Raw genomic sequence first — 57671 nt, forward strand, 5'->3', positions numbered from 1 at the left:
CGTCGGCATTGGCCTGGGACAGCGTGACGCCTGGCTTCAGCCGAGCCAGAACCTGGAAGTCGAAGCTTCCGTTGTTCGCCTTCGCACGGTCGATCTGCATCGGCAGCAGCACCGCGGGATCGGTGCGCAGGAACTTAAGAGAAGCGGGCAGCACGCCAACGATCTCGCTGGGCATGCCGTCGATCATCAGCGATCGACCGATGATCGTCTGGGCGCCGCTGAACTTACGCTGCCAATAGCCGTGGGTCAAGACGACCCGCGCCGGACTGCCCGGCCTCTCGTCCTCTTCGCCGAAGAAACGGCCAAGAACAGATTGGACTCTCAGCAGCGGCAACGTGGCATCTGAGACGGAGAGCGCCTCAACACGCTCCGGCTCACCGCGCCCGGTGATCGAGACCTGGTTGGTCTTCCATGCACCAATGTCCTCGAAGACTTGGTGGTTGTCGCGGTAGGTGAAATACGTGCCGGGGCCGTGGCTGTTATGCTCGTGCGACACGTCAACCAGGCGATCCGGCTCGTGGAACGGAAGGGGCTTCAGCAACACGCCATTGACGACGCTGAAGATGGCCGTATTGGCGCCGATCCCGAGCGCAAGCGTTACGACCGCAATCGCGGTGAAGCCGGGACTCCGCCGCAACACGCGCACGGCGTGCTGGAGATCCTTCCACAGGGTTTCGACCACGTTCAGGCGTCGCATGTCGCGGCACTCCTCCTTGCGTCGCTCCATCCCACCAAAGGCGCGCAGCACGGCTGTGCGCGCCTGCTGCGGCATCAGCCCCTTCGCGACCTGCTCCTGAATCTGCTGTTCGAGGTGATAGTGAAGCTCCTCGTCCAGCTCTTGATCGACCTCGCCGCGGCGAAACAGTGTGCGCAGCCGGAGCGGCAACGTGTAGAGCCAGCGCTCCAGACCCATGGCTCACGCCTCTTTGAGCTTCACCACATGAGAGATCGCGCCGGACAAGCGCTGCCAGTTGGCGGTCTCGCGCTCGAGCTGCTTGCGACCGGGCCGCGTCAGCGAGTAGTACTTGGCGCGCCGGTTGTTCTCCGTGACCCGCCATTCGGCCTTGATCCAGCCCTCTTGTTCGAGCTTGTGCAGCGCTGGGTAGAGCGATCCGTCGCTCACCTGCAGGACCTCTCGCGAGACCTGCTTCAGCCGCTGACTGATTGCCCAGCCATTGAGCGGCTCGAGGGCCACGATCTTGAGAATCAGAAGGTCAAGGGTGCCTTGAACCAGATCAGGTGGTCTACTCATATTTGTCTCACTCGGTTACCGAGAACAGCATACGACGACTTTTCTCGGTAAGCAAGAGGAAGACGACCGCTGTTCTGATCTATGGGCACACCCATCGCGCCCTGATCCACCGTGCCGGCAGGCGTTGGGTAGTGAACCCAGGAGCGGCCGGGCCACGCCGCTTCGATCTCATCCCGAGCGTCGCGCGTCTCACGATGCGGGAAGGCGAAGTGGCCGATGTCCGAATCATCCCACTCACTTGACACATCGACACCGATCGAAGATCGTGGCCTGCGCATTGAGCGGATACAGGACATGAGCGCATCACTGCGCGGTTCCGTGGAGTAAGACTGCATGCCAACCTTGAGAGTCGAGCACGTCGCCTGGAACGTTTCGGAGCCAGAGGCAATGGCCGCCTGGTACATCGAGCATCTGGGAATGCGCATCGTGCGAAAGGTCGATACCCCTGCGCGCATTCATTTTCTGGCGGATACGAGCGGAGCAGTAGTAGTCGAGATCTACAACAATCCAGCGGATGCAATTCCGGACTACCCGTCGATGCATCCGCTCAGATTCCATCTCGCGTTCGAGGCGGACGACCCGGACGCGGCCAAGTCGGCACTGCTGGACGCCGGCGCCACTTTCGTCGAGGAACAGCGCCAAGCGGATGGCTCACGCCTCCTCATGTTGCGCGACCCATGGGGACTGCCGCTTCAACTGTGCAAGCGTCGGCAGCCGCTGTTGGCCGGTCGCCAGGACTCGTGATCCCAGTTGGCGTTACATCGGCGGCGCCTCTCGAGCAGGAGCATCGCGAAACGCCGGAACAGACTGCCGGCTGAACCGCTGGAAGTAGCGGAGGCACTTGTCGCGCCACGCGGCCGCATCTTCGACCTGCCGTCGCAGTTTGTCGCGCAAGGGCGCCTCCTCGATTGGGGCATAGCGGAGCCAGAGGTCGTAGCCGGTTTCAGCGCTCGCTCGAGCGCTCACCGACAGCGCGAGAAGCACGACGACCATGCCAGGCACGTATCTCGCGAGCCAAAGAGAGGGAGAGGTCATTGGCAGCATCACATCAGAGCCGGGGCACCGAAGTGCTTCTGAAGCACCAGGGCGATCGTGCCGCGAAGCCTGGGCTGGCTGGCGGCATCGGTCGGCACGATACGGGTCGTTGCGTGGGTGAACGTGTGCCGCTTGACCACGTTCTCGATCGCGGCCCCAATCCGGTTCCAGAAGCGCGTCACCTCGCCCACGATCACGATGACGTCCGGCGCCAAGCCGGTGACGAGCAGCGCCGCCCCGGCGCCAATGTAGTGGGCTTGGCGGTCGATGGCCGACAACGCTCTGGCGTCGCCCTGGTCCGCGAGACGGACGATATCGTCGAACGTCGGGAGCTGCCGTTTTGCCGTCGCCGTGGAGTCTCTGCGACGGTTGCGAGAGGTTGCCTCAACGTAATAGCGCACGGCCGCAGAGTTCGAGGCGTACATCTCCCAACACCCCTGGTTGCCGCACCGACACCGAAGGCCCTCCTCGACCAGCGTGATGTGGCCGAACTCGCCTGCGACACCTGTGGAGCCTCGTATGAGTTGGCCGTTCAGGATGATGCCGCCGCCGATCCCTTCCGACACGGTGATAGCGATGAGGTTCCGTACGCTCTCGGTATGCTCGCCGAACCAGAGCTCTGCGAGCGCACAGGCGTTCGCCGCATTCTCTAGCGCCACCGGCAGCTTCGTGGCTGCTTCGAGCGGCCCCTTCAAGTCCACGCCGTTCCACGCGAGATTCGGCGCAAACACCAACCGCTGCGACGCCAGGTCGATGCGCCCTGGCACGCTCACGCCGACTCCTTCGTAGCAAATCTCGGGGTGCGCCTCGATGAGGCGACGGAGGTGCGCGCACAATGCGTCGATGGCCTGCGCGGGATTCGAAGGCGTCGGGAGAGACTCCTGGGTGATGAACCGCGCATCCAGATCGGCCAAGGCAATCGTGGTCCGGATGGGACGGATGTTGATGCCGATGATGCCGACGCGCTCCCTGTTCAAGTGAAGAAATCTCGGCCGTCGACCGCGGGGCAGATAGCCGCTCGCGCCTTCCGCGACCCACTTCTCCTTGATCAATTGCTCGATGATGGCCGAGACGGTGCTCCGCTGCAGCCCCGATTCGCGAGCCAAATCGGCTCGCGAAATTGGCTGATGCCGCCGAATCAAGTTGAGCACGATCCGGCGGTTGATGTCGCGCGCGGTCTCACTGGTCGCGACGTGAAAATTGGTCAGATCGATCTTGCGCATGTCGGCAGCGCGATCAGCGTGCAGGCTATAGTTCGGGAGGAGAACTATAGCACGCCCGTCGAGGTCGGAGAATGCCTCGGAGTCCGCGGCGTATACTGGGCACTGGAACGCTGCGTTGCCACGGACTCCTGGTGCGGACGAGAAGTGGCCGTCGAGATAGCGGTGTCACTTGGAAACACCGGCCTGCGTTGTAGAATCGCTGCCATGTCGAGCGTCGACACCCTGAAGCGTGTGCTGGGGGCCATGTCAGGCGTGCGGCTCGCTGTCCTCTTCGGATCGGCAGCGAGACGAACCGCCGGGCTCGCCAGCGACCTCGATGTGGGGATATTGCTCGATCGGAAGACTGAGCCCACATCGCTGCTGGCTGTGACCCTCGAGCGAGCCGTTGGCCGTCCGGTCGACGTCATCTGGCTCGATGCAGCCCCTCCACTTCTCCGTTTCGAAATCGCTCGAGACGGCGTGGTGCTGGTCGAACGCAGCAGCCACACGTGGGCCGATTTTCGCGCCCACGCGATGATCGACTGGTGGGATTGGGCACCGACTGCACGAATGATGCACAAGGTGATGGCCGCACGACTGAAGGAGGAGGCGGCGCGTGGTCGGTCGTGAGGTGGTGGTGACGAAGGCCGCCCGGGCACGCGCGTGGCTCAATGAGGCAGCCGCCACACTGCTCGCGCCCCTCGACAGGTTCCAGTCCGACCCGAAAGCGCGGGATCTGTCGCTCTTTTATCTCTTTCTCTCCATTCAAGAGTGCATAGACTTAGCCGCCCACTGGGTGGCCGACGAAGGATGGGCTGAGCCGGACGATGCGGGCTCTGCGTTCGACGTCCTTGCGGATCGCAGCGTGATCGACCGCGACACCGCGACGGCCTTGCGTGCTGCCGCTGGCCTGCGTAACCGGATCGCGCACGGCTATGCCCTGCTCGACTACGAGCGGGTGCACCGCGAGGCGCAAGGAGGCGTTCCCGCGCTCCGCAAGTTCCTCGTTTCCATCACAGAAGCAGCGGGTGTGTAAGTCGCGGCGGCTTCTAGAGGCTTGATTTCTCGAGGAGCTTCACCAGCGTATGGAGCGTGTGGGAGACCGGCGTCGGAATGCCAAGCTCCGCCCCACGGCGCGCCACGTAGCCGTTCAGGGAATCGATCTCCGTGCGCTTCCCGCGCAGGATGTCCTGCCCCGTCGACGACAGCGCATTCGGCATGCTGCCTGCGAGCTTCCAGCCCGCTTCGACCATGCCGTCTGGCATCTCGACACCGAGCCCGCGCGCAACCGCTACGGTCTCTTCGATGGCGTGCCGCATCACTTCGCGTGTCCCGGGATCGGCGACCAGCCGCCCATATCTGGTTCGGGTCAACGCGGAGATCGCGTTGTAGGCACAGTTCATGACCATCTTCGTCCAGAGATCCGTTTCGATGCGTGCCGATACTCGACACGGCACACCGGCCCGGCCGAAGACGTGCGCGACTCGCTCGATGTCGCGCCGGCGCTGATCGCTGGATCCACCGCGCTGCGGGGCATCACCGATGATGAGGTCGCCACGGCCGGCATGCGTCACCACGCCCGGGGCCGTCATCTCCGCGGCCACATAGACGGACGCGGGAATGGCATCGATCCGCGTCGCGGCGCGAATACGCTCTGCACCATCCACACCGTTCTGGAGGCAAACAACAACGGCTCCATTCGACACATGGAGCGCAAGGGTGTTGGCTGCCGCTTCCGTGTCGGTTGTCTTGACCGCAAACAGGACGAGCTCGGCGTCACCGGCGGCGGCGGGGTCGATAGATGCCGACGCGGGGACCGTCGCCTCGAAGTCGCGGGTCTGGAGTAGCAGGCCGCTTGCCGTGATGGCGTCGACGTGCGCCGCGCGACCGATGAGTGTCACGGGAGCACCGGCGCGTGCGAGCATGCCGCCGAAATAACAGCCAACCGCGCCCGCCCCCATGACCGCCACCCGCGGCCACTCCTCAATCGTCATGTCGTGGTTGCCAAGACGGCGGACCGTCAGGTCCGCTAGCGGCCAAATTTACATCGATTCGTGTGGATCAAGAAAAGATGCCAGGCATCTTTCGGGACGCCGCCTTGCCGAGGCGGGCACTAGAATCGGGCCGTCCGCTGCACCACTTCTCGACCAGACGAAGCGGGGCCGGCGGCGCTGGTTGTCGCGCCACTCGCGCCGGTGGCGGCGCCGTCGGTCACAATGCCCCCCAGCGCTTTGTAGACCGCCACGACGCTCGTATACACGCCGACCTCGGCTTGGGCCACGGCGTCTTCCGCCTCGAGCTGCGTGCGTTCCGCATCCAACAGCGAGAGGAAGTCGGCAACGCCCTCTTTGTAGCGCACGCGCGCGATATCAGCGGCACGCGTGCTCTCTCTCACCTGCTCGCCGAGCCTGAGCAGTCGCTGCTGCTCCTCGCGATAGGAAACCAGCGCGTTCTCGGTTTCTTCGAGCGCCAGCAGCACCGTTTGCTCGAACGTCGCGAGGGTCTCGCCCGTCGCCGCTTCCGCACCACGCAGCCGTGCCCGTGCACTGCCGAGGTCGAACGCCGCCCAGCTCAACGCCGGCGTTACGGCCCACGCGCGCGAGTCTGCCTCTCCGAAGAGGCTGCCTCGACCTGCAATGAAACCGAGGAACCCGGTCAGCGTCACGCGCGGATAGAGATCCGCGGCCGCCACACCCTCACGGGCCACAGCCGCCGCCAAGCTCCGCTCGGCCGCGCGAACATCCGGACGGCGACGAAGCAACTCGCCCGGGTCGCCAATCGACAGCGCTTTTGCCAGCGGCGGGTAGGGACGAGGCGCGAGATCCGCGCGAAGGGCGCCCGGCCGCACCCCGGTCAGGACGGCGAGCCGGTGCTCGCGCTGGACGAGGCCGGCGCGAAGCGGCGGGACACTCGCCTCGATTGCAGCGACGCGTGCTGCGGCGCTGGCGACATCCTGTTCTTCGCCGAATCCTGCGTCCCGGCGGACTTGCGTGAGCCGCAGCGTCTCGCGCTGGTTGACGAGGCTCCGCTCGGCCACGGCCATCTGGTACTGCAACCCGCGCAGCTCGAAGTACGCACGCGCCACGTCGGCAACGACGCGAACGCGGACGTCTGTGAGCGTGAGGGCAAAGCTCTCGGCGGTCGTGGCTGCGGCCCGCACCTCCGACCGCACGCGCCCGAACAGGTCGATCTCCCAGAAGGCGTCAAAGCCCGCTTGATAGGTCGTCGAATCGATCCGTTCGTCGGTGAAGCCTGGCTGCGCCTGCTCGCGGCGATCCACGCTCGCACCGGCGGTCACCGTTGGGTACCGATCCAACGCGGCATCGTCGAAGATGGCGCGCGCCTGCTCCACCCGTGCGGAGGCAATGCGCACGTCGTGATTGGCATCTAGGGCGCGAGTGACCAGCCCGTCGAGCACGCTGTCCTCGAACTGGCCCCACCAGCGCGGATCGAAGGACGTCTCGGCAAAGTGCGCGGCATCAGCCTGCTTCAAGGCAGCAGGATCGACCCGCGGCTCCTCGTACGGCCCCCGCAGGGCGCATCCCGACACGACGAGCGTCAATAGGAATCCGATAGCAAGACGAATAGACATTGGGAATCAGGATTCAGGATTACTGCCCCTCCACTGAGGCCGCGGCCACACGCCCCTGCGGCGCACGCGCCGACGCTGAGAAGCGCGCCGCGAGGCCGCCGACGAGCACATAGAACACCGGCGTCAGGAACAGTCCGAAGAACGTTACGCCAAACATGCCGGCAAACACGGTAATGCCCATCGCCCGACGGATCTCCCACCCCGCGTCGGAGGAGAAGATGAGCGGAATGACAGCAGCGAGAAACGTGATCGACGTCATCAGAATGGGCCGCAACCGGACGCGGCACGCATCGAGAACCGCCGACACACGGTCGTGCCCTTCCTGCTCGCGCTGCCGGGCGAACTCGACAATCAGGATCGCGTTCTTGCAGGCCAGGGCGGCGAGCACGAGAAAGCTGATCTGCGTGAATATGTTGTTGTCGCCGCCGGTGATCCACACACCGAAGATCGCGGAGAACAGGGTCATCGGCACGATGAGAATGATCGTCAGCGGATGCGTCCAGCTCTCGTACTGTGCGGCGAGCACGATGTAGACCAGGAGCACGCACAAGGGAAAGATGTAGATCATCGTGTTGCCCGCGAGCAGCTCCTGGTAAGCCAGCTCGGTCCACTCGAAGGTCATGCCGGACGGCAGACCTCGCTCGAGAATGCCGGCAATGGCATCCTGCGCCTGTCCCGAGCTGAAGCCTGGCGCGGGCCCGCCGTTGATCTCCGCCGCCGGATAGCCGTTGTAGTGCATCACCTGGTCCGGCCCATAGCTGCGCTGCACGGTCACCAACGAGCCGAGCGGCACCATGTCACCGCGGGCGTTGCGGGTCTCGAGCCGGCGAATTTGTTCCGGCTGTAAACGGAACTCCGACTCGGCCTGGACGTTCACCTGGTAGGTTCGCCCGAAGCGGTTGAAGTCGTTCGCGTAGAGCGATCCCAGGTACACCTGCAGCGTCTCGAACACGTCGGTGAGCTCCACACCGTACGTCTTCACGCGCTCGCGATCCACGTCGGCGTCGATTTGCGGCACGTTGACCTGAAAGATCGAGAACACGCCCGCCAGCGACGGCGTGCCGAACCCCTCACCCACCGCAGCCTGCACACGGCCGAACAGCTCCTCGAACCCGAGATTGCCGCGGTCTTCGACGTAGAGCTTGAATCCTCCCGTCGTGCCGAGGCCTTGAACCGGCGGTGGAGGGAAGATGGCCACGAAGGCCTCCTGGAGCTCGCTGTACTGCGCGTTGAGCGCCCCGACGATGGCGCCCGCCGACAGCTCCGGCGATTGCCGCTCGAGCGCAGGCTTGAGGGTCACGAATGCGATGCCGGTGTTCGACGCGTTGACGAAGCCGTTGACCGACAACCCGGGGAACGAGACTGCATTCGAGACCCCCGGGTGCTTCATCGCAATCTCGCCCAATCGTCTGACCACCGCGTCGGTGCGATCGAGCGTTGCAGCATCTGGCAGCTGCGCGAAGGCAATCAGATAGTCCTTGTCCTGCGCAGGCACGAAGCCGGACGGGACACGCGCGAACCCGAGGGCCGTCAGCCCGATCAACCCGAGATAGACCACGACCACGATGGCAGACACGCGGAGGACACGGGCGACACCGAAACCGTACGCCGACGACGAACGCTCGAACACGCGGTTGAACAGACGGAAGAACCAGCCGAACAGCCGATCGGCCACACGCTGCACGACGTCCTTGGGTGCACCGCGCGGCTTCAAGATACGGGAGGCGACCGCCGGGCTGAGCGTGAGCGAGTTGAACGCCGAGATCGCCGTGGAGATCGCAATCGTCAGCGAGAACTGGGCGTAGAACTTGCCGCTCAGCCCGCTGATGAACGCCGTGGGGACAAACACGGCACCGAGCACGAACGCGATGGCGATGATGGGTCCCGAGACCTCCTCCATCGCCCGCCGTGTGGCGGCGACCGGATCCAACCCGAGCTCGATGTGCCGTTCCACGTTCTCGACGACCACGATCGCATCGTCCACGACGATGCCGATGGCGAGGACCAGACCGAACAACGACAGCGTGTTCAGCGAGAAACCGGCCACGAGCATGACGGCAAACGTGCCGACGATCGAGACCGGCACGGCGAGCAGCGGAATGAGTGTCGCTCGCCACGTCTGGAGGAAGATCATCACGACGAGCACGACCAGAATCGTCGCCTCGATCAAGGTCCGTACGACCGATCGAATCGAGTCGCGGACGTAGATGGTTGGGTCGTACACGATCCGGTATTCCACGCCCTCGGGAAACGACTGGCTCAACGCCTCCATCGTGGCGCGGACCTGGTTCGACGCCTCGATGGCGTTCGTGCCAGGCCGCTGGAAGATGCCGATGGCGGCGGCCGGCTGGTTGTCGAGCAAGCTCCGCAACGCGTAGGTATTCGACCCGAGCTCGACCCGGCCGACGTCGCGTACGCGCGTGATCTCGCCATCTGGCGTTGCGCGCACGACCACGTTGCCAAACTCTTCCTCTGTCGTCAGACGACCTTGTGTGTTGATGGAGAGCTGGAAGGTCTGCTCTGTCGGAGCGGGCGGAGCGCCGAGGACGCCTGCCGCCACCTGAATGTTCTGCTCGCGAATGGCGCGCACCACATCGGTCGCCGTCAGCTCGCGCGAGGCGAGCCGATTGGGATCGAGCCACACGCGCATGCTGTACTCACCGGCACCGAAGACCTGCGCGTCGCCAACGCCTGGGATCTTGGCGAGCTCGTCTCTGATGCGAAGATGCGCGTAGTTCGACAGGTAGAGCATGTCGTATCGCTCGTCCGGCGACACGAGGTGCACCACCATGATGAAGTCTGGCGAGGCCTTCTCGGTCGTGACGCCGATGCGTTGGACCTCGGCCGGCAGCCGCGGCAGTGCCTGACTGACACGGTTCTGCACCTGCACCTGGGCGTTGTCGAGATCGGTGCCGAGGGCGAACGTCACGGTGAGCGTCATCACACCGTCCGCCGTTGCCTGCGAGAACATGTACAGCATGTCCTCGACGCCGGTGATCTGTTGCTCGAGCGGCGACGCGACGGTCTCGGCAATCACCCGCGGGTTCGCACCCGGATAGGTGCCGCGCACGATCACCGTCGGCGGCACCACCTCCGGATACTCGCTGACCGGCAGCCGGAACGCCGCGAGACCGCCGGTGATGACAATCACCAGCGACAACACCATCGCGAAAATCGGTCGGTCGATGAAGAATTGAGCGAGTTTCACGGTGACGTTTACTCCTGAGCCTCAGCAACTTCGCCGGGGGCCGGCTCCCCGTCTGGCGTGGCCTCGGTCGCATCCATGGCGACCACGACCGGCTCGACCTTCACACCGGGACGCACGCGCTGGAGACCATTGATCACTACCCGGTCGCCCGGTTTCAGCCCGCTACGGATGACGCGCATCCCGTCGACCAGCGGGCCAAGCGTGACGGTCCGATACGCGACCGTCCCGTTGTCCTCGACCACGTAGACGAACTTCTTGTCCAGATCCGTCCCAACAGCCCGATCCTGAACCAACAGGGCGCGCGACGACCCGTTGCCTGCGAGCCGAAGCCGCACGAACAAGCCAGGCGTCAGCTGGCGGCGCGGGTTCCGAAACACCGCCCGACCCTGGATCGTGCCTGTCGCCGGATCGACCTGGTTGTCGAGAAAGTTCATCTGGCCTTCACGAGGAAATCCCGTGTCGCTAGCAATCGCCATCTGAATCGGAAGGCGCGAAAGGTCCGGACGGGTCCCACCCCCGTCGCCGGCAAGATTCTGGTATCGAAGGAAGATTCGCTCGTCCGCATCGAAGTACGCATAGATGGGGTCCAGCGAGACAACGGTGGTGAGTAGGGTGGCCTCCCCGGGACCGGTCGACACCAAGTTGCCCTGGGTGACAATCGCGCGACTCACGCGACCCGACACTGGGGCGGTGACTTGTGTGAACTCCAGGTTCAGCTCGGCGGCGCGCAGGGCTGCTGCTACCGCGTCCACCTGGGCCGCGGACTCCTCCGCAAAGGCGGCACGTCGCTCCTGCTCCTCGAGAGACATGGCGTTCTGGGCACGCAACCGCTCCGCGCGCTGCGCCTCCAGGCGTGCACGCTGAACGGTGGCACGCGTACGCGCCAGCTCCGCCCGCAACCGATCGACCTCGGCCTGGAAAGGACGCGGGTCGATCTGGAAGAGCAGCGCGCCCGCTTTCACGAGTGCCCCTTCGGTGAACAACACCTTTGAAACATATCCCGACACGCGCGGGCGCACTTCAACGGTTTCGACGGCCTCGAGGCGTCCCGTGAACTCGTCCCACTCGGTCACGTCACGATGCAGCACTTCGGCCACGGTCACCTTCGGCGGCGGGGGATCCGCGGGCTGCGCGGCGGTTCGCGAGCAGGCGGAGAGTACGGCAGCAAACAACACGATGAGCCCATAACTCACCAAGCGGCGAGTCCGGTATGACATACGAACGTTGTATGGTTCCAAGCCAGCTTCCTCCTTCCAACCTATTCGCAGAATCTGGCAATCCGTCTCAAACTCTTTCTTCGACGCGAGTCTTGGATCGAGAGTTTCAATTTCTCTGCGGAGAGGGCCTGCGCTGCGGCGTCGATGTCTGCTCGCCAATTGGAAGGGACGTGGCGCGGCCAAGACCGCGCCCTACCGCTATCCTGAGTATGTTCGGTAAGGCGGCCTATCGGGCCGCCGCTTCCGTCTCTATCCTGAGCATTCTTGGCAGGGCGACCCGGTGAGGCCGCCGCGCCCTCTTCCCGCTTTGTAGACGAGTGACGCGGGCGGATTTCGACATGAGCCCCCAATCTCATGATGGCTGGTGCTCACCCTCTTCCACAATTGGACAGAGGCCTGATCCTTGCGTCGCCCGTGCGGACCACGCTTGGCTCCGGCAGATGGCCGAGACCGATCTCCTACTTTCGACCGATACCGAGATGGGACTAATGTTGGATAATGTAGAGATGCATACTGGCCCCTGCGACGGCGACCAGCCCTCAAACCTCTCTCCGGCGCAGCTTCGTGAGGCGTTCGAGCGTGAGACGGCCGAGCGCCGGCGGTTCGAATGCTTGGCCAAGATCCAGAGCGATGCGGTCCAGCTCGCGCTCGATCTGCTCGTCAGCGAGCCGGACATCGCCGGCTTCTTTCGCGCCTTTACCAAGACGATGGTCGAGGAATGCGAGAGCCACGCGTGCGGCGTGTGGCTGATCGATGACGACCATCGAAGCTGTGACCTGTGGATGGCGTACTTGAAGGATCGCATGTTCACGCCGGGCACCGCCGACTGGGATGCCCTGGCGCTGCCGCGGCACAGCCTGGCGCAGCACCTCTTCGGCTACGCGCCAGGTTGGACACGCACGATCGAGTACGCCGGCGACGACCCGCGCCTGCCCGAGCCAGTACGTGCGTTCAATCGTCGCGAAGGCGTCAGCTCCGTCGCGGTCGCACCGCTCGTGCTGGCCACCCGGACGCTGGGCTGGTTCGCGCTATCCACCGGACCGACGCCCGCCTGCGAGAGCGCATGGCGGCTCGCGCTGCTCGAAGCCAGCGCGCGTCAGGCGACGCTGGCGCTCTATCAGAGCAGACTGGCCGAACAGAGCCTGCTGGAAGAGCGCCACAAGGCGATCCTGGAAGAGCGCAACCGTCTCGCGCGTGACATTCACGACAATCTCGCTCAAGGGTTCGCCGCCATTCTCATGCAGCTTCAGGCCGCCAAGCGGCTCGCCACTGCGTTGCCGCCTGCCGTGGCATCGAGTCTCGATGCCGCTGTCGATCTGGCGCGCACACACATGATCGAGGCGCGGCGCTCGGTCGGTGCGCTCCGCCCGCACCTCGGAGAGGGCGAGACGCTTGCCGCGACCTTGCGACGCCTCGTCGACATGGCCAGACGAACGACCGACGTCCCGATCGAGCTCGTCCTGGACCAGCTGCCACAGTTCGGTCACGAGGTGGAGCGCGAGATCATCGGGATCGCGCAGGAGGCCTTGAACAACGCCGTTCGTCACGCCGACGCGCGAAGAATCACCCTCACCGCCTCGGCCCCGCGCTCGCTCGCGTTTCGGCTGTCGGTGGCCGACGATGGCCGCGGGATCGGCGACGAGCGTGCTGCGTCGGGCTTCGGTATGACGAGCATGCAGGAGCGTGCGGAACATATCAGCGCGTCATTGACGATCGTGACGGCCTCGCGGCGTGGCACAGAGGTCGTGCTCGCCTGGGAACCCGCGCCGATAGAGTCCGCAGCCACGGAGGTCCATGCCGCACAGTGACATCAGCACCGAGACCGCCGTCGGCGCAGGTCGCGGAACCGGTTCCAGGGCCCGGGTGCTCATCGTCGACGATCATGCCCTGCTTCGAACGGGCGTCGCGAACATCATCAATCAGGAGCCGGATCTCGAAGTAGTGGCCGAGAGCGGTAACGGTGCCGAAGCGCTGGATGCGTTCGACCGCCACCACCCCGACGTGACGTTGCTGGATCTTCGGATGCCCGTGATGGAGGGCGTCGAAGCCGTCCGGAGAATGCGGGAGCGCGATCCTCACGCCAAGATCATCATCCTCACCACCTACGACACCGACGAGGACATCGCCCGGGCGCTCAGGGCGGGAGCCAAGGCCTACGTGCTGAAGGACATCTCCGCTGAGGACCTCATTGCCTGCATTCACCAAGTGCTCGCCGGCAAGACCTACCTGGCGCCGGCGGCTGCCGCGAAGCTTGCGGAAGGTGTGACACGCGTCCACTTGACGCCGCGCGAGCTAGCCACGCTCCGGCTCATGGCGGACGGTCGGGCGAACAAAGAGATCGCAGACGCGCTCAGGATCAGCGAGCGGACAGTAAAGACCCACGTGGGCCACCTGTTCGAGAAGCTTGGGGTAACCAGTCGGACCGAGGCCGTGAAAGTCGCAAGTCGGCGCGGCCTGGTGAGACTCGACTGATCGCTGAGCGCGTCAATGCGGAAACGCGTTACGTCCTAGAAACCTAACGCGGACACGGCGACGAGCTGCCAATTCCTGAGACCGACCCTGTCGTGACAGAGCTCGGGCCCGACAGCGTGCTCGGACGTGACAGTCCGCTCGTCCCTAATGTTGAAGGACGCCAAGGCGAAAGCGCGCTGCCGCCAATCGATGATGTTCCACCCCCTGTCGTGCCGATCGCGCTCGGACGATTCATCGATGTGCCCATCGTCGACCCGGTCGGGCCTCCAAGCGGCGAAATACTGCTGGTGCCGCTACCAAGCGCTCCTGTTGTCGATGACGTTGAGCCCAGGCTCGACGACGTCGACCCGACAGTCGAGGAGCTAAGCGGCGACGACAAGGTCGAGCCGGTCGTCCCGACGCGTCCCAACGTCGAGCCGCTGCCCGGCGGGCAGTTGGTGGTTGACGTCATCGGTGTTGTCTGCCCGGTTGGACTCGTTATGCCGGTGGGGCTCGTCAACGGCCCGGTCGGGCTCGTCGAGGGTCCCGTCTGGCTGGTCGGCGAGCCTACTGGCCTCGGTGGCCCTACCGGGCCACCTACTGGTCCGGGTGGACCTGTCGCCTCTTGGCTAGCTGGACCCGGCGATGCGGTCTCGGAAGGGTCCGATGAGCTTGACTGCCCCTGCGCCGCGAACGCCGTTGCAGCGCACGCCAAGACGATGCCGCTGAGCATTGGAGCTTTCATCAACATTCTCTCCTCCTTTGGTCTTGGGCTCTCCAACGGATGAGGAGACGCGCGTACAGACGCGATATGTTCCGAAATAACTTCTCAGCCCAGACTAACGCCGCGAGGAGGTGATCGCAAGGTCTGCCTTGACACGGACTCGTTACGCTGCCGTCTCACGGGCGTGACGGATGCGGGATACCTTCCGCTGCGGGGGAGGGTATCCGTGATGAGAAGTCTATTGCCGGTGCTGGGAGTCCTGCTGCTGGGTGTGATGGGGCTGCCCGTCGGGGGAGCTGCGCAGTCTACCTACGGTGCTGTGGTGGGTGCGGCCGCCGACTCGAGTGGTGGCGTGCTGCCGGGCGCCGCCGTGACGCTCACCGAAGTTCAGACGAGCTTCACGCGCGCTACCGCCACCAACGACAGCGGTGCCTTCGAGTTCCAAAACCTCACGTCGGGTCTCTATGTCGTGCGCGTCGAGCTGTCTGGGTTCGAGCAGTTCGCCACCGACCCGTTCAGGGTCGAGGCGCGACAAACGGTTCGGATCGCTGCAACACTGGCCGTCGACGGCCTTGCGGAGCAGGTGGTCGTGCGAACCATTGCGCCTATCATCAACACGGAAACGCCGACCGTCGGCGGCGCTGTGGACAACCGCGAGCTCCAGGAGCTGCCCTTCACGTTCCGCACGCAGAACACCTCGCCAATTCCAGCGATCCAGAAGATTCCCGAGGTGCAGCGCGTGGGGAGTCAGTTCTCGCTCTCGGGTGGGCTCCCCTATCAGACAGAGGTGTCTGTCGACGGCATCTTGACGACGAGCGTCCGGCGGAACGGGATTGGCGCCGAGGGCCTCAATGTCTTCCCCTCGATCGAGTCGATCGGGGAGATCAAGGTCAGCTCGGTCACCAATACGGCCGAGTTCGCGCAGCTTGGCGACATCACGACCGTGTCACGGCCGGGCACCAACGAGCTGCACGGCAGCCTGTTCATCAACTACAACGGGACAGATCTGAACGCCAACCCGAACTACTTCAACAAAGACGTGGCGCCGAACCAGAGCGATAACACGAATTTCGGGCTCAGCATCGGCGGCCCGGTGGTACCGAGCCGCACGTTCTTCTTCGGCGCATTCGAGCGGCTCGACATCGGCCGAACGCAGTCGGCGTCGACCACAGTTCCCTCGAGCGCATTCCGCCAGGGAGACTTCTCCTCGGTCTCAACGCCCATCATCGACCCTGTGACCGGCCGGCGCTTCTCCGGAAACCGCATTCCAGCGGCTCGACTCAACCCCGTGGCGGCAAGGCTGCTCGACGCCTACATTCCCGCACCGAACGAAGAGGACTCGATCTACCGATACACGATCGATGCCAGCGAAGTCTCGAATCAGTTCGACATTCGTCTGGACCAGAACTTCAACCAGCGACACACGCTGTTTGGTCGCGTGAGCTGGAAAGAGGTCGAGACCGTCTCGCCGACCACGTACGAGAGCCTCGGACCGCGATCAGACGTCTGGCCCAATCGAACGTTCGTCGTCTCTGATAACTACTCCGTGAAGTCCGGCCTCCTGAACGAGCTACGCGTCGGCTACACGAGCGCAGACCACGGCTTCACGACCGGCCGCCGTGGGCCCGACGTAATCGACGAGCTGGGGCTCGCGCTCCTGTCGACCGACCCGCCGGATGTCACCGGCACGCCATCTATCCAGATCGCTGGTTACACAAACTTCGGCGAGAGCCAGGAAGAGCCGCTCACACAGGACACCTGGCAGATTGCCAACAACATCACGTGGCTCAGGGGGCGTCACACCGTGAAGGGCGGCTTCGACATCAAGTGGTTCAATTGGACGAGCCCGCTCAATTTCACGGGCGCAGACGACTACGGGGTCTTCCGCTTCAACGACAATATCCAAGGTGGCGGTGCGGGCCATCCGTTCGCGAACTTCCTCCTCGGCCTACCGACCGAGGTCGACCAGACCGCCTCTGGTCCCAACGTCGACGGTGTTGCGACGCATTACGGGTTCTTCATTCAGGACGAGTGGCGCGCCAACGCGAGCGTGACCGTGAGCGGTGGCCTCCGGTACGAGTTGAGGCCACCCTTCGAGGATCGCGAAGAGAACATCACGAACTTCCTTCGCGACACCGAGAACGGTGATGTCGTCGTGCCGTCGGAGGCCTCGGTCGCACTGACAGCACCTGGCTTTGCCAGCTCGATCGGCGACGCGCAGGTCCTCGCAGCCGATGCAATTGGCTATCCCAAGTCGCTCCGGTTCGCCGACGAGAACAACCTGGAGCCCCGCCTCGGTATCGCGTGGCGGCCTGGCGGCGACAACCGCACCGTCATTCGCGCCGGCTACGGCATCTATCATGCGCGTATCCTCGGCCAGGTGTTCAACTCCCTCACGGGCATCCACACCTCCGACAACGTGACGTTCCGGAATGCGCTCGATCCGGTGACGCGTGGTTACTCCATCGTTTGGCCGAACACCTATGCTGGCGATCCCAGTCGCGGCGAGGTGGTCGTCGGCGCCCAGAACTTCTCGACCGCCAACGATCCACGCTACAAGGATCCCATGACGCAACAGTGGAGCCTCACCTTCGAGCGTGAGCTCGCCGCGCGCCAGGCATTCCGCTTCACCTACTCCGGCTTCCGCAGCACGGATCTGACGATGGCGCCAGATCTCAACCAGATCGAGCCGAATACCGTTGGCTTTGCGAATCTCTCTCGCGACGTCCGTCCGTACCCGAATTGGAATCGGGTGAACACGCGGGACAACGGCGGCTACCACACCTACCACGACCTCGTATTCCAGCTCCGCGGAGACATCGGCCGATGGGGGCTCTCGCACACCAACACCTACAAGTGGGCACACTCGATTGACAACATCGAAGAGCGCGGGGCCGGCCAAACGGACTTCCAGTCCGAGATCAACGGTCGGACGGACAACCGCTTCGAACCGGACTACCTGCGCGGCAAGACCACCAATATCCCGGATCACCGCCTCGTCAGCAGCGTTATTTGGAATATTCCCATTGGGCGTGGTCGCACGTTCGCGTCCGCGTTGCCGGTGGCACTCGATGTGCTCGCGGGAGGCTGGACCGTCTCGACGCTCGTGCAGATTCAGTCGGGCCCGCACCTCACCGCCTTTTACAGTGGCCACTGCGGATCCGGCACCAATTGCTTCGGCAACGAGAAGGCGGACACTGTGCCTGGCCAGGACCCGAACAACGGACCGAAGAGCCTCGATCGCTGGTTCAACACCGAGGCGTTCTCGATCGATGCGTTCCGCGATGCACAGGGGGCGCCCATCTTCGCGGGCCGGTTCGGCAACGCGGAGAAGGGCCGCATCATCGGACCGGTCGCTTGGAACGTCGACCTCGCTGCATTCAAGGACGTGCGGTTTGCCGAGCGGGCGACAATACGCTTCAATGTGTTCATCACCAACCTCTTCAACCATGCGAACTGGGGTCCGCCCGTGACCGACCTCACGAGCGCGAACTATGGGCAGATTACAAGTCTCAGCTCGCTCTTCCCGCTGCGCACCATCGTGATCGGTGCGCGCGTGATGTACTAGGTAGGGCCGCCTCGCCGAGGCGGCCGTGACGGCGCGGGACGCTGACGCGCCCTACCATCACTCCGATGACGAACATGCTCCGATTCCTTCTCGCCGTCGCCGTGGCCGTCGCGGCGCAACCGGTGCCCTCGTCAGGGGCTCAGCCGGCCACGACGGACAATCTCATCCTCATCACGCTGGACGGGGTGCGCGTCGAGGAGATGTTCGGCGGTTTGGATCTCGACGTGCTGCGATCGACCCTCGACGCCGATCAGAATGTTGCGGATGTACCCGTGTATCGCCGCTTCTGGGCAGACACGCCAGCTGCGCGCCGCGAGAAGCTCATGCCGTTCTTCTGGGGCACTTTGATGCGCCAGCACGGATCGATCGCCGGCAACCCGACGGCAAACAGCTCGGTGACCCTCACCAACACGCATCGGTTCTCCTACCCCGGGTACGCAGAGATCCTCCTTGGAGAAGCGCACAACAACACGATCAAAAGCAATGACCCGGTACAGAATCCGTATCCAACCGTGCTCGAGGAGATCAAAGAGCGGCTCGGTCTTCCCACGTCTCGCACAGGAGTGTTTGCCTCCTGGAGCGTCTTCAACGCCATCGTCGAGCACACGCAAGGAACGCTGACGACCAACGCCGGCTTCGAGGTATTCGACCACCCGGATCCTCACGTGCGCGAGCTGAGCGCGCTGCAGTTCGAAACGCCGACGCCGTGGGACGAGGTCCGCCACGATGTGTACACGTTTCGCCTGGCCATGGCGCATCTTCAGCACGCCACGCCTCGGATTCTCTATCTCGCGCTCGGCGAGACCGACGACTGGGCTCACGACGGACGCTACGATCGTGTGCTCGAGGCGTGTGCGCGAACCGACCGTTACCTCGAAGCGCTCTGGACCTGGCTGCAAGCGCAGCCGGCCTATCGCGATCGCACGCACATCCTCATCACGACGGATCACGGTCGTGGCCGAACGACTGAGGACTGGCGCAATCACGGCGCCACCGTGGATGGCGCAGAGGACGTCTGGATTGCCTTCGTGTCGCCGCGCATGAAGCAGCGCGGTGAGTGGCGCGAGCACCCGCCACTGCACACGAATCAGGTAGCTGCAACGGTTGCGGAGTGGATGGGTGTCGATTGGAAGGCGCTGCGTCCTTCCGCCGGGTCGCCTATTCGCTAAAGCACCATTCTCCGGTGCTCTATCCGATCGACGCCATCAAAGAGTGACAGATGGGAAGCCGGAGGCTATGACGTCCGACATCACTGGTGGACAGCGCTACGTCGTAGCCGGATCAACTATTCGTTGATGCACGTTTCTTCAGCGTGACGACTCGAAACAGCCCGCCGAAGGCTGCGGGCTCGTCGCGCTCGAGCTCGAGCTGCGTCTGCATCACGAGCGGGCCAAGCCGGCGGTTGAGGTCCGAGAACAGTGGCTTGACGACGAGATTCACAAGTCGCCGCGCGACAGCCGCCCGTTCGTCGTCTCGCAGGAACTTGTCGAAGATACCGATGCGACCGCCGGGCTTGAGCACACGCTCCGCCTCTTGCAGCCCCTGTGCTGGAGTCGGCATCACAGCCAGGATGAGATGCAGCACGACGGCATCGAACGTGCCCGCGTCGAAGGGCAGCCGACGCGCATCCGCCACGCGTGTGTCCACGTCCACACCCAGTCGCCCAGCACGGTCACGGAGCCGAGCCAGCATGGCAGGCGTCACGTCGACTGCCGTGATGTGTATCTCCTTCGGGAGGTATTCCAGGTCGAGCCCCGTTCCCGCTCCTACGATCAGCACGCGGTCGGCGGGCCGGAGCGCCAGACGCTCGATCGAGCCACGCCTCGCACCTTCGAAGTGCGCTGGCGCCACCAGCCGGTCGTAGATGGGCGCCCATAGCGTGTAGCGCAGCCGGTTCCACATTCGTATCCCTAGTGTCTCAGTGCGTCGACGATCTTCAAGCGCCCCGCCTGCAGTGCCGGGAGCGCGCCGGCCAGGAGCCCCAGAACGACCGCCAATCCACTCCCAATGGTGAAATCACGGCCGGACAAAGAGAACGTTGGCAGCAAGCCGCCACTCGGCGTCGCGTGGTGGACGATGAGCCACGCAAGCACCAGCGCAAGCCAGCCCGCAATCGCCGTCAACAGCAGCGACTCCACGAGCACGAGACCCAGGATGCGCGCGTCGGTGAAGCCGAGCACCTTGAGGATGGCGAGCTCGCTGGTCCGCTCCCGGATTGATTGCGCCATCGTGTTGCCCGTGATGAGCAGAATCGTGAACAGCACGGTGCCGGATATCGCAAGCGTGATCCTCCCGATGTCGCCGATTTGGCTCGCCCATGCCTGGAGGAACGCCTTCTCCGTCGCCGTCTTGGTCTCGTTGGCCGAGTTGGCGAAGCGGTCGTCGAGCCGCGCGGCGACGTCGGCAGCCTGTTTCGGCTGCGCCACACGGATAAGGTACCAACCGACGTGATCCCGGTTGACCGCCCGCGCGTCGTTCACGTAGTCGTAGTGGACGAACATCTGGTTCAGGTCCGCACCCATGGTCCGGCCGTCGTAAATGCCATCGATCGTGAATGCCCAGTGCGAATCGTCCGCCATGCGCCACGATGACAGCCCTCGCAGCGGAATCTGATCGCCCACGTTCCAGCCGAATCGCGTCGCGAGATCGCGGCCGACGATGCAGCCGGTGCGGTTGGCGAGCCAGGCCTGTCGCTGGTCATGCGCGAGAAGGTACTGTGGATGCATCTCCAGAAAGCGCTCCGCGTCGACGGCGAGCTGGACGAACCGCTGCTTCGAATCCTGGTACACCGCGCTGAACCAGGTTGCGTGGGTCACCAAGGCGACGCCCGGCGTGGCTGCGATCTGTGCCTCGTAAGACAGGGGCAGCGGCCGGCTGAAGGATACCTTCTGGAACATCATGAGGCGGTCTGTGCCGGACAACTCGGCGCCGTAGGAGAACGCGCTGCGGGCGGCCATCAGCAGTCCGAAGAGCAGGAACGCTACGAAGACCGACAGCGCCGTAAAGACGGTCCGCAGCTTCCGGCGAGTGAAACAGCGCCACACGAGCGGGAGCAACTTCATAATTACGTCGTGTACGACGCGTCGTATACGACATGTTACACTCGCCACCGGCAAGGGGCAAGGGGCAAGGTTCGAGGCTCGATGTTCGAGGGGCGAGGGGCGAGGGGCCGAGCGGCGAGGGGATTCGGATGCGTTGTCCAGATCCAGCGATAGTTGCTGAAGCGGAAGAAATCTTGGCGCAGTTTCGGGCACTGCGGCGCGATCTCCAGCGCAGCCCGTTCGCTGACGCCGAGCGCGCCGGCCTCACGGGACCTCAGGTCACGGTGATGGCTTGCCTCGTCAGCAAGGGGCAGGTGACGTTGACCGAGCTCAGCAGGACACTGAACATGAGCCACAGCACCGCCTCTGGAATCGTCGACCGGCTGCAAGCGCGCGGTCTCATTCGGCGATCGCAGGATGCGGCCGACCGGCGGCGCACTCGGATCACCGTCACCGAGAGCGTGACCCGTTACGTCAGCCAGCTCCAGGCTGGGCCGTTCTGGCGATTAGCAGCAGCACTGGAGCGTGCCAAACCGGAGCATCGGCGCGCGATCAGGAAGGGCTTGAAGCTGCTGCGGGAGCTCCTGCGCTGACATGTCTCTCTGACGTGTCTTGTGTCGGCGTCACACCAGGTGCGCTGCTCGGACAGACCCCCAGCGCATTGGCCATGTCCGAATTGCCCAAGACGCCTCTCAGTCCGTGACGCTCCCAGGCTGACCGGCTTCGACCACCAGCGAGCCGCCAATACGCGCGGGCTGATCCGGCACGCTGACCTTGTCCAGGATCTTGAAGTCGGCGCGCATGGTGCTCTGCGTGGCCGTACACGCGATGTACCCACGGCGGGCGCTGTGGTATTGGATGTGCGGATTGTTCCGTCTGACTTGCTCCCAATTGCCGGCGACGTCACTCCCATCGCCGCTCGATGTCACGGCGGTGTTCGTGAGCTCGACGCCAACGGTGGCCGACTGCGGATTCGTGAAATCGAGCTTGAGATCAGCCCCGTAGTGCAGATGCACATCGCCGGAGAGCACGATCGGATTCGGCGCGCCGGTCTCCTTCAGCCGCTCGTAGAGTCGCTGCCGCGCGACGATGTAGCCGTCCCACTTGTCCATCGAGAAGCGGCCATTTGGATTGGCACCTTCGAAGTCCCGCGCAAATGTGGGCACCTGCTGGCCGAGCACGGTCCACCTGGCGCGCGCGGAAGCCAAGTTGTCGAACAGCCAGCGCTCCTGCTCGCTTCCGAGCATCGTGCGCGAGCGGTCGAGCGCGGCGGCGCAGTCGGTGACGACGGTATCTCCGCAGCCTTGATCGGACCGGAACTGCCGTGTATCGAGAACACTGAGATCGATCAGGTTGCCAAACTGCAGCCTCCGAAACAGCCGCATGCTCGGCCCCGCCGGAAGCGTCGCCAGCCGCAGCGGCATCGTCTCGTAATACGCCTGATACGCGGCGGCGCGGCGCAGCCGGAACAGCTCGGCCGGTGTCTCGTGCTCATCGATGTCGCCGGCGTAGTTGTTGTCCACTTCGTGATCGTCCCAGGTCACGATGAACGGCGCTGATGCGTGCGCCGCCATCAAGTCCGGATCGGACTTGTACTGCGCATACCTGTTGCGATAGTCGACGAGGGTGTAGATCTCGTCGCCCTGATGCTGCCGCACGCGACCGTCGTCTCGCCCACCGGCGGCCCGCCCCTCGTAGATGTAGTCGCCTGTATGAAAGACGAAGTCGTACGACTCCTCGGCAATCCGGCGGAACGCCGTGAAGTAACCGGGCTCGTAGTGGTTACACCCGCAGACGGCGAAGCGCAGGCTGTCCACCACCGCGCTGTCCATCGCTGCCGTCTTCGTGCGTCCGGTCTGGCTGACCTCGTTACCGGCACGAAAGCGGTACCAATAGTCGCGACCCGCGTCCAGATTGCTCACCTCGACGTGCACGCTGTGACCGAGCTCCGGCCGCGCGAGCGCAGCGCCTTTCTGCACAATTGTCTTGAACCCTCCGTCGCGTGCCACCTCCCACAACACTTCGACGTTGGTCATGGGCATGCCGCCGCCGGCGAGCGGTTCTGGCGCAAGCCGCGTCCAGAGCACCACGCCATCTGAGAGCGGATCCCCAGATGCCACGCCGAGCGTGAATGGGTACGCGTTGAAGATGGGCTGCGCGAGCACGCGGCTCGAGATCAGCGGCTGCGCAAGAGCAGCAACGCCGATCTTCCAGGCAACATCCAGGAGCTCACGGCGAGAGAGACGCCGCACGGCGTCATCGTAGAGTCGTATCGCGTCAGTCGCATGCATCATCGTGCGCGGTCCTCGAGAAGCCGACCCGTCGCGCCGCGGCGCGGCGTTCCTACAGCCCACTAGTTTATCGGTTCCAGATCCTTCGTCACATGCTTTATACGGAATGGATGTGACGCAGACGTGTCGCTCTGCCACGAAACCAGAAATCCTCTTGCTGTACCCTTACCCTGAGAGTCGTAGACGCCTTGTCTGGTAGTGATGAGCTCTGTCCCGGAACATCCGCTCGGCTCCACTTCCACCACCCCTCGGCCCCGGTGGAAGCGAGTAATCATTGGCGTGGCCTTCTCGGTCCTCGTGGCTGTGCTGGCGGTCGCAGGCGCAGCCCTGGCGCAGCGAGCGGCGGGCGCGAGTGTCCGACCCTTTGCGCTGGGCACCGTCGAGATCGGCATTTGGCCCGCCGTCCCGGGCGGGCTCGATATCTACATCCCCATCGTGGATTGGGGCGTGCGCTTCCGTCCGTATCGCATGCCTCTTCTGATCTCGCTTCGCTTCCGTTCGCTCGACCGGGACGCGGCGCTGCAAGCGCTGCGATCCGGACAGGGCGCGCGCGAGCGCCTCATCGCGGTGCGGCAAGATCTCGAGGCGCTGGTGCGGGCCGAGCTGCGGCGTGCTGCCCTGTTTGCGCTCCTCGGCGGCGGCGTTGCGGGGATCTTGACGGGAGTCATGTTGGCTGCACATCGCGGCAAACACTGGCTGCTGCTAGGTCCCCTGGGAGGCATCGTCACCTCTCTCATCGCGGTGGCGACGTTTGCCGCCGGGCTCGCGCGAGCGGACTACGGGGAGGCAATCCGCAGACCCAGCTTCTATGCGCGCGGCGACGAGCTGCCAGAGCTGCTGGCCTTCTCGAGCCAGCTCTTCACCGTGAGCGCCCGCTATACCGAGGACTTCGACCGCGCCGTCGCCGGCCTGAGCAACATGGTCGCTGCGGCGGGCGGAGGGACCGGCCTCCCGGAATCTGCGCTCACGATCGTCTTGGCCTCCGACATCCATTCCAACACGTTCGTGTTTCCGACAATTCGCCGTTACACACAGGGACACCCCGTGTTCCTCGCTGGCGATTTCGCGCTGCTCGGCACCGAGCTCGAGGAGGCGGTCGTACCAGGTGTGGCCGCCTTGAGCGACACTGTCGTCGCGGTCTCGGGCAACCATGACTCACGATCGCTCATGCGATCGCTCGCCAGCGCTGGTGTGACCGTCCTCACCCGCGACGGTCAGTTGCGACCCGACGGTAGCACCACTGGCAAGCCCGTCGTCGAGGTCGCCGGCCTCAAGGTCGCCGGCTTCGAAGACCCGCTCGAGCGCAACGAATCGGGAATCGGCGGGCACCTGCTGGAAGGCCCTGACGTGTTCTTGAAGACACAGGGCCATAACCTGGTGACATGGTTCCACAACCTGCCCGTACGGCCGGATATCGTCATGCTCCACCAGTATCCCCTCGCGCAGGTGCTGCTCGAAGATCTCGACGCCAATGACGATGGCCCGCGGGTCGTGATCCTCGCTGGGCACGACCATTGGGCGCATTTCCAACAGGCGGGCGAGCATCTCCTGCTCGACGGCGGCACGCTCGGTGCTGGTGGACCGTTTGCCATCGGCGAGACGCCGGCCGGTTTTGCGCTCCTCCACTTCGATGGAGAGCACCGGCCACGCGCGCTCGATCTGATCGAGGTCGAGCCGCTCTCAGGGCAGGGCAAGGTGCAGCGCGTGGTGCTCAGCAACAAGGAGCCCGCCGAGGACGAGACGTCTCCCGCAGAAGAGAGCTCCGACGGCCCCGCTGAGGAGCCAGGGCCTGAGCCGCCGCAATGAGCAGCGCGTGGGAACGTCACGGGCCCGCGCGGCCTCGTCTTCGCGCAAAGGTGAGGCGCGACACGAGCAGCACGAGCCCCGGCACGAGCAGCGCTCCGACGAAGGCAACGAGGAACGAATCGAGTCGAAGGGAGAACGCGCCGAAACCGGCGTAGCCGAGCGCGATTCCGAGATTGGCGTACGCGGTCAGTCGCGCGAACCGTGCAAATGGCGCGCGCACCAGACCGGCAAACACGACGGTCGCTTCGGCAAGGACGGGAACGGGGCGGCAGAGAACGATCGTCAGATCACCGTATCGGCGCGCCAGCGCCGCGGCGCGCTCGAGGCTCTCCTCGCCCACGAAACGCTGCGCGACGACCGCCCCCCGCCAACCGACGAGGTAGCCGAGCGCGCAGCCGGCCATCATGCCACCCCAGACGACCGCGGCACCGCGCCAGAACCCAAGCAGCACACCGGCCGCCGTCGACACGATGCTCGACGGCACGGGCAGGAATACGTCGCCCGCCAGCAGGCCAGCGATGGCCAACGCCACGATCCAGGTGGATGTCCCATCGCGCGTCAGCTCCGCGGCGAGCCGATTGAACTGCTCCTCCCAGAGCACGAAAGGCAGCAGCACGAGCCCCACCAGCAGGATCCATATCAGCGCCCAACGCACGGTCCGTGTCATCTCGATTCGATCTTACCCGTCAACCGGCCGAGCAGCTTGAGCGCGTAGACGGTCACGCGCTCGCGGGTCATCGCCATGTCGCCCGGTGCGCCAGCGAGATCGAGAAAGCGAAGCTGATCAACGGCCGCATCGTCGCCTTCCGAAGGATGTTTCGCCACCCAATACAGCAGCTTGATCAGTTGACTCGCCGGAATATCCTCCTGCAGGCGCGCGAAGACGACCAATGGCACGTACCGCTCGAGCGGCTCGAGCTGAAGCACGTCTGGAACCGCCGCGACGAAGAGAAAATTGCGGACACGCTGCACCGGATCCTCCACGTAGCCAGGCTCCCAGTCGAGGAGTGCCGCGCGAACCTCCTCGAGTTGCTCCTCAAGCTCCGGATCCGGGTCTCGCCCCGGAGAGGCGATGGGCGAAACGACGCCACCGTCCGGCGGCAGGTGCTCGAACGCGAAGTCTCGTTCGATGTGAGTCATCGTGACGTCCCGCCACGATGCCGGCTCCGCATCCGCCGTCGCGGCGTCCTCTGGCTCCGTCGCCGGCGGAGCCGTCGTGCGGGGCGAAGCGCTGGCAGGCGCGCCTCCAGCGCCGGGGCTGGGAGTCATCTCGGGCGTCGCTACAGGCAGCCTGGTCGCAGGTGGCGCTGGAGCTTCAGGTGCACGCGTGGCGGGGGCGCGCCTGGCGGACTTGGATGGCACCGCCGGCGGAGAAGGCATCGGAAGCTCCGCCACGTTAGTGGCGCGTTCAGGGGACAGCGGTTCTGTGATGGAGGCCGGCGGCTCGGTCCGAACAGTGGCAGCCGGAGAAGCCGCTCGATTCCATGGCGCGGGGCGCCTCACGACCGCGCGCTCGCCGCCAGCCTCGGCCCAGAGACCCACTGCCGCCCACGCCGCCAATGCCACCGCGAGCCAGCCCCTGCCCTCCCGTGCGGCAAACCGTTGCTGCGCCTCCCAGCGAAACATCTTCGCTCCCGCGAGACAGCCCGCTCCGCCGATGAGCAGGAGCGCCAGCAGGCTGAAGCGCGCGGCTGACAGTCCGTCGCCGGTGACCGACACCTGCAGCGCCTCGACCGCGTAGCGCCCAGGGAAGAACGCCGACAGGTGCTGCGCCCACGCCGGAAGGCTCTCGAGCCGCACCGCGACGCCGCCAATGATCAGCATCGGCAAGAAGATGCACTGCCCCAAGGCCTGTACGGCAGGTACGTTGTCGGCCAACGTCGCAATGACGAGACCCAGGCCGAGGAAGGCGAAGGCAACGAACGTGAACGCCACCCAAAGAGCAATTGGATGCCGGGGCAACGGCATCCCAATCGCCAGCGCAAGCGCGAGCTGCAGCAGTGCGGCCAGAATCAAGAGGACGTAGCGGCCAACGACCGTGCTGACCACGAGGCTCCATGTTGGAACGGGCGCCAGCCGGTAGCGGCGCCACACGCCTCGTTCGCGCTCACTGACCATCGTGGTCGGCAGGCCGAAGCAAGCGCCGCCAAGGGCCGTGACGGTCAGTAGCTCGCCCATGTGCGCGGCGAGCGGCACGAGCTCATGGCGATAGAGCACCCAGAAGGCGACGAGAAAGATCGTGGGAAACAGATAGCTGTACAGCAGCGCCATCCTGTTTCGAAAATGCAGCCGAAGGCTGATGCGAAGCTGGTAGAGCAATCCGTTCATCAGTTCTCGGTAGGGACGCCTCGCCGAGGCGGCCGTGACGGCGCGCTCGGCGAAGCGTCCGTTTCCGGTTCTCCAGGGTTATCGAGGCTCGTGCCGGTGAGCTCGAGAAATACGTCCTCGAGCGTCGCCTTCTGCACGTGGAGCGCCGCGAGCTCGACTTGCCGTGCGTTCAGGAGCTCCATCAGCTCGGCAAGCGTCCGCGCGATGTCGGTAGAGCGGAAGCGGGCGCGGGTCGGCTCGCATGTCAGATCGTGGACACCGGACAGCTGCTCGAGCCATGTCGCCTCGATCGCCTGCACCGTTTCGAGGGCGATCGACGTTGCGGCCGTCGAATGCGCAATGAGCTCTCGCGGCGTGCCCTCGGCGATGATACGACCGTGGTCGATGATCGCGAGACGGTCGCAGAGTTGCTCCGCTTCGTCGATGTAGTGAGTGGTGAGCAGCACCGTGTGGCCGTCCTGCTTCATCCGCGCGATCATCGTGTGCAGCTCGCGCCGGGACTGTGGGTCGAGACCTGTCGTCGGCTCATCGAGGAACAGGAGCTCCGGTTTGTTCACGAAGGCGAGCGCCAGGCCGAGCCGCTGTTGCTGGCCGCGGGAGAGCGTATCGAAGGCCGCATCTGCCTTGCCTGTGAGACCGAACTGCTCGAGCAATGGCCCTGGCTCGATGCGCCCGCGGTACAAGGAACCAAACAGTTGCAGCGCCTCGTGCGGCGTGATCTTATCCTGCAGGGCCGTCGTCTGCAGGACAGCACCGATCTTCTGCTTGGCGTCGCGCGGCCGCCGGCGCGCGTCGACCCCGCAGACCTCGATGTAACCCTCGTCCGGCTCTCGCAGGCCGATAATGCACTCGAGCGTCGTCGTCTTGCCGGCGCCGTTTGGACCCAGTAGACCGAACGTCTCGCCCTGCTCGACCTCGAGGCTGACTCCTCGTGCGGCCTGAATCCCGCCGTAATGCTTTTGGAGATCCCGGACGACGACCTGCGCGGAAGTGTTATGTGGCAGCTGTGCCTCCCTCGACACCTGTATACCTCATCATCCTTGCGACAGTCATTATCCTCTGCCATGCTCTTGATGGGCCGGACATCAATTCGACCAGGCTATGTGAAGCTGCACGCAAGGCGGCACAATGAGCAAACCATCTGTACGGACGGCGGCGCCTGGAGCCAGGACCGCCTTTTGTTCCATTCTCATCGCGCTTACCGCAATGACGGGCTCGCGCCTGTCCGGACAACCGGCCCTCGGGTGGTTCGAAGGCCATGGGGACGTGGGCAGCCCGGCAATCCGAGGCACCACCACCTATGACCAGGATTCGCAGAGCTACACGATCACCGGCGCCGGCACCAACATGTGGGACACGCGCGACGAGTTTCACTTCGCGTGGAAGCGACTGACCGGCGACTTCATTCTCACGGCGCAGGCGGGCTTCGTTGGCAAAGGCGTCGATCCACACCGCAAGCTCGGCTGGCTGGTGCGCAGCACCCTCGATCCAGAGGCGGCGTACGTCGACGCTGCCGTGCATGGCGACGGCCTGACCTCCCTTCAATTCAGACGAGCCGCTGGCGGTGAAACGGCGGAGCTGAAGTCGGCCGTCGCAGCCCCAGAGATCGTTCAGCTCGAGCGGCGCGGCGGCACATACATCATGTCCGTTGCGCGACTCGGTCAGCCGTTCACTCGAACCGAGCTGTCCGACATCGATCTCGGCGACGAGGTCTATACCGGACTTTTCGTCTGCTCCCATAACCCGAAGGTCTCCGAGCGTGCTCTGTTCCGAAACGTTCGCATTACCGTACCGCCGAACGACGACTGGGTGCCATATCGCGACTATATCGGCAGTAACCTCGAAGTACTGACGATTGACAATGGCCACCGGCGCGTATTGCACACGTCGCCCGGATCATTTCAAGCACCGAATTGGACCACGGATGGTAAGGCGCTCATCTACAACAGCGACGGCCGGCTGTATCGCTTCGATCTTACGTCGCGCCGTGCGTCGGTCATCGACACCGGCTTTGCCTTGTCTAACAACAACGATCACGTGCTGTCGTTCGACGGTCGCATGTTGGGCATCAGCCATGCGAGCCCAGAGGACGACGACCGCTCCGTCGTTTTCACGATGCCAGTGACCGGCGGAACGCCGCAACGCGTGACGAAGAGCTCGCCTTCTTATCTCCACGGATGGTCGCCCGACGGCAAGTACCTCGTTTACACCGGCGGGCGAAACGACGAGTACGACATCTACAAAATTCCGGTCGAGGGTGGAGAGGAAGAGCAGCTCACCACGGCCAAGGGCCTTGACGATGGGTCGGAGTACTCGCCGGACGGACAGTGGATCTACTTCAATTCGGCCCGCACGGGACGTATGCAGATCTGGCGGATGCGGCCGGATGGCAGCGGGCAGGAGCAGATCACCGACGACGAGCTCAATAATTGGTTCCCGCACATCTCGCCGGATGGCACATGGATGGTCGTTCTCTCGTACCTCCCTGATGTCGCGGCTGACGATCATCCGTTCTACAAACAGGTCTATCTGCGGATCATGCGACCGGATGGGAGCGAGCCGCGAGTGCTGGCGTATGTCTATGGGGGACAAGGAACGATCAACGTGCCGTCGTGGTCTCCCGACAGCACGCAGATCGCGTTCGTGAGCAATACGGCATTGCCTGCACCGCTGGGTGGCGGCGGGCCTGCCGAAGCGCGAAACGCGCCAAGGCGAAAGGGCGCTCGCTACGCACATTGACTTATGAAACTCGCTGACACTCGTCATCGCTTCGCGCGGCATTCCGCGATCGTGGGCCTGCTGTTGTGCGGTCTCGCTGGCGTGGCGCTCGCCTGGTCCAGCCAGGCGCAGGAGCCGGTCGAGCGGCCCGCCTATCTCGACCCCAATCTCTCGGCAAACGAGCGTGCAGCGGATCTGGTTTCGCGGATGACGGTGGCCGAGAAGATCTCGCAGCTCACCAATGATGCCGCCGCCATCCCGCGCCTCGGGGTCCCCGCGTACGAATGGTGGAACGAGTGCCTGCACGGGGTTGCGCGCGCGGGCGCCGCGACCGTGTTCCCTCAGGCTATTGGCATGGCCGCCTCGTTCGACGCCAGGCTGATGCGCGAGGTGGCAACGGCCATCAGCGACGAGGCGCGCGCCAAGCACCACGAATCGCTGCGCCGCGGCGAGCGCGGCCGCTATCAGGGACTGACGTTCTGGTCACCGAACATCAACATCTTTCGAGACCCGCGCTGGGGACGCGGACAGGAAACCTACGGTGAAGATCCGTTCCTCACGGCACGCATCGGCGTGGAGCTCGTCAAGGGCTTGCAGGGAGACGACCCACGTTACCTGAAGGTAGTCGCGACGGCAAAGCACTTCGCGGTGCACAGCGGCCCTGAGTCCGACCGGCATCACTTCGACGCGCAACCGAGCGAGCGAGACCTGCACGAGACGTATCTCCCCGCATTCCGAGCCCTCGTCCAGGAGGCGAAGGTCGCATCGGTCATGGGAGCCTACAACCGCGTGTACGGCGAGTCGGCGTCAGCCAGCTCGCGCTTGCTCCAGCAGACCCTTCGCAAGCAGTGGGGGTTCGACGGGTACGTCGTATCCGACTGCGGCGCAATCGACGACATCGACAAGACTCACAAGATTGTCGCGACACCCGAAGCCGCTGCTGCGCTCGGCATCACGAAGGGCTGTGATTTGGAGTGCGGTAGCGTATACCGGTCGCTTCCAGCGGCGCTGGCGCAGGGGCTGCTCACCACCGATGACATCGATGTTGCCCTTCGCCGCCTGATGACGATCGACAAAACCACGGCGGGCGCAGACGAGGTCGTCGAAGTGGCGGTAACGGTCGAGAACGTCGGGCCGGTCGCTGGTGATGAGGTCGTTCAGCTCTACGCACGCGCGATCGATCCGAATCGGCCGTCGCCGCTCAAGCAGCTTCGCGGGTTCGATCGTCTCTCGCTCGACCCTGGTCAGCGGCGACAGGTCCGCTTCGCGCTCACACCGGCAGACGATCTCGCGCATTACGATGTCGCCCGCCAGGCCTTCACCGTGCAGTCGGGTGAATACGAGATCCAGATCGGAGCCTCGAGCCGCGACATCCCCCTGACAGGGCGCGTTCGCGTGGACTGAGCGCGAGATGGTAAGTGCCGCCTCTCTATGTCGCCGCGGCGACACGCGCGAGGACCTCTGGGGACACGTTTGCCCCGGTCACGAGGAGAGTCGTTTGGAGCCCCCTCCAGTTCCCGGCGATCGCGGCGGCGGCCGCCGCGGCACCAGAGGCCTCGGCCACCACATGCTCTTCGAGCAGGAGATGCCGCATCGCCGCGAGCATCTGATCCTCCGTGACCAGCACCATCTCATCGACGTGCGACCGGATGGCTTCGACATTGGCTGATTCCGGTATCCGCGTGGCTAGGCCATCCGCGATCGTGTCGCACGAGGCGGTCGTCACCACACGCGCTTCTTGCCAGGACAAGTAGTAGGACGGTGCCTTGGCTGCCTGGACGCCGATGATCCGGGTCTCGGGTCGGAGCCACCTGACAGCAGCCGCGACGCCGCGGATCAGAGCCGTGTCGCCGACCGGAACGACGACCGCCTCGGTGTCGGGCGCCTGTTCGAAAATCTCACAGGCAATGGTCGCGGGTCCCGCCGGAAGGACAGGATCGGTGGCGTCATGGAGGAAATACCCCTGGGTCCGCATCGCGTGCGCACGCGCGGCCTGCGCGGCGTCACGGTCTTCGCGCTCTTCGACGTCCACGATGCGCGCTCCCAGCTCTGCGATCCGCGCGCGCTTGATTGGATTCGCACCTTCCGGGAGGAAGATCGTCGCCGAAACCCCGAACACCGAAGCCGCGTAGGCTACTGCCGCCCCGTGGTTGCCGGTGCTCGAGGCGACCACCTCCCGTACGGCCTCTCGCTGCAGCCGGCTGGCAAGCGCGTACATCGCGCCCCTCGGCTTGAACGAGCCCGTTGGGAGGTCTGATTCGAGCTTGAGATGCACCGCGGCACCCAGCAGCTTCGTCAGGCTCGGCGCGGGACAGAGTCGAGTGACCGGGAGATACGGGTTCAGCATCTGACGGGCCGCGCGGATTTCATCGACGGACGGCATGACGCCCATCGTTGGCACCAGACTACGCTGATTCATGGCAACACTCGACCATCGCTGCCGGTCAGAACAGGATCTTCAGTCCGACCTGTAACTCCCGCATCGGAGCGGCCAGACTGGTAATCGTTCCACCCTGGTCCAAGTCCACTCGAGAATTCGGCAAGTCGAAATGCGGGGTATTGGTGACATTGAAGGCCTCGAGCCGGAACTGAATCTCCCCCTGGTCACCGAGCCGCGAGAACGGAATCCGTTTGAAGAGGGTGAGGTCGAGATTGTTGAAATCGGGTCCCCGGAGCACGTTCCGGCCAGCATTGCCGAATTCGCCCTGCGCCGGCGTGGGAAAGGCGCTCTTGTCAAAAAATGCCTCGATACTGCGTTCACTGCCGGGCAGGTTGCCGTCGGCACTGCGATCGGGGCGAGCATGGCCCGTATTCGCCGTGCTGGCGCCCAGCGTCGGCGTAAACGGTTTGCCGGTCTGCAGCGTGAGGATCCCGGAGATCTGCCAGTTCCCGACGATCGCGTTCAGCAGCGATGACCCGAGGTCCCACCGCCGGTTCTCCCCAACAGGGAGGTCCCACATGGCCGCCAGGGAATAGCGATGACGCACGTCGAAGCGCGCGTCGCCACGCTCCGCGTCGATATTCCTCACGTCGCGCAACTCCAGGTCGCCAACCAGTTGCTCGCCGCCAATGTCGATGGCGTGACTCCAGGTATAGGAAGACAGCACGCTGAACCCGTCGGAAAACCGCCGCTCCACGCGCAGCTCCAGCGCGTTGAAATTTGAATTCCCTCCGGGCAATTGGCCACCGATGGAACCGAAGCCTTGAATGGGGCGCCGGCTCTCGACAGACCCCTCGCCCGGTAAGGCTTGATTGAAATCGACGCCGAGCGGAAGCTGTGTCCCTTTCGATCCCACATACCCGATATCCACCAGAAACCAGTCGGGAATCTCGCGCTGGATATTCAAGTTCCAGTGCGCCGCATACGCTTGTGGAAAGTCTGGACTGAAGGCCAGAAAGGCCGTGGTCGCCGGATCAAATTCGGTCACGCCGAGCGCATCCGCCGGAAAGCCTTCATTGAAGTTCACCACAGGGAATACTTGATCCGTCGGAAATTGGGCCACTACCTGAAACGGCGGGCTGGCCACCAGTCGTCCGGACGCGCCGATAGCCGGGTGATCCGCGTAGAAAATGCCGCCGCCCGCTCTCACGACGGTCTGAGGCATGAGCTGGTACGCGAGTCCGACCCGTGGGGCAAAGTTGTTGGTGTCCAAATCGAGCAGCCCGCGATCGTCGAGCCCGTTCGGGATCGTACCTGCCAGGTCCTCTGGTACGCCTTCGGGAATTTGGTTGTTGGGAAAGATAATTTGTCGCTGGTCGAGCAGGAAGTTGCCTTGCCTGTCGTTCCGTTCAACCGGCTGGGTGAACAGCTCGTACCGCAGTCCGAGATTGACCGTCAGCTTGGGCGTCACTTTCCAGTCGTCCTGAATATACGCGCCCCACGACCGATACCGGATGTCACCAGCTTGGGTTGTGGAGAGGTTGGCCGAGCTCGGGACACCCAGGAGAAAATCGGCAAAGGCGTTTCCCGTGCCTCCTCGACTCTGCGGGTCTTCAGTAAAGGTCCCATTGAACGTGAACTGGCCGCGAGCCTGTGCACCGATCTCAAAGAAGCTCCGTACCCACCGAAATTGAAATCCTGTCTTGATGAAGTGATTGCCTTTCGTGAAGGAGAGATTGTCTTTCACATCGATGGTTTCGGAGATCTTGAAGTTCGGGAGAAACGTGGCTTCTCCGAGCTCGCCAAACCCGGACAGCGTGATGTCAGGCAGGCCGGTGATCGTCGGATCCGCAGGGATGCCCTGGAAGCCGAACTCAGCCGGCGTAAAGTCCGTCACAAACGGCTTCAGCGAGTCACGGATGCGATTGTATCCAACGCGGAGCTCGTTCACCGTGGTCGAGCTGAAGATGTGGGTTTCGCCAATCGCGATCCCCTGACCCCGTTGATCCTTCAGGGACTGCTGGAAGTTCTCGCTGCCAATCAGCGGGGCCTCAAACGGTCCTGGATTCTCTCTATCGAGCTCCCCTAAGCTGTACCGACCAAAGAACTGGTCCTTCTCTGAGAGGGCATGATCCACCCGAAAGTCAAACTGGTCCCGCGTAACTGTCCGCACCGGGCTGCTGACAAAGTTGTTGATGTCGCCTGGGACATTCGGCAGCGGGATCAGATCGACGATGTCACGGGCCAACGGATCGATCCGCTCGGAGGGGATCGTGTTGCCGAGGAACGGATCGCGCACGAATCCATTGCCTGCCGGATCCTCCCGGACGGTCGCCGGGTCGAAGATGGGGTCGCCCGAGAAGTCGCCTTGGCGCTGGGCAGCCGTGGGGACCGTTCTGACAAAGGTCTGGCCGCGTCGTTCTCGGGTGCCTTCCCAGCTGCCGAAGAAAAAGGTCTGATCGTGAATAATGGGGCCACCAAGCGTGCCACCGAATTGGTTCCGAATCAGTAACGGTTTCTCCTCCTCGGGCGGAGAAAAGAAATCACGGGCGTCCAGGTCGTCATTACGGAGGAATTCGAAGATGGTCCCATGAAAGGCGTTGGTCCCCGACTTGATCCGCGCGTTCACGACGGCGCCGGCCGAATACCCGAACTCTGCGGAGAAATTATGTGTTTGGACGTTGAATTCCTGAATGGCGTCCACAGAAGGCTGGATCACGACATTGGAGCTGTTTTGAATGTCAACAATTTTTGAGTTGTTATCGACACCGTCGAGCACAAAGTTATTCAAGCTGGCGCGCACGCCGTTGGCCACGAACGACCCTCCATCGGCGGCGCGATCGCCCCGGGACGAATCCAACACACCCGTGGCTAATTTCGCCAGTTGCAGATAGTTTCGTCCGTTCAGCGGCAGGTCGGTCACGGCTTGTTCCTCGATAACCTGACCCAACGACGAAGTTTCCGTTTCAAGCAGCGGCGCGCCGCCGCTGATCGTCAACTCTTCGGAGATCTGCCCGACCTGGAGCGTCACATCGATGCGCGCGACGCTCTGAACGTTCAGCGTAATGCCGCTCCGGATCTCCGTCTTGAAGCCCGACAGGGTAACGGAGACCGTATACGCGCCGATCGGCAGGGGACTCGTTCTGTAGACCCCCGCCTCGTTGCTAACGGTTTCAACGTGCTGGTTGGTGTCGACATTGGTGGCGACCACCGTGGCGCCGGGAAGGACGGCGTTCTGCTCGTCTCGAACGATACCAGTGATGGTCGCCGTATCCACTTGAGCGTGCAGGTGCGCCCACCCAATCAAGAGCACCCCCACCAGGACGCAAGCGATGTGGCGTGGCGAAACGGACATGGGACAGGTCATGGTGACTCTCGTTTTCGCGTTGTGTTCGTCGGGGAGCGCGGCCGGAGGCCGCGGTCCGCTAGAACCCTTAAGGGTACGCGGCCGGACGCTGCGGGCCGCTAGACAATATAGGATGACCGGCTCTCACCGCTCGTATGATTCGCGGCGGGCGGCAGGGGAGAGCCGAATCAGATACTGCTCGGGCCGCGCCCAGAAGAGCCGCTTCAGCTCGCCGAGGCTGCTCGCGCCTCCGTAGCTCACCGACGAGCAGAGGTGCCTGATCATGTCCTGGAAGATGGGCCGGGCCGACCCGCGCGCCGGAACGCTTAGCTCTAGTCCTTCGGCACCCAGCGCCTGGAGGTCGAGAATGTCGGCATCCTCGACGTCGAGGCGGTCTTTGATGGCCTCGATCGACGCCATGCCGCGCAGCACCTTGAAGGGCACCTTGACCGCCTTCTGAGAGTCGGGCAGCAGCACCGGTTTTTGAACGACGTCGCCAGGAGTTTCCAGCGTGCCGGCAAAGACGCTGCCGAGCATCACCGAATCGCCGCCGAAGAGCAGGGCCTCGGCAAGGCTGCCGTGCCGCTTGATTCCGCCGTCCGCGACGAGCGGAATGGCGTCACTCACCGCCGCGCGGCATTCGACCAACGCCTGGAGCTGCGGCACGCCGAAGCTGGTGGTGAGGCGAGTCGTGCAACCGCCACCGGGTCCGATGCCGACCTTGATGCCGTTGACGCCTCGTTCGCTGAGGAAGCGTGCGCCGTCCGCCGTGGCGACATTGCCGGCGATGAGCTCGACATCATCGAACCGCTTGCGGAACTCCTCGATGGCCCGGGCCATCACGACGGAGTGACCGTGAGCGATGTCGATCACGAGGACGTCGACTCCCGCGCGAACGAGCTCGGTGGCGCGCTCGAGATAGTCCCCCTTGGCGCCTATCGCCGCCCCGACCCGGAGCCGGCCGTGGGCGTCGCGCGTCGCAAAGGGCTGGCGCTTCTGCTTCAAGATGTCCTTGGCCGTGATGAGGCCGATGAGGGTCCCGTCCTGGTTGACCAGCGGCAATTTCTTGATCTTTCGCTCCACCATCAGACGCTCCGCGTCATCGATGGAGATGGCTCCTTCGTGCACCACGAGCTTCTCGATGGGTGTCAGGCGTGTTTCCACCGATGTCGACGTCAGGCGGTCGTCCGTGACGAAGCGCAGATCTCGCTCGGTCAGCAGGCCTTTGAGCGTGCGCTGCCCGTCGACGACCGCGAGCGTGCCCACACGCGAGCGGCGCATCGCGGCGACCGCCTCGGCGAGCGTGGCAGTGAGGGGGACCGTGTAGGGATCGACGATCACGCCGTGCTGCGTGCGCTTCACGATTTCGACCTCGCGCACCTGCGGCTCGATGTCGCCCGGCTTGAAGCCACGATCGATGATGCCGATGCCGCCTTCCTCTGCCTGCACGACGGCCATAGGGGCACGTGTGACCGTATCCATGTTGGCCGAGACAATGGGGCGGCAAAGCGTGAGGTGCTCCGACAGCCGGCACGTCAGATCGATTCCGGCTGGATCGCGTCCCTCGAGCACGCTGAACTGGGGAGCAAACAGGAAGTCGTCGAACGTACAGCCGCGAACCGCACCAAGCAGGTGTCTGGTGGCGGCGTCGGTCTTCTCGGCCGTGACAAGCGTATGGGGCGCACCCGTATCCATGGCTGAACCTCATTGTCTCGCAACCGTCAGGATTAGGGCCAGACTTCGGCGCGGTCGATGCTGACCGCGGTCCAACTCGAGGCGGGGTTCTTGTCCCCGGTGACCCGGACCGTCAGCGTGTGCTGGCCCGGTTCGAGTCTGGGGCTCAGGTAATTCAGTTGCTGGCCCACGCGTGGATCGCCGTAGTAGTCCACCAGCGCTTCCGGGCCATCGTCAACCGCGATCGCGGCAATGCCGTTGCCCACATCCCGCACCGACAGCAGGGCGATCTGCATCCCGGTGAACGTGAACGTGGCGGTATGTCCGGCGGTGCCGCTCCAGTGATCGTCACCGCGGAAGCACTGGGTACCGCAGCCCGTGCCGGAGCTCCACTCACCTGAATACGTCACCTGGAAATCGCCGGTGCCGATGTCGAAGTCGTTGATGACGCGAGGTGCAGGACCGGGATCGCCGGACGGCAACGGAACGTCTTCGCCCAGAGCGACCGGCGTGCCAAAGCTCGGCATGCCATCGGCGTTCCAGATGAACTTCTGCGCGCGGGTCGTGCGCCAGCCGTAGTTGTATGTCGAGGTGTTCTTGCCGTGGTACGCGATCCAGTCCTCGGTGCCGTCAGGGGACGTGAAGAAAAAGTGGTGTCCCGGCCCCCACACGCCGTTACCGTCGTTTCGCGAGAACACCGGCCCTGGATGCTGCAGCCAGTTGCCTGGCACCAGTGGATCGTCACCGTTGGCGATCGAAGTCATCCAGAGCTGATAGTCCGGCTTGCCGGTGTCGCAGGTGGAGTAAGTCAGGAAGGTCCTTCCGTTACGGTACAAGAACGTCGGTCCCTCGCGCACTTCGGTGCAGCCGCCATCGACCGGAATGGCCACCGGCGATCCAGACACGGTCCACGGGTTCGCCATTGGCGCGACGTAGATCTGTGCGGGTCCACCTTGGCCGCGGCCGGGGCCTGCCCAGGCAAAGTACAGCAGGCCGTTGTGCCGAAACGGCTCGCCATCAATGGCATACTCACCGAAGTCGAAGACCTTGTTCTTGAACGCATACGGCCCCATCGGGTCGTCCTGCGCCGATTCGATCACGTACATCCGATGGTTGACGTCGGTGCCGTCGCTCGCGGTGTAGTAGATGTACCAGCGCGGACCGGCGTCGGTTTCGAATCGGTAGAGGCCGGGCGCCCACATCTGCTGGTTGCGGCTCGGATCGGGGTCCTGCCATACATCCACGCCGGGAGCATTGAGCAGCGTGGCCAGGCTGGCCGAACGCCAGAGCCGAATCCGATCACCCTGTGTGGTTGCGAGGTAGTACGAGTTGCCGTCATAGACCAGCGTGGGGTCGGCGCTGCTGTTCAACGGATTGCGGAACATGCCCGAGCCAGCGGATTGCGCCGAAGCTAACGTCGACGTTCCCTGCCGATCCTGCGCGGCAACCCCGAGCAACGCGGTCAGCAGCGTGATGACAATCGTGCGTGCGCCCATGACGACCCCCTGAGGAGCTGCTCCAACGATTAGCTCTACTTTAATGATTCCCTCGCTGGAAGCAAGGTGAGGCGTGGCCCGAGTCGCCGAGCGTTGCAGCCGTGTGCTATGGTGCCGCTGGTTCCAGTCATCCCAGTGGCGTGGGTCGGCCACGTTCCTTCAAGGAGGATCATGATGCGTATGTCAGGGAACACCGCGTCAGCCATCGCGATTCTAGCTCTGGTGGTGGCGAGTGGTGCGCCGGCGTTGCGGGGCCAAGTCACTGTTGAACCCACGCAGGCGGTTGCGAGTGATTTGGATCAGGCGCTCGATGCGATCACCGAAGCGGGTATGCCCGGCGCTCTTGCGCGCGTGAGCGACGAGGCAACCAGCTGGCGCGGCGCGAGCGGTGTCGCAGATATCGACACCAATCGACCGATGCGACCCGACTTTCCTTTCCGAATCGGTAGTATCACCAAGACGTTCGTCGCGACGCTCGTTCTTCAGCACGTTGCCGAGGGTCGGATCGGGCTGGACGATCCGATCGCACTCCACCTGCCTGACGTCCTTCCCGCCGAATTGGGGGGAGCCGTGACTATCCGCATGCTGCTCAATCACACCAGCGGCGTTCCCGACTATGACACCCTCTTGTGGAGGGAGAACGCCGATCTCGAGCGCCATCGGTTCGCACTCTTCACCCCTATCCAACTAATAGAATTGGCCCTAACCGACGAGCCAGGGACACCGGGGCAAACGTGGGCGTACTCCAACACGAACTACATTCTGCTCGGCATACTCGTCGAACGGGTCAGTGGGCACTCCGTTCAGTTCGATATGATTCAGCGAATCATCCGGCCCTTGCAGCTACGTGGCACGTGGTTCCCATACCTGTCGCCCTACCTCCTCGCCCCGCATTCAGAAAGTTACGTCCCGGTCGGCACGCCTGAACGGCCCTTGGTCGACTTCAGTGTCTACACGCCGACTGTGTTCAGTGCCGCCGGTGCGATGGTCTCCACCGCGCAGGACTTGGAGCGGTTCTTCCGTGCGTTGCTCACGGGCGAACTGCTGCCGCCGGAGCAGTTGCGAGCCATGCAGACAACGGTCTCGACCGACTTCGGTCTGGAGTACGGGCTCGGCCTCGTCAAGTTCTCGCTGTGCGACACCTTCTGGGGCCATGACGGCGTGGTCTGGGGCCAACAAACAATCAGCTTCACCAGCGCGGACGGGCAACGTCATGTGACGCTCGGCACGAACATGTCGCACTACGCGGCTGGTCCTAACCCGATCGATCAGGCGAGCACGCAGTTTCTGCTCCAAGCGGCCTGTCCAACAGCGCCCATGACGACGTTGAGCGGGACTTGGCCGCGGACGCCCGCTCCTGGGAGGCAGCTTCCGCAACGGCCGGCCCGGCTACGGGACTGGTAATCCTCCAAGCCTGCAAATAACGCGCGCCTATCGACAGCACGGAGGCATCACGGGACGGCCGCTAGCAGCGCAGCACGCGTGACTGCCGGCAGCGTCTGCAGCCAGGTTTCGAAGCCACGGAGAATCATGTCGATGGCAAACGATCCCACGAAGAGCGCGGTGGCGCGCCCCGTAATCTCCGTATAACGGAAGACCAGCGCTTCACTGCGGCTCCGCACGTAGTCGTGAATCAGCTTGAAGGCGAGGAGGGCGACGATAGCGAGGCCGAGCGCAAGCGCAATGGCCAGCGGCGCACGAATGGAGTCCAGACGGCTGCCTGCCAGGACGGCGGCGCTGATGGTGCCGGGCCCCACCAAGTACGGCATCGCAATGGCCGCCGAGACATCTTCCTGCGGGCGCGGCGGTGCAACCGGGTGGCCAGCGCCGGCGATCAGACGGATGGCCGTAATGAGAAAGATGAGGCCGCCGAAAATGAGAAATGCGGCGTACCGCACCTGCATCACGTCCTCGAAGACCGCCACGCCGCCCCACGCAAACAACACGAACACCACGAGACTGATTAGCGCGGCCCGCACGAGCTGCCGAGCGAAGTCGCGAAAGTGGAGAACCCGTACGAGCCCCATCAGATACACGCTCAGGATAAACGGATTCAAGAGCACGAACATGAGCAGGACCGAGCGGGCAAATGAGTCCATCGCAGTGGAAGCGTGACCGTCAGCGCGCGGTGCAGCGCGAATCGTCACGATGCACGAAATAGGCACGATACGCCGGCGATGCCTGGTCCATGCAGCCCGAGAGGTTCAGTAAGCGGATATTGCGAAACTCGACCGGCTGACTTTCAGCTTGTAGCCCGATGTAGCCGTCTCCCAGGGCCGTGCCATCCTTCTTGACCGCAGGATCGTAGCCGTTCGCGACGCCGCCCCCAATCGTTGGCTTCTCGTAGCTCAGCACGGCCTCGCCGCCGATCATATGACGCACCGACTCCGCTCCTCGGACCTCCACCTCTACCGCAACCCATTCATCGTCAGCGTAGATCTTCGAGGTCGCGTCGGTGCAGTGCTCCTTCACCATCTCGCCCTTCATGAAGATCTCCGTGCCAGGCGTGCACACGTTCATGGTGGTCCGCTTACCAGCCAGGAACTGCGCCTCCACAGAAATGGGCCAGTCCTGGTCTTTCAGGATCGTCTCAGGCGCTTGCGAGTGAAACATGACCCCACTGTTCAGCCGCGCATAGTCGGGACCGCCCTGCATCTGCTCGCCAAAGAACCGATATTCGAGCGCGAGGACGTAGTGCGACAGCCTCTCGTTGTAGAAGAGGTGACCGAAACGCTCTCCAAAGTCGTCGTACTTGTCGTACATCACGCGAATGGCGCCGTTCTCCACACGGAAGGTGTCCGCATAGTTGTCGCCGAGCTCATGATGCGCCAGCTTCACCACCCACCCGTCGAGGTTACGGCCGTTGAAGAGGTCCCGCCAGTCTTCTCGAGGCGCGCTCCGCCAATCGGTGGCGTCGGTCTGCGGAAGAATCAGCAGCGTCAGTAGCAAGGCCAGTGTTCTCATGCGAGATGTGCTCCGCGTTGAATGCTTGATTGCTTCCATGCATCATAGTCGAGACACTGAGCAGAACGCAGGTTTCCTGTGTGGCGCAGATGTCCAGGGCGTGCTTGCGCTCGGCGAGGAGACAAGGCTGGGGCGCGTGCAGCAGTCGTCATGTCACGCAGGCCTCGAGGCATCATCATGGACAGCATCTCCATTCTCTGGCACAGGCTCGATCAGGCCGGCCACGAAGCCGCCCGTCTCATCGGCGATGACGCGGCACCTCGCCTCGAAGGCACGGCCGTGTTCGTCGAAGAAGGGCGGCCGTGCCGTCTCGACTATCGTGTGTCGTGCGACGCGGCGTGGTTCCACTTTCCAGCGGGCACTCTCGAGGTGCTGGATCAGGTGTACGAGCGCATCGAACAGCGCAGGTATCGCTATGAGAGCGGCGGCGGTGCTTTTGTCGCGCTGCTCGAAACGAACACGGCCGGCTTCGTCGTCGATTACCCACAGCTCTGGCAGGCAGAGGTGGCGACCCCGACGTGAGCCGCGGTCCGGACACGGGAACCGTCACGCATGACGCCGCCTCAGCGCCTCGCGACGCTGGCCATCGCACCGTCGAGGGCGCCCGAAGGATCGGGAAAGATACGTCACAGGACGGACGCCAGCGCGTCGATGCATTGCCTGCACGTACATAATCCTGTATAGAATCATGTATGAAGAATGCGCAGATCACGATCGATGGGGATACTCTCGCGCATGTAGATCGCGTCGCTAAGCTGCTCGGCGTCGAGCGATCGGAGATCGTCCATCAAGCGCTTCGCGATTGGCTCCGGCGACGGGCGGCCGAGACCTTCGAGCGAGAATGGATCTCGGCTCTTCGGAAGAACCCTGACGCCGTACATCGTGCTGAGGAATGGCTCGGTCTTCAGGCCTCGAGCGAGCAGTGAATCGCGACGTCTGAGGGAACGAACCAGAGGAGGTCAACTCATGGCAGGTCAGGGATCGGCCGGCAACGTTCTTGCCGCACTCTGCAGCTTCTTCATTCCAGGCCTCGGGCAGCTCTTACAAGGGCGTCCCCTCATCGCGCTGGTCATGTTCGTCTTGGCGGCCGCGCTCTGGTTCGTCCTGCTCGGATGGATCATTCACATCTGGGCGATCCTCGACGCCGCGCTCTGGAAGCCCTGAGAATCGCGCGTCTCTCGAAGGTCACCCGTGGCAGACGACAAGCCCACAGACAACACGCTATTGAAACGGCTGCACGCTTTCTACACCCGGCTGGTGGGAGAGACGCCTTCTGCGGGTCGATCCTCCACGCATCCGTCGGCCGGCGTCTCTCCCGCAGCTGCGGGTCACGACGCAATTCCCGCTCGCATCGGGCGCTACGCCATCGAGCGGAAGTTGGGCCAGGGCGGCATGGGCGTCGTCTATGCCGCGCGTGACCAGCGCTTGGAGCGTCGCGTCGCGCTCAAGATGCTGTCGTCGCTCGCGAGTGACGAAACGGCGCGAAAGCGCTTTTGGCGCGAGGCGCGGCTCGCGGCCAGCATCAGCCATCCAAACGTCTGCCAACTCTACGAGATCGGCGAAGACGCAGGCGAGCTGTTCATCGCCATGGAGCTGCTCGAGGGGGAGTCGCTGGCGGAGCGCGTGCGCCGCGGCCCGCTGAGCGTCGCCGAGACCGTGCCGATCGGCCTCGAGGTCCTGGCAGCCCTCTCTGCCCTGCACGCCCGCGACGTCGTCCACCGCGACCTGAAACCGTCCAATGTGTTCCTCACGCCTCACGGCGTGAAGCTGCTCGACTTCGGCTTGGCGCGAACGAGCCAGCTGGAGCCGGCAGGGCTCAGCTCCGCCACGGAGCTGACGCGTGCCGGCGTCGTGGTCGGTACTCCACGTTACATGGCGCCGGAGCAGGTCACCGGCGAGGCGCTGGACCCACGTGCCGATCTCTTTGCCGTGGGGGCGATGCTGTTCGAGATGCTGGCCGGTCGTCCGGCCTTCACGGGGCGCAGCGCGGTCGAGATCTTGCACGCCACGCTGTACGAGCAGCCGCCTGCGCTCACGGGCCCGCCCGCCGTGGCGGCGGCGGATCGAGTCATTCGCCGGGCATTGGCCAAGCGGCCTTCGGAACGACCGGCGTCGGCACTGGTGATGGCCGAGGAGCTGCGCGCCGTCGCCGGTGGGTCGGGCGCCGACTCGCCCGCGCTCGCACGCCCGCTCACACGCCTCGTGGTGCTGCCCTTCCGGGTGCTTCGTCCAGATCCGGAAACGGACTTTCTCGCCTTCAGCCTGCCCGACGCCGTCGCCACGTCGCTCTCGGGCATCAGCTCGCTCGTGGTGCGCTCCAGCGCCACGGCTGCGCGCGTTGGCAGCGGCGAGTCACCGGATCTCAAGACCCTCGCCGCCGAGGCGGATGTCGACCTGGTCGTCATGGGAACGTTGCTGCGCTCCGGCGACCAGCTCCGCGCGGCGGCGCAGCTCGTCGAGGCGCCGGCCGGGACGCTGCTCACGTCACATACAGCGCAGGCGCCGCTGGGCGATCTGTTTCGCCTCCAAGACGACCTTGCGAAGGGCATCGTCGAGGGGATCTCACTGCCGCTCGCCGGTCGCGAAGCGCCGACGCCACGAGACGTGCCTCGCAGCGCGCGCGCATACGAGTTCTACCTGCGCGCCAACGAGCTGGCGCGCGAGTACGACCAGTTCCGGTTAGCGCGCGACCTCTATCTGCGCTCGTTGGATGAAGACTCGACGTTCGCTCCAGCCTGGGCTCGCCTCGGCCGGTGTCATCGGGTCATCGGCAAGTACTTCGAGGATCCAGTCGCCAACTATGAGCGCGCCGAGCAAGCCTTGCAGCGGGCGCTCGAGCTGAGCCCAGACTTGTCGGTGGCCCACAAATTCTATGCACACCTCGAGGCGGAGACCGGTCATGGCGAGCAGGCGCTGACTCGCCTGCTCGGCGAGGCCAGCCGCCGCGGCAACGATCCGGAGCTGTTCGCTGGTCTCGTACACGCCTGCCGGTACTGCGGGTTGCTCGAGCAGTCGATTGCCGCTCATGAGGAGGCGAAGCGCCTCGATCCCAACGTGCCCACGGGGATCGAGAACACGTTGCTCATGAGCGGCGATCTGGAGCGCCTGCTGAAGCTGGGGCCGCCCGTCGACCCCGACGGCCGCGTTCTGGCGCTTGGCCTAGCGGGCAGGCAGGACGAGGCGCGCGAGGCCCTCCATCAGGTCTCTTCGGGATCGCCGCCCCAGGAGGAATACCGCACCTGGCTGGCGTTGCTCGAGGCATGGATCGAACGTCGCCCTGACGATGTGGTGGCGACCCGGAAAGTTGTGAGGTTGCTGTATGACGATCCGGAGGCGCTCTTCACCCTCGGCTGGCTACTCTGTGACGTCGGGCTGACGGCGGACGGGCTGGAGCTCCTGCAACGTGCGGTCGCTGGCGGCTTCTATGCGGCATTGACGCTTACGCGGTATCACCACTTCGACGTGCTCCGAAGCGACCCCGTCTTCCAGGAGCTCGTGCGGATCGCGGAAGCCCGCCGCCAGGAAGCGCTCACGGCATTTCGCGATGCCGGCGGAGAGCGATTGCTGGGCGTGTAGCGGCGCTACGAGCGCGGGCGCCGGCTCGCCATCGCGGCGCGAGGCAGCGAGACGGCAGAGCGGCGCAGCTCTTCTTCGACTTCATCGAGCTCGCGCCGCGGTCGCGAGGTCAACGGCGCGGTCTCGAGCCGGTCCAATAACGGTTGCCGCACTGCCTCTGGCAGCACCTGCTCGAGGTACTCGAGTGCCGTGCCCCTGAGACGAAGATCTTCACTGCGCAGCGCCCAGCGGCTGACCCGCAGCGGCTCGCGCTCACAGACGGCCGAGAGCAAGACGAAGATGTGATCGAGCTGCGCCTCACGATCGCCGACCGGCATGTCCAGCTCCGTGGCAATGGCTGCATGCACCGCTTGCGTGGGCACGGCTAGTCCGGGGTTCCGTTCCAGCAACCAGACCAGGACGAGACCGGACGCCCGGCGCACGGCAAAGTCCGAGTCGCCTAGACCGAGCAGAAGGCCTCCCACGCTGCGTGCGGTTGGACATGCCTTGAGCACACGCGGAACGCGCTGTCGAACCGCCGCTGGCTGGGCGGTGTCCACCAGCGCGTCGACGAGCTGCCCCGTTGCGCGTTGCGCGACGCTACGCAAGGACCGCAGCACTTGAGGAAACAGCTCGTCTCGCCCGAGCAGCGGGACGAGGAGCGGGACGAGCAGCGCCACGAGCTCTGGTCCGGGTGGTGAAGGAGCCTTGGCCAATGCGCGCCGGATGCGCTCGGGCTGGCCGGAGCGCAGCTCCGCGGCGAATCGGAGGAACTCGTCTGCCTCCACCTCGCGCTGTTCGTCATGCCGCTCGGGCTCCAGGGCGTGGATCTGGGCCAATAGCGATTCGCGGTCGAGCACGGCTCGAGTCATCGTCAGGCGCGTCGTCGCATCCACCACGTCGTCTGAGCCGAGCGCAACCAGGCCGGAGCGCAGACTCTGCTCGAGCGCGCCGACGTAGCCGTGGTGGAGCCGGCGGGCGACCAGCAACGACGCGACCATCGCTAGTAGCGCGATCAGCCAGAGCCAGCGAGCTGAGAAGAACGGCAACAGCGCGAGCACCATCACGACAGCGGCGCCCAGAAATGAGCCCAGCTTGTCTGCCGCCACGTCGATGAGCGCTTTGGTGCGCCGCTTCCGCCAGGGTGGGAGCGGTGCGTAGAACAGCTCGTAGCCGGAACGAAACAGCGAGTCACGCAGCGCGCCGCCAAGACCACGCGCCGCCACCGCACCCGCCAGCGAGGGGAACACCAGGGCGGCCGCCGAGGCGAGGACGACCACGGCCGGCTGGAACGCCACCGTTCCGGACAAGCCAATTCGCTCCAGAGCGCGTCGCGTCACGGTCGCCTGCACGGCCAGCGTGAGAAGCGCCACAGACGCATAGAAGACACTGAAGAAGCTTGCGAGCTGTTGGCTGCCTGCGAAACTGCTTGCCGCACCCGCTTTGACCAGATAGTCGAGCAGCGCATCGGCAAGCGCTCCCAGCGCCACCAGGGCGGCAAGCTGGCGCAGGTAGGGAAACTCCCGAATCCAGCGCACTCCGGTGAGAACACCGCCCGACGCTTCCGTCTCACGCTGATCGGATGCAGAGACCGGTCGTAGCCGCGCCAGGGCGATGAGGGCGGCAAGACTGGTCACCGAAAGCCCAAGCAGGAGTGCCGGAACAGACACCACTTGGGCCCCCGCCCAAGCGAGGGCACCACCCACGACGCCGCCCAGCGACGCGCCCGTGCCGATGCGGCCCACGACCCGACGCGCCGTGTACGGATCGAACCGCTCGTTCACGAGCGACCAGAAGCTAGAGATGATGCCCGGGCCGAGCAATGCGAGCTGGACGTACACGGCGGCCGCAACCAGACGCGGATTATCCGCGGCGAGATACCATTCGGCCGCGAACAACAGCGCGGAGAGCGTCAACACGGCGCTCAGCACGCCGGCAGGCGAACGGCGGGCGCCTGCACTCGCAAACGCCAGCGCGCCGCACACGGACACCAGCGCGGAGGCGACCATCATCCCCGGCAGCGAAGCGACCGAGTATGCAGAGAGGAAGAGCGCATCGCGCAGCGCGCGCCCGGCCACCTGCTGGACGATCAAGAGCGCGGCAACGAGGGTGGCAGCTGCAACCGCGTTGCGATCGCCAGGAAAGAGAGGTGCCGTCATTCGTGATCGGCAGCGCGGAGCGCGCCTACAACCGTGGTCAGTGCGACGCGCAGGTCAGCAATGCCGGGATCGCCGACCTCTGAGGTGAAGTGACGCTGCGCTTGCTCCCAGAGGGGATACGCCGCATCCAGCCGCCTGAGGCCCGCGGCCGTCAGCTGTATCAAGCGCTCACGACGGTCTTCGCCCGCGACGCCCTTGATGAGCCGCTGCCGCTCGAGGGGCCGGAGGTTGCGCGTCAGCGTCGTTCGCTGCATGCCCAAGCGCGCCGCGAGATCAGTGCGGGAGATTCGCGCCGCGCGGCCGATGTGAACCAGGATGGCGTACTGCGTTACCGTGAGGTTCGCATCCGCCAAGAACCGATCGTACATTGCCGACGCCATCCGCGCGGCGCGACGAAGCTGCGAGCACGCGCAGGCGCCAAGGTCAGAATTCCACCACGGTTTGGAAGCTCGCCCCACACATCTACTCCATCAGCTCATCTTACGACTCGGCTGGGAATAAGTATGCCATTCTCATTCCCAGACGAATCCTCGCCGCCGGTCAGGTCCGCTTTTGCGTGTAATTACACGCATATGATATAACACAGCGGATGCGACGCTCGCGCTTGCATTACGCCTGGGTCATTGCCGCCGTCACCTTCCTCATCTTACTGCTGTTTGCGTACTACACGCTTCGCGGACTGTCACTGCTCGCTCTGCCGGCCGTGTTACCACAGGGCGGCGGTGGCCTCGGCTGGTTTGCGGTCTTCTACGGTCTCGACTGGGTCGCCACGGTACCGCCGACGGTGCGGCTCACGACCGATGTGTTTGGACGCGAGAACACCGGCGTCATCTTCGGCTGGATCGGCGCAAGCCATCAGATCGGCGCATCGCTGGCGGCGTTTGGCGCCGGCACGATCCGCACGCTGCTCGGCGATTACCAGCTCGCGTTCCTGATCGCGGGCGCGCTGTGTCTCCTGGCAGGCTTTTCGTTCGTGACGGTTGGACGACGGACACTCCGCCCCGCCTCGGCTCCGGAGCTGGCTCTGGGGACCCGGGCGAGCTAAACCGCAGAGGATTCAGGCCGTGTCTCGACTCGTCGCACGCAACTGCTCCGCCGCGGCGAACACCTCCAGCCAGGGAGCGTTGTCCGGCTCCTGCGCACCCTCGTCGTTGCGCATGGCGAGCACGGCATCCAAGTCGGCACGTGCGTCCTCGCCTGCCGCAACCGCCAACCGTGCCCGCTCGAGCTGCGCGCACGCCCGAAGATAGTTCACCCGATTGCCGCACCCTTCGAGCTTCGCGGCGCGCCCCAGCGTCTCCAGCGCCTTGTCGATCAATTCGCGACGTTGCGACGAGCGCGCCATCTCGAGCTGCAGCTCGGCAAGCGTAATCGCAGCATCGTAGCGGTGCGGGTATGTCTCATGGACCCGTGCTGCGAGCTCGAGACCGCTCATCAGACCCTCGCTTCGACCGTTCGTGCGCGCGTCGACGAGCTGTGTCCTTGCAAGCAGCACTTGGGCCGCCGTGAGCTCACTGTGCACGTCGAGCGCGCGCGAGAGACAGACGCGCGCCTCGGCCCCGCGATCCGCGACAAGGTGGAACTCTGCCATCGCCAGCCACACGTCGTAGTAGCTCCGCCTGACGTCGAGCGCCCGCTCATACGACGGTAGCGGACTCCTGCCCGCCAGATGCAGCACATCTCCTCTGAGCTTCCACACCTCTTCGAGATCCGAGTCGTCCGCGAGAATCTCGTCGCAGATGTCTGCGGCGCCTTCCAGGTCGCCGTCAGCCAGCCGCCGAACGGCGTCGGCGTATCGTATTTGCCACGCCGGCAGATCCTGCTTCAGTCGCCGAGCCTCCTCGAACGCAATCGCCGACTGTTCGAGGCGCGTGCGCGCGACGCAGAGCTGGTCCTCCGCGCCGGTACGGCTCAAATGTCGCTCCGCGGCACGCAGCTCGTCGAACTGCAGCGCAAGATACAGCCGTCCCAGCTCGAAGTACGCCCCCGCAAGGTCACGCACCCGGTCGATCGAGCGCTCCATGTCCTCGCGCGCCCGGCCCAGATCGCCGCGACGGAACCATGCCACGCCTCGGTAGAAACGCGCCCACCCGATCGCCGGTTGCTGCGCGAGGACCCCATCGAGACGCGAGATGACCGCATCGAGGCGCGGGAAGTGACGTACCAGGTCGCTGCGCACGCGGTAGAGCTGCGTGTCCCACGCGGCAATCTCGCGGGCCACCTCGAGCGCAGGCAGCCAGTCCTGCTCGAGGTCAACCACGTCGCTCGGGGGCGCCGGTGCCTCGTCGACCCGCTTTCGGACGTACGACGTGAACCATCGCGGTGAAACGTCCCGCCGTTCAGGTGTATTCAAGTAGTCATCGAGCGCATCGACGACCCTCGTCATCGACTGGAAGCGTTCCTCCCGCCGCTTGGACATGCAGCGCAGGATGGTCGCCTCGAGATCGCGCGGAATCTCGGCGTTGAACCTGCGCGGGAACGGAGGCTCCGCGTGGATGACCTGGTGCAGCAAATCCACGAGATGGTCGGCGACAAACGGTGGCCGACCGACCGTCTTCCAGTAGAGCGTCGCCCCGAGCCCGTAGACGTCGCTCCGCGCGTCGACCGCATGCACCTCGCCCCGCGCCTGCTCGGGCGCCATCAACCCTGGCGTTCCGAGAATCTGACCATCCTGGCTAATCGTTGCGCCCAGCTCACTTCGCAAATCACGGGCAATGCCGAAATCGGTCAGGTACGCGCGGCCGTCGAGGTCGAGCAGGATGTTCTCCGGCTTGATGTCGCGATGAACGACGCCCTCGCGATGCGCGTGGGCGAGCGCATCCGCCACTTGCCGGATGACGTGGACGGTCGCTCGCACACCCAGGGTGGCACGTGCGAGGCTGCCGCCGGGCACGTACTGCATCACGATGTAGGGAATCCCGTCGATCTCACCCGCTTCGTGCACCTGAACGATCGACGGATTGTTCAGCCGCGCCGCGAACCTGGCCTCTCGAAAGAAGCGCTCCAACTGCGCCGGCCGGTCCTGGTCGAGGTATTTCAGGGCAACGGAACGACCGAGCTGCGTGTCACGAGCGAGGAACACGGCACCGGCGCCGCCACGACCGAGCTGGCGCACGATCACGTATCGCTCGGGCGCAGGGGGCCAACCGTCCTCCGCTAGCCCCTCGGATCCGAAGAGATCTGTCGTAATCGCGGTCTCGGCAAGCGCTTGCTCTTCCGGCATGAAGCCCCTGATTTTACCTCGTTCGGGGTACACTCGGTCACGTGTTCCCCACCACCGTCTGGACCGTCGTCAGGGCCGCAGGCGCGCAGGATCCAAGTGCGCTCGAGCAGGTGGCGCAGGAGTACCGGGCGCCCGTATTGTCCTTTATTCGTAGCCGCGGGATCGGCCCGGAGCAGGCCGAAGATCTCTGCCAGGACGTCTTCGTGCGCCTCCTGAAAGGTGATGTCCTCGCCAAGGCGGATGCCACAAAGGGCCGGTTTCGCAGCCTGCTGTGCACGGTCACGATCCGGGTCATTCAGGACTGGAACCGCCGACAACCGCACATGGTGCAGGAAGAGATTGACGTGGCCGTGGCGGCCCCCTCCTTCGACCGGGTCTGGGTACAGTTTCTCCTCGAACGGGCGCTCAAACGGCTGAAGGAGGCGAGTCCGAAGTCCTACGAGGTCATCCGTGGCCATCTTGCGGGGGAGAAACCAAATCGAAACAAGCTCTGGATCTCGCGAACCAAGCTCATCTCGCTGATACGTCGAGAGATCGCCACGACATGCCGCTCTCCGCGCGAGGTCGAGCAGGAAATCGCCTACCTTTCGCCCTACCTGCGGCCGCGCGAAAAATACTGAGACAGACGTCGAAAGCGTGCGAAGACTAATTGAGGAGCCGGAGATCGGGAATCCGGAATCAGGAATCTGGAACCAACCCTTCGACTCGCCTCACGGCTTGCCCTGAGCGAGCCTGGTGGCGAGCCGAAGGCGAGCCGTGAGGAAAGTCGAAAGGGGACAGGCATGCAGGTGGTGTTGATTGTCGGGACGGCAAAGGGGGCGTTCATCGCGCGCTCCGACGCCGCTCGGCGCACATGGGATATCGAGGGGCCGATCTTCAAGGGCTGGAAGGTCACCTCGACGGCGCGGACTCCTAGCGGACGATATCTGTTCGCGACGGCCAGCGACGTCTATGGCACCGGAATTCACACGGGAACAGATCTCGAGAACTGGCGGCAGATCACCGCGGCGCCAGCCTACCCGGAGGGCGGCGACCGAAAGCTGAACCAGATCTGGACGTTCCACTGTGGATCATCCCGTCACTACGCCGGGGTCGATACTGCCGGGCTCTTCACGAGCGACGACGATGGCGAGACGTGGCAGCCGGTGAGCGGCCTCAACGACCACCCGAGCCGGCGCGGATGGTTCCCGGGCGCGGGTGGTCTCTGTGCACACGTCGTGCTCCTCCATCCGAAGCAGCCCGAGCGCATTTGGTGCGGCATGTCAGCAGTAGGCGTCTGGCGCTCGGATGATGGCGGCAGCACGTGGGCGCCGAAGAACGAAGGCGTTCGCTGCCTCGCCGAGGACAAGGAGTTTCCTGGAATCGGCTACTGTGTGCACGGCTTGGTGCGAGACCCAGACGACCCCAACACGCTCTTCCGTCAAGATCACACGGGCATGTTCCGAACCCGCGACGGTGGCGATCATTGGGAGCGCATCGAGAATGGCCTGCCCTCGTGGTTTGGCTTCCCGATCGCCATGGATGATCGCACCAAGACCATCTTCTCCTTCCCCATGGAAAGCGACGAGTACCGCTTGCCGGTCGACGGCAAGTTCCGCGTGTACAGGAGCCGCAACGATGGAGACTCCTGGGAGGAGCTCGCCCGGGGCTTACCGGACCAGTCGTATGCAAGCGTGCTCCGCGGCGCGATGGCGGTCGACGGCCTGAGCCCAACCGGCGTTTACGTGGGCTCCACCGCCGGAAACGTGTATACGAGCGCAGACGAGGGCGAATCGTGGCAGCCGCTGCCCTGCACGCTGCCGCGAATCTTGAGCGTCAAGGCGTACGTGCAGGAGTCGTAAGATGCCGCGGGCCACGCTCGAGCTGCCGTCGTTGTTGCGCTCCGTGCTCGGCGGCGTGTCCACGCTCGCCATCGAGGGCGACACGCTCGAGGGGGCGCTCGAGGACGCCTATCGCCAACTGCCGATCCTGCGTGTCCATCTCTGTGACGAAACGGGACACCTCCGTCGCCACGTTCTGTGCTTCTTGAACGATGTGAACAGCCGCTGGCTCGACGAAGCGGGGCAACGCCTGCGTGACGGGGATCAGATCACGATTCTGCAGGCCGTTTCTGGCGGGTAACCCGGAAAAGGCGACGTGAAAAGGGGACAGCCCCCTTTTTCGGTCCTGACGCTGACGAAAAAGAGGGGCAGTCCCCTTTTCACTGCTTCATCGTCGGCATCTCCGCCCCGAGAGAGAGGCGCCACGTCTCGAGCTGGCTGCGGAGCTGCTCGACAACCTCCGGCTGGGAGTCTGCCAGGTTGTTCCGCTCGCCAATGTCTTCCTCGAGGTCGTAGAGCTCCAGCCCACCTGTTTCGAAACGCTCAATCAGCTTGTGATTGCCGGCTCGGATTGCTCCGCTTGGCGTGGCGCGCCACTCGCCTTCTTCTGCCACGCCTTCGAGATACCCCGGGAAATGCCAGTAGATCGGTGGCCGCGCCAGGGGATCCGGTTCCATCCCGCGCAAAACGTCGTGGAAGCTGACGCCGTCGATAGGACGATCCGAACGAACGTTGGCGCCCGCGATCTCCAGCAGCGTCGGGAAGAAGTCCACGCACATCACCGGAACGGTGGACGTCGTGCCTGGCGGCGTCACGCCCGGAATCCGCGCGATGAGCGGCACGCGCACGCCGCCCTCGTACAGCATCCCCTTACCGCCCCGCAGCGGCGCATTGGAGGTGACCTCCAGCCGCGCGCGAACACCTGTGGCTGAATACCCGCCCACACCCCCGTTATCTGAATAAAAGAAGACAGCGGTGGAATCGTTCAAGCTCAATTCATCGAGCGCGTCCAGCACACGGCCCACACCCTGGTCGAGGCTGTCGATCATCGCTGCATACGCCGGGTTGCCGTGGCCGGCTTCACCTGATTTCGCCTCATATTTCGAAATCAGATCGCCCTTGGCTTGGATGGGAGTGTGCACGGCATAGAACGGCAGATAGAGGAGAAACGGCTGTTGAGCGTTTTGGTGGATGAATGCCACCGCCTCTTCCGCGAGCCGGTCCGTCAGATATTCACCTTCCGGTCCGTTGGGCAGTTGAGGGTTCTTGTAGGGACTGAAGTAGCCGCCGCGAGGTGAGCCAGAGCCGTTTCCCGCCACGTTCGAGCCGAATCCTTGCTCCTCCGGCAGGTGTCCTGGCCCGCCCAGGTGCCACTTCCCGACGTGTGCCGTGGCATAGCCTGCGTCGCGCAGAACCTCCGGAAACGTGATCTCCTCGAGCGGGAGATCCGTGACGTTGTCAACGGGAGTCATCAGGCGGAATCTCTCGAGTCCGCGTGCGCCAGTGCCTACCGTGTAGACTCCGGTCCGGGTGCCGTAGCGGCCGGTCATCAGCGCCGCCCGCGTCGGAGTGCAGTTCGGATTCGCATACGCCGCGGTGAAGCGGATGCCTTCGCGGGCCAGGCGGTCGATGTTCGGCGTCTCGTAATACCTGCTGCCGTACGAGCCGAGATCCGTCCAACCGAGATCGTCCGCGACGATCAGCACGATATTTGTCGGCCGTTGTCGTTCGACGCCGACGGTCGGACTCGGCCGGCTCTGCCCGCGGGCCCCACAGCCGGTGAGAACAGCGATGAGCGCCATGCAGCATGCCGCGCGTCGGAATTGACACCACATCCCTCGGTACATACGTCAGTGACGGCGCTTCCGCTTGCCCCGGGCGATCTCGGTCGCAAGCGCCTCGAGACGCGGCTCCCACAATCGCCGGAATCGGTCGAGCCAGGAGTTGACTTCCTGCAGTGGCGCGGCGTCCACCGCGTAGACACGGCGCGGTCCGTCGATACGGACAGTGGCGAACCCGCTCTCGCGAAGCACGCGGAGATGCTGCGACACCGCGGACTGTGTGATGCGGAACTCGCGCTGCACGACCGCGACAATGTCCCCCGAGGAGTGCTCCCCGTCGGCGAGCAGCTCCAGGATGCGACGTCGGACGGGATCCCCAAGAACGTCGAACGCGTGCATCAGCTGTTCGCTGGAGCTTGGCTCTCGCCAGGCGACGTCAATCTTCATCATCGGTACCTCCGAAAGGGAACCACGCGGCCGATGATGCAGCAACAGCTTATATAAGTCAATACTAATGATGCGAACGGCGTCACCGTCCCCCTGCCTGAGCGTCGGCGGCATCGATGAATACGTCGAGCTGCTGTCCCACGAAGAGCGGCAGGTCCTCTTGTTCGACACGATAGACGACCTGGAGAACGCGCGTGTCGACTCGTTCAGTGCTCTCGCCGGTCAGCGATCGCTTCGGCACGACGAACGGCTCGAGCCGCACGAACTGGAGCGGCGTCGAGCGCTCCGCGTTCCCGCGCACGTGTCCCACGGCCGGTGCACCAGGTACTCGGTCTTCGGATCCATGACCCAGACCTCGGCGTCCGTCACGTCGAGGACCTGATTGCCCGTGCGTTTCATGATGCCGGCGAAGATCGAGGTCTGGTTCTCCAGGAGGAAGGTGCAGAACGCAATGGCAAAGACCAGGCCGAAGTACTTGGCCCGATCACCGGTCAGCATGCGAAGAGCGACGAAGTTCATATATTCACCATATGATTTCTATCATATTGTATGCATCGTAGCTAGGTCACGGCGGCAGTGTCAAGCGTCGCGTGGCTGACGCGGCCCCCGGCCTTGTCCGGGTGTGCTTTCACACCATATGATGATGATCATGAATGGAGGCAACTGATGCCTTGGCCAAAGGACCACAAGTCCCGAACGCGCGATCGGATCGTGCAAGCGGCGTCGGCGGCGTTCCGTGCGCGCGGGCTGTCCGAGGTCCGAGTGGAGGACGTCTGCGCTGGCGCGGGGCTGACACACGGCGGCTTCTACGCCCATTTCTCGTCGAAGGACGACCTGCTGGGCGCGGCCTTGGAGCATGCAAGCGGTCAGACCATCGAGCTACTCTCGAAAGCGCTCGAGTCCATCCCGCCGGAGCGTCGCCTCCATGCGATGATTGATGCATACTTGAGCCCGGAGCACGCCGTGCATCCCGAACGCGGCTGTCCCGTCGCAGCCCTCGGTCCCGAGGTCGCGCGTGTCAGCGGAAGGCGACGGCGCGATCTCGCTCACGCCGTGCGCCAGCGGCTCGACTGGATGCGTGGCTTCTTCCCGACGCGGCGCCGCGACGAGCTCAGGGAAGAGCAAGCCATCGGAACGCTGGCGTGCATGGTAGGTGGGTTGGTGATGGCACGGCTCGTCGGCGGCAAGGAGTCGGCTGCGCTCCTCGAGGCATGCCGAGATTTTCTACACCGCACGCTCCGCGAGGCCCCAGGATGACGATTCGATTCATTGCCGCGCTCGCTCTCGCTGTCCTCCTTTCGTCCTCCTCTCCACCCCTCGCCGCGCCGGCAGCCCACCGGATGGTCGTGAACGCCGACCTCGGACGAGACACCATCAGCCGCCACCTCTACGGCCATTTCGCGGAGCATCTCGGGCGAGGGATCTACGATGGGATCTGGACGAAAACAGGCACTGGCGAATGGCACATTCGAGAGGACGTGGTCAAGGCGCTTCGTGCCATTGGCATTCCAAATCTCCGGTGGCCAGGCGGCTGCTTCGCTGACTATTACCACTGGCAGGACGGCATCGGCGCCCGCGACGGGCGTCCGACGATCGTGAACAACCTCTGGGGCGGCGTGACCGAGGACAACAGCTTCGGCACGCACGAGTTCATGGAGCTCGTCGACCGGCTCGGCACCGAGCCGGTCATCGTCGGCAACGTTGGGAGCGGCACCGTCCAGGAGATGTCCCAGTGGTGGGAGTACATGAACCATCCTGGCACGAGCCCGATGGCCGACCTGCGGAGGAAGAACGGACGTGACGAGCCGTGGAACGTTCGCTACTGGGGTGTTGGCAACGAAAGCTGGGGCTGTGGCGGGAACATGCGCCCCGAGTACTACGCCGACGAGTACAAGCGGTTTGCCACCTATCTGCACCCCTACGGCGACGTGCGCCCGTTCCGTATCGCCGCCGGCGGCGCCGGTGACAACTATGACTGGACGGAAGTGCTGATGCGGGAAGCCGGCTCAATGATCGACGGCATCGATCTGCACTACTACAACCATCACCGGAACCTGGGAGAAGAAGGGCAGAGCGACGCAGTTCACGGAGGCGGAGTGGCTCGAGCTCATGAAGGGCTCGTTGCGCTGGGACGAGCTGCTCACGCGCCACTCCCACGATCATGGACCAGTACGATCCGGAGAAGCGGGTCTGGCTCATCGCGGGCGAGTGGGGAACATGGCATCAAGGTGAGCCCGGCAGCAACCCGGGCTTTCTCTACCAGCAGAACACCCTACGTGACGGCCTCGCGGCGTCGTTGGTCCTCAACACCTTTCACAAGCACGTCGACCGCGTGAAGATGGCCAACATCGCACAGACCGTCAACGTGCTCCAAGCCATGATCCTCACCGAGG

Annotated in this window: 48 protein-coding genes and 3 pseudogenes (2 of these 51 cut by a window edge); 24 read left to right on the plus strand and 27 right to left on the minus strand. The window is 64.4% G+C overall.

What is annotated here, in order from left to right; all coding sequences use genetic code 11:
* Together GEV06_03220 and GEV06_03225 are read right to left on the minus strand one after the other, a co-directional pair.
* Nucleotides 1-697 carry the 5' portion of an FtsX-like permease family protein gene (locus GEV06_03220; GenBank protein ID MPZ16919.1) on the minus strand. The gene continues 1745 nt to the left of window position 1, outside the view, so 697 of the gene's 2442 nt are visible here — the first part of the coding sequence; its start codon is at nucleotides 695-697; its stop codon lies beyond the left edge, outside the window.
* A 219-nt stretch (nucleotides 698-916) separates the two neighbouring features.
* Complete coding sequence (locus GEV06_03225) at nucleotides 917-1252, minus strand: PadR family transcriptional regulator (protein MPZ16920.1); 336 nt, start codon at nucleotides 1250-1252, stop codon at nucleotides 917-919.
* Between GEV06_03225 and GEV06_03230 the strand changes: the two genes are divergently transcribed.
* Nucleotides 1240-1494: a hypothetical protein gene (locus tag GEV06_03230; GenBank protein MPZ16921.1), complete on the plus strand. Its 255-nt coding sequence runs from the start codon at nucleotides 1240-1242 to the stop codon at nucleotides 1492-1494. The genes GEV06_03225 and GEV06_03230 overlap by 13 nt on opposite strands.
* A gap of 100 nt (nucleotides 1495-1594) precedes the next feature.
* Nucleotides 1595-1996, plus strand: a complete 402-nt coding sequence (locus GEV06_03235; protein MPZ16922.1) for a VOC family protein — start codon at nucleotides 1595-1597, stop codon at nucleotides 1994-1996.
* A gap of 12 nt (nucleotides 1997-2008) precedes the next feature.
* Here GEV06_03235 and GEV06_03240 read toward each other — a convergent pair whose 3' ends face one another.
* Together GEV06_03240 and GEV06_03245 are read right to left on the minus strand one after the other, a co-directional pair.
* Nucleotides 2009-2296, minus strand: coding sequence for a hypothetical protein (locus GEV06_03240; GenBank protein MPZ16923.1), 288 nt, complete (start codon nucleotides 2294-2296; stop codon nucleotides 2009-2011).
* Entirely contained in the window at nucleotides 2296-3510 is a 1215-nt protein-coding gene (locus tag GEV06_03245; GenBank protein ID MPZ16924.1) for an ROK family protein, read from the minus strand. The genes GEV06_03240 and GEV06_03245 overlap by 1 nt, the downstream gene beginning before the upstream one ends.
* On the opposite strand from GEV06_03245, the gene GEV06_03250 reads away from it, so the two are divergent.
* Both GEV06_03250 and GEV06_03255 read left to right on the plus strand, forming a co-directional pair.
* Nucleotides 3415-4119: a hypothetical protein gene (locus tag GEV06_03250; GenBank protein MPZ16925.1), complete on the plus strand. Its 705-nt coding sequence runs from the start codon at nucleotides 3415-3417 to the stop codon at nucleotides 4117-4119. The two genes, GEV06_03245 and GEV06_03250, sit on opposite strands and share 96 nt — an antisense overlap.
* Nucleotides 4106-4525: a DUF86 domain-containing protein gene (locus tag GEV06_03255; GenBank protein ID MPZ16926.1), complete on the plus strand. Its 420-nt coding sequence runs from the start codon at nucleotides 4106-4108 to the stop codon at nucleotides 4523-4525. The genes GEV06_03250 and GEV06_03255 overlap by 14 nt, the downstream gene beginning before the upstream one ends.
* Nucleotides 4526-4538: 13 nt before the next feature.
* On the opposite strand, the gene GEV06_03260 is transcribed toward GEV06_03255, so the two are convergent.
* The 4 genes from GEV06_03260 to GEV06_03275 all read right to left on the minus strand — a co-directional run bounded on the left by GEV06_03260 (nucleotide 4539) and on the right by GEV06_03275 (nucleotide 11506).
* Nucleotides 4539-5483, minus strand: coding sequence for a 2-dehydropantoate 2-reductase (locus tag GEV06_03260; GenBank protein MPZ16927.1), 945 nt, complete (start codon nucleotides 5481-5483; stop codon nucleotides 4539-4541).
* Between the two features lie 119 nt (nucleotides 5484-5602).
* Nucleotides 5603-7081, minus strand: a complete 1479-nt coding sequence (locus GEV06_03265; protein ID MPZ16928.1) for an efflux transporter outer membrane subunit — start codon at nucleotides 7079-7081, stop codon at nucleotides 5603-5605.
* Nucleotides 7082-7100: 19 nt separating this feature from the next.
* Complete coding sequence (locus GEV06_03270; GenBank protein MPZ16929.1) at nucleotides 7101-10289, minus strand: multidrug efflux RND transporter permease subunit; 3189 nt, start codon at nucleotides 10287-10289, stop codon at nucleotides 7101-7103.
* A gap of 8 nt (nucleotides 10290-10297) precedes the next feature.
* Complete coding sequence (locus tag GEV06_03275) at nucleotides 10298-11506, minus strand: efflux RND transporter periplasmic adaptor subunit (protein ID MPZ16930.1); 1209 nt, start codon at nucleotides 11504-11506, stop codon at nucleotides 10298-10300.
* Between the two features lie 338 nt (nucleotides 11507-11844).
* Between GEV06_03275 and GEV06_03280 the strand changes: the two genes are divergently transcribed.
* The 5 genes from GEV06_03280 to GEV06_03300 all read left to right on the plus strand — a co-directional run bounded on the left by GEV06_03280 (nucleotide 11845) and on the right by GEV06_03300 (nucleotide 19418).
* Nucleotides 11845-13314 carry a hypothetical protein gene (locus GEV06_03280; protein MPZ16931.1) on the plus strand — a complete coding sequence of 490 codons (1470 nt, stop codon included), beginning with the start codon at nucleotides 11845-11847 and terminating at the stop codon, nucleotides 13312-13314.
* On the plus strand, nucleotides 13301-13978 hold the full coding sequence (locus GEV06_03285) for a response regulator (GenBank protein MPZ16932.1): 678 nt from the start codon (nucleotides 13301-13303) through the stop codon (nucleotides 13976-13978). The genes GEV06_03280 and GEV06_03285 overlap by 14 nt, the downstream gene beginning before the upstream one ends.
* Before the next feature lie 92 nt (nucleotides 13979-14070).
* A complete protein-coding gene (locus GEV06_03290) occupies nucleotides 14071-14745 on the plus strand; it encodes a hypothetical protein (GenBank protein MPZ16933.1) in 675 nt (224 codons plus the stop codon).
* A 165-nt stretch (nucleotides 14746-14910) separates the two neighbouring features.
* Nucleotides 14911-18249 (plus strand): hypothetical protein, encoded by a 3339-nt coding sequence (locus GEV06_03295; GenBank protein ID MPZ16934.1) that lies wholly within the window; start codon nucleotides 14911-14913, stop codon nucleotides 18247-18249.
* Nucleotides 18250-18314: 65 nt separating this feature from the next.
* Nucleotides 18315-19418, plus strand: a complete 1104-nt coding sequence (locus GEV06_03300) for a hypothetical protein (GenBank protein MPZ16935.1) — start codon at nucleotides 18315-18317, stop codon at nucleotides 19416-19418.
* A 112-nt stretch (nucleotides 19419-19530) separates the two neighbouring features.
* Here GEV06_03300 and GEV06_03305 read toward each other — a convergent pair whose 3' ends face one another.
* Both GEV06_03305 and GEV06_03310 read right to left on the minus strand, forming a co-directional pair.
* A complete protein-coding gene (locus tag GEV06_03305; GenBank protein ID MPZ16936.1) occupies nucleotides 19531-20151 on the minus strand; it encodes a methyltransferase domain-containing protein in 621 nt (206 codons plus the stop codon).
* Between the two features lie 8 nt (nucleotides 20152-20159).
* Nucleotides 20160-21311 (minus strand): FtsX-like permease family protein, encoded by a 1152-nt coding sequence (locus GEV06_03310; GenBank protein MPZ16937.1) that lies wholly within the window; start codon nucleotides 21309-21311, stop codon nucleotides 20160-20162.
* Between the two features lie 32 nt (nucleotides 21312-21343).
* Between GEV06_03310 and GEV06_03315 the strand changes: the two genes are divergently transcribed.
* Nucleotides 21344-21883, plus strand: coding sequence for a MarR family transcriptional regulator (locus GEV06_03315; protein MPZ16938.1), 540 nt, complete (start codon nucleotides 21344-21346; stop codon nucleotides 21881-21883).
* Nucleotides 21884-21982: 99 nt separating this feature from the next.
* Here GEV06_03315 and GEV06_03320 read toward each other — a convergent pair whose 3' ends face one another.
* A complete protein-coding gene (locus GEV06_03320) occupies nucleotides 21983-23584 on the minus strand; it encodes an alkaline phosphatase (protein ID MPZ16939.1) in 1602 nt (533 codons plus the stop codon).
* Nucleotides 23585-23782: 198 nt separating this feature from the next.
* Here GEV06_03320 and GEV06_03325 point away from each other — a divergent pair, with 198 nt between their 5' ends.
* A complete protein-coding gene (locus GEV06_03325; GenBank protein ID MPZ16940.1) occupies nucleotides 23783-25387 on the plus strand; it encodes a hypothetical protein in 1605 nt (534 codons plus the stop codon).
* Between the two features lie 16 nt (nucleotides 25388-25403).
* Here GEV06_03325 and GEV06_03330 read toward each other — a convergent pair whose 3' ends face one another.
* The 3 genes from GEV06_03330 to GEV06_03340 are packed head-to-tail and all read right to left on the minus strand — an operon-like array spanning nucleotide 25404 to nucleotide 28719.
* Nucleotides 25404-26054: a DedA family protein gene (locus GEV06_03330; GenBank protein MPZ16941.1), complete on the minus strand. Its 651-nt coding sequence runs from the start codon at nucleotides 26052-26054 to the stop codon at nucleotides 25404-25406.
* Entirely contained in the window at nucleotides 26051-27715 is a 1665-nt protein-coding gene (locus tag GEV06_03335) for a hypothetical protein (protein MPZ16942.1), read from the minus strand. The genes GEV06_03330 and GEV06_03335 overlap by 4 nt, the downstream gene beginning before the upstream one ends.
* Nucleotides 27715-28719, minus strand: a complete 1005-nt coding sequence (locus tag GEV06_03340) for an ATP-binding cassette domain-containing protein (protein MPZ16943.1) — start codon at nucleotides 28717-28719, stop codon at nucleotides 27715-27717. Before GEV06_03340 ends, GEV06_03335 begins: the two co-directional genes overlap by 1 nt.
* A gap of 202 nt (nucleotides 28720-28921) precedes the next feature.
* Here GEV06_03340 and GEV06_03345 point away from each other — a divergent pair, with 202 nt between their 5' ends.
* Nucleotides 28922-30454 carry a DUF5050 domain-containing protein gene (locus tag GEV06_03345; protein ID MPZ16944.1) on the plus strand — a complete coding sequence of 511 codons (1533 nt, stop codon included), beginning with the start codon at nucleotides 28922-28924 and terminating at the stop codon, nucleotides 30452-30454.
* A gap of 3 nt (nucleotides 30455-30457) precedes the next feature.
* Nucleotides 30458-31501, plus strand: a pseudogene (locus tag GEV06_03350) (glucan 1,4-alpha-glucosidase).
* A 361-nt stretch (nucleotides 31502-31862) separates the two neighbouring features.
* Here GEV06_03350 and GEV06_03355 read toward each other — a convergent pair.
* The 4 genes from GEV06_03355 to GEV06_03370 form a co-directional block, all read right to left on the minus strand.
* Nucleotides 31863-32852, minus strand: coding sequence for a pyridoxal-phosphate dependent enzyme (locus GEV06_03355; GenBank protein MPZ16945.1), 990 nt, complete (start codon nucleotides 32850-32852; stop codon nucleotides 31863-31865).
* Between the two features lie 25 nt (nucleotides 32853-32877).
* Nucleotides 32878-36180 carry a hypothetical protein gene (locus GEV06_03360; protein MPZ16946.1) on the minus strand — a complete coding sequence of 1101 codons (3303 nt, stop codon included), beginning with the start codon at nucleotides 36178-36180 and terminating at the stop codon, nucleotides 32878-32880.
* A gap of 123 nt (nucleotides 36181-36303) precedes the next feature.
* Nucleotides 36304-37854, minus strand: coding sequence for a CBS domain-containing protein (locus GEV06_03365; protein MPZ16947.1), 1551 nt, complete (start codon nucleotides 37852-37854; stop codon nucleotides 36304-36306).
* Between the two features lie 32 nt (nucleotides 37855-37886).
* On the minus strand, nucleotides 37887-39329 hold the full coding sequence (locus tag GEV06_03370; GenBank protein MPZ16948.1) for a family 43 glycosylhydrolase: 1443 nt from the start codon (nucleotides 39327-39329) through the stop codon (nucleotides 37887-37889).
* Between the two features lie 108 nt (nucleotides 39330-39437).
* On the opposite strand from GEV06_03370, the gene GEV06_03375 reads away from it, so the two are divergent.
* Nucleotides 39438-40733: a serine hydrolase gene (locus GEV06_03375; protein MPZ16949.1), complete on the plus strand. Its 1296-nt coding sequence runs from the start codon at nucleotides 39438-39440 to the stop codon at nucleotides 40731-40733.
* Between the two features lie 47 nt (nucleotides 40734-40780).
* Here GEV06_03375 and GEV06_03380 read toward each other — a convergent pair whose 3' ends face one another.
* Together GEV06_03380 and GEV06_03385 are read right to left on the minus strand one after the other, a co-directional pair.
* Entirely contained in the window at nucleotides 40781-41428 is a 648-nt protein-coding gene (locus GEV06_03380) for a MarC family protein (protein MPZ16950.1), read from the minus strand.
* Between the two features lie 19 nt (nucleotides 41429-41447).
* Entirely contained in the window at nucleotides 41448-42293 is an 846-nt protein-coding gene (locus tag GEV06_03385; protein ID MPZ16951.1) for a DUF1080 domain-containing protein, read from the minus strand.
* A gap of 150 nt (nucleotides 42294-42443) precedes the next feature.
* Here GEV06_03385 and GEV06_03390 point away from each other — a divergent pair, with 150 nt between their 5' ends.
* From GEV06_03390 to GEV06_03405, 4 genes are all read left to right on the plus strand, one after another.
* Nucleotides 42444-42815: a hypothetical protein gene (locus GEV06_03390; protein MPZ16952.1), complete on the plus strand. Its 372-nt coding sequence runs from the start codon at nucleotides 42444-42446 to the stop codon at nucleotides 42813-42815.
* A gap of 170 nt (nucleotides 42816-42985) precedes the next feature.
* On the plus strand, nucleotides 42986-43219 hold the full coding sequence (locus GEV06_03395) for a ribbon-helix-helix protein, CopG family (GenBank protein MPZ16953.1): 234 nt from the start codon (nucleotides 42986-42988) through the stop codon (nucleotides 43217-43219).
* A 40-nt stretch (nucleotides 43220-43259) separates the two neighbouring features.
* Nucleotides 43260-43457, plus strand: a complete 198-nt coding sequence (locus GEV06_03400) for a hypothetical protein (protein ID MPZ16954.1) — start codon at nucleotides 43260-43262, stop codon at nucleotides 43455-43457.
* A gap of 27 nt (nucleotides 43458-43484) precedes the next feature.
* The gene (locus GEV06_03405; protein MPZ16955.1) at nucleotides 43485-45869 is read left to right on the plus strand and encodes a protein kinase; all 2385 of its coding nucleotides are present in this window, start codon (nucleotides 43485-43487) and stop codon (nucleotides 45867-45869) included.
* 5 nt (nucleotides 45870-45874) lie between these two features.
* On the opposite strand, the gene GEV06_03410 is transcribed toward GEV06_03405, so the two are convergent.
* Both GEV06_03410 and GEV06_03415 read right to left on the minus strand, forming a co-directional pair.
* Nucleotides 45875-48007, minus strand: coding sequence for a hypothetical protein (locus GEV06_03410; protein ID MPZ16956.1), 2133 nt, complete (start codon nucleotides 48005-48007; stop codon nucleotides 45875-45877).
* On the minus strand, nucleotides 48004-48465 hold the full coding sequence (locus GEV06_03415; protein ID MPZ16957.1) for a MarR family transcriptional regulator: 462 nt from the start codon (nucleotides 48463-48465) through the stop codon (nucleotides 48004-48006). Before GEV06_03415 ends, GEV06_03410 begins: the two co-directional genes overlap by 4 nt.
* 131 nt (nucleotides 48466-48596) lie before the next feature.
* On the opposite strand from GEV06_03415, the gene GEV06_03420 reads away from it, so the two are divergent.
* On the plus strand, nucleotides 48597-49052 hold the full coding sequence (locus GEV06_03420) for a hypothetical protein (GenBank protein ID MPZ16958.1): 456 nt from the start codon (nucleotides 48597-48599) through the stop codon (nucleotides 49050-49052).
* 12 nt (nucleotides 49053-49064) lie between these two features.
* Here GEV06_03420 and GEV06_03425 read toward each other — a convergent pair whose 3' ends face one another.
* Nucleotides 49065-51230, minus strand: coding sequence for a protein kinase (locus tag GEV06_03425; GenBank protein ID MPZ16959.1), 2166 nt, complete (start codon nucleotides 51228-51230; stop codon nucleotides 49065-49067).
* A gap of 41 nt (nucleotides 51231-51271) precedes the next feature.
* Between GEV06_03425 and GEV06_03430 the strand changes: the two genes are divergently transcribed.
* The 3 genes from GEV06_03430 to GEV06_03440 all read left to right on the plus strand — a co-directional run bounded on the left by GEV06_03430 (nucleotide 51272) and on the right by GEV06_03440 (nucleotide 53351).
* The gene (locus GEV06_03430) at nucleotides 51272-51850 is read left to right on the plus strand and encodes a hypothetical protein (protein ID MPZ16960.1); all 579 of its coding nucleotides are present in this window, start codon (nucleotides 51272-51274) and stop codon (nucleotides 51848-51850) included.
* A 162-nt stretch (nucleotides 51851-52012) separates the two neighbouring features.
* Nucleotides 52013-53071 carry an exo-alpha-sialidase gene (locus GEV06_03435; GenBank protein MPZ16961.1) on the plus strand — a complete coding sequence of 353 codons (1059 nt, stop codon included), beginning with the start codon at nucleotides 52013-52015 and terminating at the stop codon, nucleotides 53069-53071.
* Nucleotide 53072: 1 nt separating this feature from the next.
* Complete coding sequence (locus GEV06_03440; GenBank protein MPZ16962.1) at nucleotides 53073-53351, plus strand: molybdopterin synthase sulfur carrier subunit; 279 nt, start codon at nucleotides 53073-53075, stop codon at nucleotides 53349-53351.
* A 79-nt stretch (nucleotides 53352-53430) separates the two neighbouring features.
* Here GEV06_03440 and GEV06_03445 read toward each other — a convergent pair whose 3' ends face one another.
* From GEV06_03445 to GEV06_03460, 4 genes and pseudogenes are all read right to left on the minus strand, one after another.
* Entirely contained in the window at nucleotides 53431-54897 is a 1467-nt protein-coding gene (locus GEV06_03445; GenBank protein ID MPZ16963.1) for a sulfatase-like hydrolase/transferase, read from the minus strand.
* A 3-nt stretch (nucleotides 54898-54900) separates the two neighbouring features.
* A complete protein-coding gene (locus GEV06_03450; GenBank protein ID MPZ16964.1) occupies nucleotides 54901-55230 on the minus strand; it encodes a metalloregulator ArsR/SmtB family transcription factor in 330 nt (109 codons plus the stop codon).
* A 130-nt stretch (nucleotides 55231-55360) separates the two neighbouring features.
* A pseudogene (locus tag GEV06_03455) lies at nucleotides 55361-55534 on the minus strand (secretion protein HlyD).
* Nucleotides 55501-55797, minus strand: a complete 297-nt coding sequence (locus GEV06_03460) for a hypothetical protein (GenBank protein ID MPZ16965.1) — start codon at nucleotides 55795-55797, stop codon at nucleotides 55501-55503. The pseudogene GEV06_03455 and the gene GEV06_03460 overlap by 34 nt, the downstream one beginning before the upstream one ends.
* 147 nt (nucleotides 55798-55944) lie before the next feature.
* Between GEV06_03460 and GEV06_03465 the strand changes: the two genes are divergently transcribed.
* Together GEV06_03465 and GEV06_03470 are read left to right on the plus strand one after the other, a co-directional pair.
* Entirely contained in the window at nucleotides 55945-56535 is a 591-nt protein-coding gene (locus GEV06_03465; protein MPZ16966.1) for a TetR family transcriptional regulator, read from the plus strand.
* An 83-nt stretch (nucleotides 56536-56618) separates the two neighbouring features.
* Nucleotides 56619-57671 (plus strand): annotated as a pseudogene (locus GEV06_03470) (alpha-N-arabinofuranosidase); it runs 407 nt beyond the window's last position.

Source organism: Luteitalea sp., assembly GCA_009377605.1.
Lineage (GTDB): Bacteria > Acidobacteriota > Vicinamibacteria > Vicinamibacterales > Vicinamibacteraceae > WHTT01.

Excerpts from the sequence above, each read along its gene's own strand:
- GEV06_03315 (MPZ16938.1), top strand. The coding sequence starts at position 21,344 with ATGTTACACTCGCCACCGGCAAGGGGCAAGGGGCAAGGTTCGAGGCTC.
- GEV06_03435 (MPZ16961.1), top strand. The coding sequence starts at position 52,013 with ATGCAGGTGGTGTTGATTGTCGGGACGGCAAAGGGGGCGTTCATCGCG.
- GEV06_03400 (MPZ16954.1), top strand. The coding sequence starts at position 43,260 with ATGGCAGGTCAGGGATCGGCCGGCAACGTTCTTGCCGCACTCTGCAGC.
- GEV06_03465 (MPZ16966.1), top strand. The coding sequence starts at position 55,945 with ATGCCTTGGCCAAAGGACCACAAGTCCCGAACGCGCGATCGGATCGTG.
- GEV06_03295 (MPZ16934.1), top strand. The coding sequence starts at position 14,911 with ATGAGAAGTCTATTGCCGGTGCTGGGAGTCCTGCTGCTGGGTGTGATG.
- GEV06_03450 (MPZ16964.1), bottom strand. The coding sequence starts at position 55,230 with ATGCACGCGTTCGACGTTCTTGGGGATCCCGTCCGACGTCGCATCCTG.
- GEV06_03385 (MPZ16951.1), bottom strand. The coding sequence starts at position 42,293 with ATGAGAACACTGGCCTTGCTACTGACGCTGCTGATTCTTCCGCAGACC.
- GEV06_03335 (MPZ16942.1), bottom strand. The coding sequence starts at position 27,715 with ATGAACGGATTGCTCTACCAGCTTCGCATCAGCCTTCGGCTGCATTTT.
- GEV06_03460 (MPZ16965.1), bottom strand. The coding sequence starts at position 55,797 with ATGAACTTCGTCGCTCTTCGCATGCTGACCGGTGATCGGGCCAAGTAC.
- GEV06_03305 (MPZ16936.1), bottom strand. The coding sequence starts at position 20,151 with ATGTGGAACCGGCTGCGCTACACGCTATGGGCGCCCATCTACGACCGG.
- GEV06_03330 (MPZ16941.1), bottom strand. The coding sequence starts at position 26,054 with ATGACACGGACCGTGCGTTGGGCGCTGATATGGATCCTGCTGGTGGGG.
- GEV06_03245 (MPZ16924.1), bottom strand. The coding sequence starts at position 3,510 with ATGCGCAAGATCGATCTGACCAATTTTCACGTCGCGACCAGTGAGACC.
- GEV06_03370 (MPZ16948.1), bottom strand. The coding sequence starts at position 39,329 with ATGGGCGCACGCACGATTGTCATCACGCTGCTGACCGCGTTGCTCGGG.
- GEV06_03250 (MPZ16925.1), top strand. The coding sequence starts at position 3,415 with ATGCCGCCGAATCAAGTTGAGCACGATCCGGCGGTTGATGTCGCGCGC.
- GEV06_03285 (MPZ16932.1), top strand. The coding sequence starts at position 13,301 with ATGCCGCACAGTGACATCAGCACCGAGACCGCCGTCGGCGCAGGTCGC.
- GEV06_03320 (MPZ16939.1), bottom strand. The coding sequence starts at position 23,584 with ATGATGCATGCGACTGACGCGATACGACTCTACGATGACGCCGTGCGG.
- GEV06_03440 (MPZ16962.1), top strand. The coding sequence starts at position 53,073 with ATGCCGCGGGCCACGCTCGAGCTGCCGTCGTTGTTGCGCTCCGTGCTC.
- GEV06_03325 (MPZ16940.1), top strand. The coding sequence starts at position 23,783 with ATGAGCTCTGTCCCGGAACATCCGCTCGGCTCCACTTCCACCACCCCT.
- GEV06_03240 (MPZ16923.1), bottom strand. The coding sequence starts at position 2,296 with ATGCTGCCAATGACCTCTCCCTCTCTTTGGCTCGCGAGATACGTGCCT.
- GEV06_03310 (MPZ16937.1), bottom strand. The coding sequence starts at position 21,311 with ATGAAGTTGCTCCCGCTCGTGTGGCGCTGTTTCACTCGCCGGAAGCTG.
- GEV06_03410 (MPZ16956.1), bottom strand. The coding sequence starts at position 48,007 with ATGACGGCACCTCTCTTTCCTGGCGATCGCAACGCGGTTGCAGCTGCC.
- GEV06_03225 (MPZ16920.1), bottom strand. The coding sequence starts at position 1,252 with ATGAGTAGACCACCTGATCTGGTTCAAGGCACCCTTGACCTTCTGATT.
- GEV06_03280 (MPZ16931.1), top strand. The coding sequence starts at position 11,845 with ATGAGCCCCCAATCTCATGATGGCTGGTGCTCACCCTCTTCCACAATT.
- GEV06_03300 (MPZ16935.1), top strand. The coding sequence starts at position 18,315 with ATGACGAACATGCTCCGATTCCTTCTCGCCGTCGCCGTGGCCGTCGCG.
- GEV06_03375 (MPZ16949.1), top strand. The coding sequence starts at position 39,438 with ATGGTGCCGCTGGTTCCAGTCATCCCAGTGGCGTGGGTCGGCCACGTT.
- GEV06_03380 (MPZ16950.1), bottom strand. The coding sequence starts at position 41,428 with ATGGACTCATTTGCCCGCTCGGTCCTGCTCATGTTCGTGCTCTTGAAT.
- GEV06_03365 (MPZ16947.1), bottom strand. The coding sequence starts at position 37,854 with ATGGATACGGGTGCGCCCCATACGCTTGTCACGGCCGAGAAGACCGAC.
- GEV06_03390 (MPZ16952.1), top strand. The coding sequence starts at position 42,444 with ATGTCACGCAGGCCTCGAGGCATCATCATGGACAGCATCTCCATTCTC.
- GEV06_03420 (MPZ16958.1), top strand. The coding sequence starts at position 48,597 with ATGCGACGCTCGCGCTTGCATTACGCCTGGGTCATTGCCGCCGTCACC.
- GEV06_03425 (MPZ16959.1), bottom strand. The coding sequence starts at position 51,230 with ATGCCGGAAGAGCAAGCGCTTGCCGAGACCGCGATTACGACAGATCTC.
- GEV06_03395 (MPZ16953.1), top strand. The coding sequence starts at position 42,986 with ATGAAGAATGCGCAGATCACGATCGATGGGGATACTCTCGCGCATGTA.
- GEV06_03275 (MPZ16930.1), bottom strand. The coding sequence starts at position 11,506 with ATGTCATACCGGACTCGCCGCTTGGTGAGTTATGGGCTCATCGTGTTG.
- GEV06_03265 (MPZ16928.1), bottom strand. The coding sequence starts at position 7,081 with ATGTCTATTCGTCTTGCTATCGGATTCCTATTGACGCTCGTCGTGTCG.
- GEV06_03445 (MPZ16963.1), bottom strand. The coding sequence starts at position 54,897 with ATGTACCGAGGGATGTGGTGTCAATTCCGACGCGCGGCATGCTGCATG.
- GEV06_03260 (MPZ16927.1), bottom strand. The coding sequence starts at position 5,483 with ATGACGATTGAGGAGTGGCCGCGGGTGGCGGTCATGGGGGCGGGCGCG.
- GEV06_03360 (MPZ16946.1), bottom strand. The coding sequence starts at position 36,180 with ATGACCTGTCCCATGTCCGTTTCGCCACGCCACATCGCTTGCGTCCTG.
- GEV06_03355 (MPZ16945.1), bottom strand. The coding sequence starts at position 32,852 with ATGAATCAGCGTAGTCTGGTGCCAACGATGGGCGTCATGCCGTCCGTC.
- GEV06_03345 (MPZ16944.1), top strand. The coding sequence starts at position 28,922 with ATGACGGGCTCGCGCCTGTCCGGACAACCGGCCCTCGGGTGGTTCGAA.